This is a genomic window from Streptomyces sp. NPDC054866 (genome assembly GCF_053610745.1).
In genome coordinates this window covers 1-57,671 of record NZ_JBSGZA010000015.1, presented here as the reverse complement: position 1 = coordinate 57,671, position 57,671 = coordinate 1, and the positions used below count along the sequence as shown (strand labels likewise).

40 protein-coding genes and 1 pseudogene (1 of these 41 running past the window's edge) are annotated in these 57,671 nt (G+C 69.5%); 23 read left to right on the top strand and 18 right to left on the bottom strand.

Features of this window, described 5'->3' with window-relative positions; translation table 11 throughout:
• The 5 genes from ACWGI2_RS40870 to ACWGI2_RS40850 all read right to left on the bottom strand — a co-directional run.
• Positions 1–2,579, bottom strand: partial view of a non-ribosomal peptide synthetase gene (locus ACWGI2_RS40870; protein ID WP_453701059.1) — the 5' portion only. It extends 1,831 nt beyond the left edge of the window; the window shows 2,579 of its 4,410 coding nt (coding positions 1–2,579); the start codon lies at positions 2,577–2,579; the stop codon falls past the left edge of the window.
• The gene (locus ACWGI2_RS40865; RefSeq protein WP_453701058.1) at positions 2,576–5,977 is read right to left on the bottom strand and encodes an amino acid adenylation domain-containing protein; all 3,402 of its coding nucleotides are present in this window, start codon (positions 5,975–5,977) and stop codon (positions 2,576–2,578) included. Before ACWGI2_RS40865 ends, ACWGI2_RS40870 begins: the two co-directional genes overlap by 4 nt.
• Positions 5,978–5,990: 13 nt before the next feature.
• Positions 5,991–9,317 (bottom strand): non-ribosomal peptide synthetase, encoded by a 3,327-nt coding sequence (locus ACWGI2_RS40860; protein WP_453701056.1) that lies wholly within the window; start codon positions 9,315–9,317, stop codon positions 5,991–5,993.
• 523 nt (positions 9,318–9,840) lie between these two features.
• Positions 9,841–10,755 (bottom strand): SDR family oxidoreductase, encoded by a 915-nt coding sequence (locus tag ACWGI2_RS40855; protein ID WP_453398264.1) that lies wholly within the window; start codon positions 10,753–10,755, stop codon positions 9,841–9,843.
• 111 nt (positions 10,756–10,866) lie between these two features.
• Positions 10,867–11,451, bottom strand: a complete 585-nt coding sequence (locus ACWGI2_RS40850) for a TetR/AcrR family transcriptional regulator (protein ID WP_453398265.1) — start codon at positions 11,449–11,451, stop codon at positions 10,867–10,869.
• A 219-nt stretch (positions 11,452–11,670) separates the two neighbouring features.
• On the opposite strand from ACWGI2_RS40850, the gene ACWGI2_RS40845 reads away from it, so the two are divergent.
• The 12 genes from ACWGI2_RS40845 (at position 11,671) to ACWGI2_RS40790 (ending at position 25,443) form a co-directional block, all read left to right on the top strand.
• Positions 11,671–12,765, top strand: a complete 1,095-nt coding sequence (locus tag ACWGI2_RS40845; protein WP_453701054.1) for a prephenate dehydrogenase/arogenate dehydrogenase family protein — start codon at positions 11,671–11,673, stop codon at positions 12,763–12,765.
• 675 nt (positions 12,766–13,440) lie between these two features.
• Complete coding sequence (locus ACWGI2_RS40840) at positions 13,441–14,634, top strand: cytochrome P450 (RefSeq protein WP_453701053.1); 1,194 nt, start codon at positions 13,441–13,443, stop codon at positions 14,632–14,634.
• 99 nt (positions 14,635–14,733) lie between these two features.
• Positions 14,734–16,203 carry an MFS transporter gene (locus ACWGI2_RS40835; RefSeq protein ID WP_453701052.1) on the top strand — a complete coding sequence of 490 codons (1,470 nt, stop codon included), beginning with the start codon at positions 14,734–14,736 and terminating at the stop codon, positions 16,201–16,203.
• On the top strand, positions 16,200–16,697 hold the full coding sequence (locus ACWGI2_RS40830) for a pyridoxamine 5'-phosphate oxidase family protein (protein ID WP_453701050.1): 498 nt from the start codon (positions 16,200–16,202) through the stop codon (positions 16,695–16,697). The genes ACWGI2_RS40835 and ACWGI2_RS40830 overlap by 4 nt, the downstream gene beginning before the upstream one ends.
• The gene (locus ACWGI2_RS40825; protein WP_453701048.1) at positions 16,694–17,185 is read left to right on the top strand and encodes a hypothetical protein; all 492 of its coding nucleotides are present in this window, start codon (positions 16,694–16,696) and stop codon (positions 17,183–17,185) included. The genes ACWGI2_RS40830 and ACWGI2_RS40825 overlap by 4 nt, the downstream gene beginning before the upstream one ends.
• A gap of 299 nt (positions 17,186–17,484) precedes the next feature.
• Positions 17,485–17,772, top strand: coding sequence for a winged helix-turn-helix domain-containing protein (locus tag ACWGI2_RS40820; RefSeq protein ID WP_453398271.1), 288 nt, complete (start codon positions 17,485–17,487; stop codon positions 17,770–17,772).
• A 219-nt stretch (positions 17,773–17,991) separates the two neighbouring features.
• On the top strand, positions 17,992–19,398 hold the full coding sequence (locus ACWGI2_RS40815; protein ID WP_453701047.1) for a cytochrome P450: 1,407 nt from the start codon (positions 17,992–17,994) through the stop codon (positions 19,396–19,398).
• 61 nt (positions 19,399–19,459) lie between these two features.
• Positions 19,460–21,001, top strand: a complete 1,542-nt coding sequence (locus ACWGI2_RS40810; protein WP_453701046.1) for an FAD-dependent monooxygenase — start codon at positions 19,460–19,462, stop codon at positions 20,999–21,001.
• A gap of 64 nt (positions 21,002–21,065) precedes the next feature.
• A complete protein-coding gene (locus ACWGI2_RS40805; protein ID WP_453701044.1) occupies positions 21,066–22,601 on the top strand; it encodes an FAD-binding oxidoreductase in 1,536 nt (511 codons plus the stop codon).
• A gap of 68 nt (positions 22,602–22,669) precedes the next feature.
• Entirely contained in the window at positions 22,670–23,506 is an 837-nt protein-coding gene (locus ACWGI2_RS40800; RefSeq protein WP_453701043.1) for an SAM-dependent methyltransferase, read from the top strand.
• A gap of 54 nt (positions 23,507–23,560) precedes the next feature.
• Complete coding sequence (locus tag ACWGI2_RS40795; protein ID WP_453701041.1) at positions 23,561–24,637, top strand: hypothetical protein; 1,077 nt, start codon at positions 23,561–23,563, stop codon at positions 24,635–24,637.
• Positions 24,638–24,639: 2 nt separating this feature from the next.
• Positions 24,640–25,443: a class I SAM-dependent methyltransferase gene (locus ACWGI2_RS40790; RefSeq protein ID WP_453701040.1), complete on the top strand. Its 804-nt coding sequence runs from the start codon at positions 24,640–24,642 to the stop codon at positions 25,441–25,443.
• Between the two features lie 418 nt (positions 25,444–25,861).
• Here ACWGI2_RS40790 and ACWGI2_RS40785 read toward each other — a convergent pair whose 3' ends face one another.
• Together ACWGI2_RS40785 and ACWGI2_RS40780 are read right to left on the bottom strand one after the other, a co-directional pair.
• Positions 25,862–26,200, bottom strand: a complete 339-nt coding sequence (locus ACWGI2_RS40785; protein ID WP_453398278.1) for a thioredoxin family protein — start codon at positions 26,198–26,200, stop codon at positions 25,862–25,864.
• A gap of 242 nt (positions 26,201–26,442) precedes the next feature.
• Entirely contained in the window at positions 26,443–27,582 is a 1,140-nt protein-coding gene (locus ACWGI2_RS40780) for a PucR family transcriptional regulator (protein ID WP_453398279.1), read from the bottom strand.
• A gap of 132 nt (positions 27,583–27,714) precedes the next feature.
• Between ACWGI2_RS40780 and ACWGI2_RS40775 the strand changes: the two genes are divergently transcribed.
• Together ACWGI2_RS40775 and ACWGI2_RS40770 are read left to right on the top strand one after the other, a co-directional pair.
• Entirely contained in the window at positions 27,715–28,725 is a 1,011-nt protein-coding gene (locus tag ACWGI2_RS40775; RefSeq protein ID WP_453701072.1) for a ferredoxin reductase, read from the top strand.
• A gap of 7 nt (positions 28,726–28,732) precedes the next feature.
• Positions 28,733–29,851, top strand: a complete 1,119-nt coding sequence (locus tag ACWGI2_RS40770) for a fatty acid desaturase family protein (RefSeq protein WP_453701038.1) — start codon at positions 28,733–28,735, stop codon at positions 29,849–29,851.
• A 190-nt stretch (positions 29,852–30,041) separates the two neighbouring features.
• Here ACWGI2_RS40770 and ACWGI2_RS40765 read toward each other — a convergent pair whose 3' ends face one another.
• A complete protein-coding gene (locus tag ACWGI2_RS40765; protein WP_453701037.1) occupies positions 30,042–31,523 on the bottom strand; it encodes a non-reducing end alpha-L-arabinofuranosidase family hydrolase in 1,482 nt (493 codons plus the stop codon).
• 572 nt (positions 31,524–32,095) lie between these two features.
• On the opposite strand from ACWGI2_RS40765, the gene ACWGI2_RS40760 reads away from it, so the two are divergent.
• The 4 genes from ACWGI2_RS40760 to ACWGI2_RS40745 all read left to right on the top strand — a co-directional run bounded on the left by ACWGI2_RS40760 (position 32,096) and on the right by ACWGI2_RS40745 (position 38,476).
• Entirely contained in the window at positions 32,096–34,249 is a 2,154-nt protein-coding gene (locus tag ACWGI2_RS40760) for a glycoside hydrolase family 9 protein (protein WP_453701036.1), read from the top strand.
• Between the two features lie 175 nt (positions 34,250–34,424).
• On the top strand, positions 34,425–35,867 hold the full coding sequence (locus ACWGI2_RS40755; RefSeq protein ID WP_453701035.1) for an endo-1,4-beta-xylanase: 1,443 nt from the start codon (positions 34,425–34,427) through the stop codon (positions 35,865–35,867).
• A 100-nt stretch (positions 35,868–35,967) separates the two neighbouring features.
• Positions 35,968–37,266: an RICIN domain-containing protein gene (locus tag ACWGI2_RS40750; protein WP_453701070.1), complete on the top strand. Its 1,299-nt coding sequence runs from the start codon at positions 35,968–35,970 to the stop codon at positions 37,264–37,266.
• Positions 37,267–37,666: 400 nt separating this feature from the next.
• A complete protein-coding gene (locus tag ACWGI2_RS40745) occupies positions 37,667–38,476 on the top strand; it encodes a methyltransferase domain-containing protein (protein WP_453701034.1) in 810 nt (269 codons plus the stop codon).
• Between the two features lie 52 nt (positions 38,477–38,528).
• Here ACWGI2_RS40745 and ACWGI2_RS40740 read toward each other — a convergent pair whose 3' ends face one another.
• From ACWGI2_RS40740 to ACWGI2_RS40725, 4 genes are all read right to left on the bottom strand, one after another.
• On the bottom strand, positions 38,529–39,593 hold the full coding sequence (locus ACWGI2_RS40740) for an MASE1 domain-containing protein (protein WP_453701033.1): 1,065 nt from the start codon (positions 39,591–39,593) through the stop codon (positions 38,529–38,531).
• 93 nt (positions 39,594–39,686) lie between these two features.
• Positions 39,687–40,511: a PP2C family protein-serine/threonine phosphatase gene (locus ACWGI2_RS40735; protein ID WP_453701032.1), complete on the bottom strand. Its 825-nt coding sequence runs from the start codon at positions 40,509–40,511 to the stop codon at positions 39,687–39,689.
• A 253-nt stretch (positions 40,512–40,764) separates the two neighbouring features.
• Entirely contained in the window at positions 40,765–41,658 is an 894-nt protein-coding gene (locus ACWGI2_RS40730; protein ID WP_453701031.1) for an NAD-dependent protein deacetylase, read from the bottom strand.
• A 37-nt stretch (positions 41,659–41,695) separates the two neighbouring features.
• Positions 41,696–42,307 carry a DUF2867 domain-containing protein gene (locus ACWGI2_RS40725; RefSeq protein ID WP_453398288.1) on the bottom strand — a complete coding sequence of 204 codons (612 nt, stop codon included), beginning with the start codon at positions 42,305–42,307 and terminating at the stop codon, positions 41,696–41,698.
• Between the two features lie 175 nt (positions 42,308–42,482).
• Here ACWGI2_RS40725 and ACWGI2_RS40720 point away from each other — a divergent pair, with 175 nt between their 5' ends.
• The gene (locus ACWGI2_RS40720; RefSeq protein ID WP_453701029.1) at positions 42,483–43,112 is read left to right on the top strand and encodes a TetR/AcrR family transcriptional regulator; all 630 of its coding nucleotides are present in this window, start codon (positions 42,483–42,485) and stop codon (positions 43,110–43,112) included.
• Positions 43,113–43,871: 759 nt separating this feature from the next.
• On the opposite strand, the gene ACWGI2_RS40715 is transcribed toward ACWGI2_RS40720, so the two are convergent.
• Entirely contained in the window at positions 43,872–45,032 is a 1,161-nt protein-coding gene (locus ACWGI2_RS40715) for an alkaline phosphatase PhoX (protein ID WP_453398290.1), read from the bottom strand.
• A 535-nt stretch (positions 45,033–45,567) separates the two neighbouring features.
• Entirely contained in the window at positions 45,568–46,263 is a 696-nt protein-coding gene (locus ACWGI2_RS40710) for a L,D-transpeptidase (RefSeq protein WP_453701027.1), read from the bottom strand.
• Positions 46,264–46,963: 700 nt separating this feature from the next.
• Between ACWGI2_RS40710 and ACWGI2_RS40705 the strand changes: the two genes are divergently transcribed.
• Both ACWGI2_RS40705 and ACWGI2_RS40700 read left to right on the top strand, forming a co-directional pair.
• The gene (locus ACWGI2_RS40705) at positions 46,964–48,082 is read left to right on the top strand and encodes an AI-2E family transporter (RefSeq protein WP_453701026.1); all 1,119 of its coding nucleotides are present in this window, start codon (positions 46,964–46,966) and stop codon (positions 48,080–48,082) included.
• Between the two features lie 101 nt (positions 48,083–48,183).
• On the top strand, positions 48,184–49,404 hold the full coding sequence (locus tag ACWGI2_RS40700; RefSeq protein ID WP_453701024.1) for a metallophosphoesterase: 1,221 nt from the start codon (positions 48,184–48,186) through the stop codon (positions 49,402–49,404).
• A gap of 320 nt (positions 49,405–49,724) precedes the next feature.
• On the opposite strand, the gene ACWGI2_RS40695 is transcribed toward ACWGI2_RS40700, so the two are convergent.
• From ACWGI2_RS40695 to ACWGI2_RS40680, 4 genes and pseudogenes are all read right to left on the bottom strand, one after another.
• On the bottom strand, positions 49,725–50,270 hold the full coding sequence (locus tag ACWGI2_RS40695; RefSeq protein WP_453701023.1) for a pyridoxamine 5'-phosphate oxidase family protein: 546 nt from the start codon (positions 50,268–50,270) through the stop codon (positions 49,725–49,727).
• Positions 50,271–50,855: 585 nt separating this feature from the next.
• Complete coding sequence (locus ACWGI2_RS40690) at positions 50,856–51,062, bottom strand: hypothetical protein (protein ID WP_453398295.1); 207 nt, start codon at positions 51,060–51,062, stop codon at positions 50,856–50,858.
• 239 nt (positions 51,063–51,301) lie between these two features.
• Positions 51,302–51,714 (bottom strand): annotated as a pseudogene (locus tag ACWGI2_RS40685) (ATP-binding protein); the annotation flags it as partial.
• A gap of 307 nt (positions 51,715–52,021) precedes the next feature.
• Positions 52,022–52,309, bottom strand: a complete 288-nt coding sequence (locus ACWGI2_RS40680) for a hypothetical protein (protein ID WP_453701022.1) — start codon at positions 52,307–52,309, stop codon at positions 52,022–52,024.
• A gap of 734 nt (positions 52,310–53,043) precedes the next feature.
• Between ACWGI2_RS40680 and ACWGI2_RS40675 the strand changes: the two genes are divergently transcribed.
• Together ACWGI2_RS40675 and ACWGI2_RS40670 are read left to right on the top strand one after the other, a co-directional pair.
• On the top strand, positions 53,044–53,853 hold the full coding sequence (locus ACWGI2_RS40675) for a leucine-rich repeat domain-containing protein (protein ID WP_453398297.1): 810 nt from the start codon (positions 53,044–53,046) through the stop codon (positions 53,851–53,853).
• 976 nt (positions 53,854–54,829) lie between these two features.
• Positions 54,830–57,340, top strand: coding sequence for a Helicase associated domain protein (locus ACWGI2_RS40670; protein WP_453701021.1), 2,511 nt, complete (start codon positions 54,830–54,832; stop codon positions 57,338–57,340).
• Positions 57,341–57,671: the final 331 nt, after the last annotated feature.

Genomic DNA, 57,671 nt, shown 5'->3' with positions numbered 1-57,671 from the left:
ATCTTGACCTGCTCGTCGATGCGTCCGAGGAACACGATCTCGCCGTCCGGCAGCCGCCGTCCGAGGTCCCCGGTGCGATACAGCCGGCCCCCGGGCTCGCCGTGGGGATCGGGCAGGAAACGCTCCGCGGTCAGGGCGGGACGGCGCTGGTATCCGCGGGCGACGCCCACTCCGCCGATCATTATCTCGCCGGGCACCATGTCGGGGACCGGCCGCAGTTCGGCATCCAGGACGTGCACGTCCACGTTGTCGATGGGGCGGCCGATGGGCACGACGTCGCCCGCCTCGTCGCCCGCCAGGTGCGCAGTGGCGTCGATGGTGGTCTCGGTGGGGCCGTAGAGGTTGGCGACCTCGGCCGACCAGACCTCCCGCGCACGCCGGACCAGCGAGGGTTCCAGCGGCTCGGCGCCGCTGAGCAGCAGCCGCACCTTGGTCGCCTCACCGACCGCCGGATGTTCGAGCAGCAGGGCCAGCAGGGAGGGGACGCCGCCGATGACGCTCACGCCCTCGTCCCGTACGAGGCGCAGCAGGGCGGCCGGGTCGTCAAGCTCGTCCTCACCGGCCAGGACGATGGTGGCGCCGGTACTCAGCGGCCAGTACACCGCCCACACCGACGGGTCGAAGCTCAGCGCGTGATTGTGCAGGACCCGGTCCCCGGGCCCCACGTACCAGGTACGGCGGCGCCAGCAGATGTTGTTGACCACGCTGAGGTGCGGGACGACGACGCCCTTGGGGCACCCGGTGCTGCCCGAGGTGTAGATGACGTACGCCGCGTCGTCCCGGGTCACGGGCACGGCCGCAGGCTCCCGGTCGAAGCCGTCGATGTCCTCCACCGGCAGGCAGGGCACCCCGGCCGGCACCGGCACCGCGTCGGCCGCCCGGTTCAGCGCGAGGACGGCCCCCGAGTCGGTGACCATGTGGTGCACCCGCTCGGCCGGGTGGTGCGGGTCCACCGGAACGAAGGCGGCCCCACAGCGCAGTACGGCCAGTTGGGCGGCCACCGCGTCGGCCTCGCGGCCCAGGCACACCGCGACGCGGTCGCCGCGCGTGACGCCGCGCTGTTGCAGTGCGGCGGCGATGGTGCCGGACCGCCGCCACAGGTCCCGGTAGGTCAGCTCCTCGGCGCCCCGGCGTACGGCCGCCCGTCCGGCGATCCGCGGGTCGAGGGCACGGGCCGCCACGAGGTCCACCAGGGTGTCCGGCGGCAGCGGGTACTGATCCCCGCGGCCGCACGAGACACCGGCGTCGGGGCCGGTGAGCAGCGGCAGTTCGAAGACGGGGGCGCTGGCCCGCCCGTCGCCCATCAGCAAGGGCTGCAGTACCGCAAGGAGGCTGTGGGCCACGCCGGTGATGTCCTCGGGCACGTACAGAGCGGCGTCGTAGTCGAACTGCAGGCTCACCAGGCCGGGTTGGAACCATACGGTCAGGTCGATGTCGTGCTCGCCACTGGTGACCTCGGTCGTTTCGGCGACGAGTTCGCTCTGCGGGCCGCGGGCCTGCGGGGTGCGCGCGTCGACCACCCGCACCGCGGTCTGTACGTACGGCGTGCGGCTCAGATCGCGGGCGGGCGGGCTGAGTTCCAGCAACCGGGCGAAGGGCATCGCGCCCCGCGCCGTCTCCAGGGCGCGCCCGGTGCGCTCAAGGAGTGCCGCCATGTCGCCGCCGTCCGGCAGTTCGGCGCGTACGGCTCGGATGTCGTCCAGCGGGCCGAGCAGGTCCGGCGTCCGGTCGGGCGCCGTCAGGTGTACGCCGCACTGGGCCGCGTCCGTGGCCTGATAGCGCATCAGCACGGCCAGCCAGGCCGCCACCGTGCGCAGGGCGCACTGTTCGGCATCGACGCGGTCCGCCGCGGGGACGTACGTCATGTCCAGGATTTCCGACGCCCGGCGGTGGCCCTTGATCGCCGGACGCGGGCGCGGGCAGGGGATCTCGCGGGCCCCAGGGCCTGACAGCAGGCGCCGCTGCTCTGCCGCGGCATCGGCGTGTACGTCGGCCAACCAGCGCTCCCGGCGTTCCGCGAGAGTCTGCGACAGCGCGGCCGGTGGCGCCTGCCCGCCGCCCGCCAGACAGGCGGCGACGGTGTCCAGCGAGGTCGTGTCGGCGATGAGGCGATGGGCGACGAGGAAGACCTGCCACTCCTGCTCGCGCAGGCGCAGCACGCTCACCCGCAGCAGCGGCCCCCGCCGGAGGTCGAAGGGCTCATCGGCGCTCTGGGCGGCGAGCCCGAGCGCCTGTGCCTCCGGGTCGGGCTCGCCCGTCAGATCCACGGAGCGCAGCGACAGATCGGCGACGGGCAGGACGAGCCGGACGGGGCGGGCGCAGACCTCCAGGAACACGCTGCGGAGGGCCTCTTGCGTGGCCGCGAGGGCGGTGAGCCGCCGCTGCACCCCGGTGACGTCCAGCGGCCCCCTCAGCCGGTAGCGCGCCACCACCGTGCTGGGACAGCCCTGCGCCATCCGGTTCAACAGCCACCAGCGGCGCTGTTCGGCGGACAGGGGGTCAGCCAGGTCGGCCTGCGTGTCGGCCATCACCCGGGCGAGTTCGCGGGAGAATTCAGTGCTGTTGTCGCCAGTACTCACGAGTCACTCACCTCGGCGCGTCCGGAAGACGGCAGTGGGGTCGGTGTGGTCTGTGCGGTCTGTGCGGTGGGGATGCGGGTGACGCGGTCGAAGGACCAGTCGCTGTCCTCGATGCGGGGTGCAGGAGCGGCGGGCCCCTCGGTGTGTCCGGCCAGGGCCGCCACCGAGCGCGCGATCCCCGCGACCGTGGGTTGCAGGAGGATCTCGGCGGTCGGGACGGTCACGCCGAACGCGGCCTTGATCTGCTGGATCATCTGGCTGACCAGGAGGGAATGGCCCCCGAGAGCGAAGAAATCGTCGGTGGCCCCGACGTCTTCGACGCCCAGAAGCTTCTGCCACAGCGCCGCGATTGCCTCCTCCGTACGGTTGGCGGGGGCGACCCGTTGCGACGGCATCTCGAGCCGGGTCCCCCCGCGGACCAGCAGCCGGCGGTCGGTCTTGCCGTGCGGGGTCAGGGCGATGCGGTCCACGGCGTGGAAGCGGGCGGGCACGGCCGCGCCCGGCAGCCGCGCGGCGGCGTGGCGGCGTACGTCCGCGGCCCATCGCGCGGTTGCTTCGGTGCCTGGGCCCGGAACCAGCCAGGCGCCGAGCGACGTGTCGCCGCCCTGTCCGAGCAGCGCGGCAGCGGCGTCCGCGACACCGGGAGCGGTGCGCAGCACGTGCTCGACCTCGGCGAGTTCGATCCGGTGGCCCCTCACCTTGATCTGATCGTCCATGCGGCCGAGGAACTCCAGACAGCCGTCGGTCCGTCGGCGGACCTTGTCGCCCGTGCGATACAGCCGACCGCCCGTCCCGTGCGGATCGGGCAGGAAACGGGCCGCTGTCAGAGCTCCCTGGTGCGCATAGCCGGCCGCGACGCCGGGGCCGGCGACGAGCAGTTCGCCGCTGATGCCGTCGGGCACGGGCCGCATGTCCCCGTCGACGACGGACACGGTGGTGCCGGGCAGCGGGCGGCCCAGGTGGATGGGAGCGCCGGTGCGGACCCGTCCTGCGCAGGACCACACCGTGGTCTCGGTGGGGCCGTACAGGTTCCAGCAGGCGGCGGCGTCCTCGGCCAGGATGTCCGCCAGGTCCGGCGGGAGCGCCTCGCCCCCGCACAGCACCGTGAAGTCCGGCCGTGGCCGCCAGCCGGCGTCCGCGAGGAGGCGCCAGGTCGCGGGCGTCGCCTGGGCCACGGTGACCTGCGGCGCCTCAAGCCGGCGGCGTAACTCCGTGCCGTCGCGCAGGAGTTGCTGCGGGGCAATCTCCACGGTGCCGCCGACGCACAGCGGGGCGAGCAGTTCCAGCAGGGAGATGTCGAAGGAGTGTGTGGTCAGGGCGAGCAGCGTGAACGGGTCGTGGTCGGCAAGGCCCGTCACGTCGGTGACCGCGGCGAGGAAATAGCCGAGGTTGGCGTGGGTGACCGCGATGGCCTTGGGCTCACCGGTCGAGCCGGAGGTGAACATCAGGTAGGCGACGGCGTCGGTGCGCGGCGGTGCGGTGCGGTTGTGCGCACTGCGGTTGTGCGCGGCGCCGTCGTCTGCCCGGGCCGTCCCGTCCGGCCCGTCCGTCCCGTCCGGCCCGTCCTTCACGGGCGGAAGGAGGCTGTCCACCGGCACCTGCACCTGCACGGCGGGCCCGGCATCGTGCCCCGGGTCCGCGGCTGTCGGCTGCGGCTCGTCTCCGGCCTCCGGCGCGGTCACCATGACGGCCGGGGCGGCCTGACGGACGATCAGCCGGCGTCGCTCCGCGGGCAGCGCCGGGTCAAGGGGCACGTAGACGGCGCCGGTTCGCCAGGCGGCGAGCATGCTGACGACCGTGCCGACGCCGCGTGGGGTGTGCACCGCCACCGTGCGGCCGGGCCCGGCGCCCGCCGCGCGCAGCCGGTTCGCCGCGGCCGAGACGCAGGCTTCGAGTTGCCGGTAGCTCAGCGCGAGGGTGTCGTCCCGCAGGGCGGGCGCGTCGGGCCGGATGCGGGTCTGTTCCGCGATGCGGTCGGCCGCCGTGGGCGCGTCGACGGCGTATGCGGAGGGCCGTGGCCACGGCGGGGCCGCCTGCGACAGAGCGGTGCAGACGTCGTCGTCCGGGCTGTCCGCCAGGCGCGCGAGGACCAGGTCCAGGTACTGTCCGAGGCGCTCGACGGTGGCGGCGTCGAAGAGCGCGGTGGCGTACTCCAAGAACCCGCTGACGGTGCCATGGCGCTCCTCGAAGAGGAACAGGGACAGGTCGAGCCGGGCGGTGCCGGTGTCCAGATCGGTTGCCTCCGCGTGCAGTCCCGGCAGTTGGTGACGGCGGGCCGCGTCGGGCTGGAAGCCGAACATCACGGAGAACACCGGATTGCGGTCAAGGAGGCGAGGCGGGTTGAGCGCCTCCACCAGGTCCCCGAAGGGCAGGTCGGAGTGCTGCATCAGCCACCCGATCTCACCGTGCACCTCCTGTGTGAGCTGCCGCAGGCTGCGCGCTGCGCCGAACCGGGCGCGCAGCACACAGGTGTTGGCCAAGTAGCCGACCGTGGAGTCCAGTTCGGGGCGGCAGCGGTTGGCCACCGGGATGCCCACCGCGATGTCGTCGCTGCCCGCGGCGTGGTGCAGCACCGTGAGGTAGGCGGTCAGGAGCAGCGAGGAGAGGCTGACGCCGTGGTCGGCGGCCACCCGGCGCAGCCGGTCGGTGTCCTCGCGTCCGAGCGTGACGGGTATGCGGGCGCCCTCGAAACTCTGGGTTGCCGGGCGGCGCCGGTCGGCCGGCAGGTCGATGCCGTCCGGGAGCCCGGCCAGCCGCTCGCACCAGGCGTCCAGGAGTTCCTGGTGCCGGGCGCGCCAGGTGTCGTCCGGGTCCTCGCCACCCGCGTTCCAGACGACGAAGTCGGCGAATTGCAGCGGCACTTCCTCCTGCGCAGGCGGTGCCTCTGCGCTGCGCCGCTGCTGATAGGTCTCGAAGATCTCCTTCAGGAGCAGTTGCAGCGACAGGCCGTCGCACACGGCATGGTGCACGCACAGACCGAGCACCGCGTGCTCCGCGCTCAGCCGCACCAGGGTGGCGCGCAGCAACGGGGCCCGGCCCAGGTCCCATCCCCGCCGGGCCAGATGCCGCAGCACCCGGTCGAGTTCGGCCTCGCGGTCCTCGGCGCCGAGGCCGCTCAGGTCCACTTCCTGGAGGACGAGGGAGACACCGTGCCGGACGACCTGGAGCAGTCCGTCGTCGCCCTGGCACAGGGCGGTGCGCAGTGCCTCGTGCCGTACGGCGAGCTGGTCGAGCGCGTATTGCAGGTCTTCGGCGTGCAGTTCGCCGCGCAGGTCGACTCGTACGGCGAGTGCGTAGGCCGGCACGGACTCCGGGCTCACCTGGTGCAGGAACCACAGCCGCCGCTGTCCCGGGCTGCTGGGGAAGGTGAGGTCGTCCTGGAGCGGGATGGTGGTCATCAGGACTCTCCTGTCAGGTCTGCGATCGCCGCAGGTGGCGGGTGCGGTCCAGGCGGCGTACGGGCCGCTCGGCGTGGGCCGGCGCCGCATCGGGCGCCGCGGCCACCACGGCTTCCTGATCGGCGATGGTGCGGGCCTGCCACAACTGGGCGACCTGGACGTCGACGCCGAACTCCGCTGTGACGAGCCGGGCGAGCCGGGCCAGCAGCAGCGAGTGACCGCCCACGGCGAAGAAGTCGTCACGGGCGCCGACGTCGGGCAGGTCGAGCAGCTCACGCCACAGCGCGCCGATCCGTTCCTGCACCGCTCCGCTGAGCGGGGCGGCCTCGCCGTGCCCGATCCGTACGGCGGGCAGCAGCGCGAGGCGCTGCCGGTCGGGTTTGCCGTTGCGGTTCTTCGGCACCTGCGCAAGCACCGCGTAGTCGGAGGGCACCATGTAGCCGGGGACCCGGGTGGCGAGCCGGTCGCGCACCTCACGCAGCCAGCCGGTGGGGTCCTGCGGCACCGGTTCCGTGGGGACCAGGGCGGCCAGCAGCTGCCGGTCCGCGCCTCTGCCGACGGCGTGCACGACGGCCTCGCGCAGGGGTGTCGTCTCGCGAAGGCCCGTCTCGACCTCGCCGAGTTCGATACGGAAACCGCGGATCTTCACCTGGTGATCGACCCGGCCGACGAAGTCGAGGAGCCCGTCCGGACGCCAGCGCACCAGGTCGCCGGAGCGGTACCGGCGTTCGCCGGGGCGGTCGGGATCGGGCAGGAAGCCGGCCGCGGTCTGTGCCGCTTCACCGGCGTAGCCCAGCGCCACGCAGGGGCCGCCGATGAGCAGTTCGCCGGTGGCACCGAGCGGCACCTCCCGCAGCTGCTCGTCCACCACCTTCAGCGTCGCGCCGCCGAACGGACGCCCCAGCGGCACCGGGTCGCCCGTGGCCGGGCCGACCTCGGACCAGGTCATGTAGGTGGTGGTCTCGGTCGGCCCGTACATGGCCACGATCCGGGCCTGCGGGCACTGGGCGGCGATGTCCTTGACCAGGTCTCCGCCGATGGTGTCGCCGCCCATGGTGATCAGCCGGAGCCCCGGCGGCAGCGCCCGCTCCCGGACGCACGTGGCCACGGCGGAAGGAACGCTGCTCAGGAAGGTGCCGGTCGGCTGCGCCCGGTCGACCAGTTCCAGGGCGCTCTCCAGAAGCCGCACCCGCCCGCCGGCGGACAGCGGCAGGAAGATCTCCCATACGGACAAGTCGAAGTGCACGCCGCTGACGGCGAGCGACTCGCGCAGTTCCTCCGCGGTGAAGGTCCGCCGGCCGAACCGCAGCAGCCCGACGGCGGACCGGTGCGCGATCACCACTCCCTTGGGGCGCCCGGTCGAACCGGACGTGAACATCAGATAGGCCGGGGCTTCGGCCCCACCCACCACGCTCCCGCCCAACGTTGCCCACGCGGCGTCGGGCTGTGGTGGCATGTCGGCGGGGGACTGTGGCGGCACGTTGGTTGTCGGCAGCGTTCGGCAGGGCAGCAGGCGGCCGAGGTCCTCGGTCGTCTCGTCGGTGATCACCACGGCGCAGCCGGCTCCGGTCACCACACGCTCCAGGCGGGAGGGGGGCGCGGCACGGTCCAGACCCACGTACGCGCAGCCGGCCCGCAGGACGCCGAGAAGCGCCGGTACGAGATCCCGCCGCCGGGACAGCAGGACGCCCACGCGGCTGCCGGGGGCCGCTCCGTCGCGCCGCACCGCGGCGGCGAAGTCGGCGGAACGGTCGGCGAGTTGACGGTAGGTCAGCTCGCCGTCGGGGGCGATCACCGCGACGCGGTCCGGGTGGCGTGCGGCCGCCTCCAGCACCTCACCATGCAGGGTGCTTTCGCGGGTCTCCGGCTCCGGCTCCGGCTCCGGCTCCGAACTGCTCCAGCGCTCAAGGAGTTCGCGGTCCGCCGCGGGTACGCAAGTCAGGGCGTCCACGGGCGTCCCGGGTCCGGCGATCAGGGCGTCGACGGCGGTGGGCAGCAGTTCGGCGAGGCGTTCGGCGAGCCATGCCGGATGGTGCGCCGGGTCGACGTCCACGAAGCCGGTCATCTTCCTGCCGTCGTCGGCGAGGGCGGTGGCAAGCAGCCACGGCCCGATGCTGACGGGCGGGACGACGGTGCGCAGCAGGCCGCCGAGCGGGTCGGCCGGCCGCGACAACAGGGCTGCGCCCAGGCCCTTGAGACCCGCGGGGTCCTGGAACATCGCCAGGGTGGCTTCCGGCACCGGCATGCCGACGCCGCCCGCACCGTTCGCGCCATCCGCCGGCGCCACCAGATCCGGATAGCCCAGGCACTGGTGGGCCAGCGCCCCGCGCAGCATCCCGTGGACCCGCTGGACGTACTCCCGTGCGGTGCCGGAGCAGGTGTCGACCGGCAGGACCCCGGTGGACAGGGCGTAGCCGACCGCGCGCGCGTTGGCGCCGTTGCGCCCGTGCGTCGATACCGCCAGGGGCGCCCTGGCACTGCCGCCGAAACGGGCGAGGGCGAGGGCCTGCGCGGCGAACAGGACGGAGTAGCAGGAGACCCCGCAGACCTTGGCGAAGGCCCGTAGGGCGCTCGTACGCGTCTCTCCGAAATCCAGGGGCGCCCGGCAGGTCGGCCGGGACATCCCGGCGGGGACGGGGGCGGCGGGCGCGGTCGTACGCGGCAGGTCCAGGGGGTCGTGCCCGTCCTCCCACAGGCCGGTCCAGAACTTCCGTGCCCGCGCGAGGCGAGCGGCCGGCACCGGCGCGCGGGTCAGGGGGACCGCCGGGGGCAGCGCCCTGGCGTGATCTTCGGGGTTCTGGGCGGGGTACTGGGCGGCGTTCCGGCCGTAGATCTGGACGAGCTCGGTCAGCAGCACGCCCACGGACCACAGATCGGCGACGGCGTGATGGACGCGGACGACCATCCTCGGCGGTGCGGTGTCGTCGTCGGATGCCGCGAGCACCGTGGCCCGGAAGAGGGCGCCCTCGGACAGGTCCGGGTGTTGCCGGCAGCGTTCTTCCAGCAGCGCGTCGATGTCGGAGGTGCCGGCCGCCGGGGGCAGCAACTCACGGTCGCAGTAGCGGCGCGGCTCCTCGTCGACCCGCTCGGCCGCGTCGACCACGCGCAGCCATTGATCCTGGCTGCGTACGAACCGAGTGCGCAGCGCTTCATGGCGCCGGACGAGTTCGCGCAGGGCGCGCAGCAACCGCTCCGGGTCACATTCACCGGCGAGCTCGAAAGCCATCGCCAGCGTCAGTCCTGGGCGCTGGGGGTCGAGTTCCTGTGCCAGGCACAGCACCTGCTCGTGAGGCAGTGCCGGGCGGGTTACCGGGGCTGTGGTGTCCCGATCAATGCGCACTGCGTTCCTCCACTCGGGAATGGCGGCGTGCCGGGCATCAATGCCCCAGTGATGTTAGGAAGGTTCGGGGCGGACGCCAGAAACTCTGTCAACAAGTGGAAGGAATACCGGTCCGCACAAATGCCCTGGGGGTTCCGGCAGATGCGGCGGCCCGTGGAGAATTCGCGGAAGGCATGGCGGAACGCATGGGGGAAGGCGTAGGGGAAGGCATGGGGGGAATTGCGGTAAGGCGCGTGAACTCGCGTGCGGGCGCGTGCTATTCGCCTCCGGACGGCGGGGGTTCGGCGTCATTCACCGCCGGGTCGGCGGGCGGCAGGCAGCAGGCAGCGGCAGCGGGCATGAGCGCGAGCCCGCCGTCGCCGGAATTGCCCGGCCATGGCGGGCTCGCGCATTCGGTTGTCGGGCGCGCGCTTCCGACAGCCCTGTTCGACTCGCTGGACTGGACTTGCTGGAATGGACTCGCTGGACTGGACTTGCTGGATCTACTCGGCCTGCTCGGCCTGTTGACCTGCTCGAATACGCCTCAGCGGTATTCCGCCGGGTCCACCTGTGCCGGGTCGAGGCCGCCGAAGACCACTTCCTTCAGCCAACGGGACCAGTCGGGGCGAGAGCCGTCCAGATCGTCGATCTGATAGGCGTCGGCCAGGGCGTGGGACGTGACGATGCGGCCGTTCCAACGTGCGCGGTCGTCGTCCGCCGCGAGCGCGGCAATGCCACGCCCCAGCAGATGGGGTGTCTCCGACAGTACGAAGTGCGGGTCCTTGGCGACACCGTCGCGCCAATTCTCCTCGGTGACCTTGAAATGGTCGAGCATCGCCTCGGAACGCAGGAATCCGGGCGTGGCCGCCAGCGCGGTGCACCCGTACTCCGGCAACTGCGCGGAAAGGCCCAGGGCCAAGCGCCGTACACCGGTCTTTACCTGGTCGTAGACGAGCGAGCCCGAATTGCCGTCGGTCTCGCCGTCGGTCACCTCGACCACCAGTCCGCCGGGCTTGGCCGTCAGCAGCGGAAGCAAGGTGTGCAGGGCCCGCAGATGCGTCTCCAGGCCGTTGCGCCAGGCGCCCACCGACCGTTCGACGTCCTGTTCCCAGAAGGGCCTGTCCCAGTCGATGAAAGGATCGCCGCCCCACACGTCGTCGATCAGGACGTCCAACTGTCCCCCGGTTTCGGCAACGATCCGGTCGCGCAGGGCGTCGACGTTCTCCTGGTCCAGGAAGTCGCAGCACACCGCGATTCCCCTCCCGCCGGCCTCGGAGACCAGTTCAGCGGTCTCCTCGATCGTCTCCGGCCGGTTCATCTCGCTGCGCCGGTCGCGGGTGGATCGCCCGGCCGCGAACACCGTGGCGCCCAGCGCGCCCAGCTCGACCGCGATCGACCGGCCACAGCCGCGGGTGGCCCCGCTGACCACGGCGACCTTGCCCTTGAGTGCAGATGTCATCGTCCCTCTCCCTCACGGTAATCGCGGGTGTACTCATCAACCGCGGTTGTGCTCATCCGCGGTTGAGCGGCAGCGGTGGCAGGCACCACGCTGGCGGGCGGCACGGTCCGGTCAGGGAGTGCGCCCCTCCCCGCCCCATGCCAGCAGCACCGCGTCGAGGTCTTGGCGCACCCTGTCGGCCAGTTCGCCCTCGGCACTCAACGCCCAATCCTGCAGCAGGCCGTTGACCAGCGCCGCCAGAATCCATGCCCCCTGGTGGGCCGGGGGCGCGTACGGCAGGTCCGCGGATTCCAGGAGCGGCGTCAGCACCGAACGTACGGCCCGGCGCTGGGCCGCGAACCCCTCACGGAGTCGTGTGTCGGCCAGTTCCTTCCCCAGCTGCGCCAGATGCTGCGCCGCCGTGTTCGGGTCGTCGGCACCGACGGTGGTGATCAGCAGTGAATCCCGGATGGCGGCCACCGGATCGCTGTGCTTCTCGCTGGCGCTGCGCATCTGGGCCTCGAGGGCCGCGGTGCCCTGCGCCATCATCGCCAGGAGCAGACCGTGCTTGGAGCCGAACCTGCCGGCCACCGTACCGACGGAGACATCGGCCTCCTCGGCGACCTGGGCAAGGGTGAAGCTCGGTCCGTGCCGGCCGATGGCCTGCTCGCAGGCCGCCAGCAACGCGCCGTCAGAGATCTTCTTGGGACGCCCCATCTAGTTATTGAACCACAATTCGCAAACTCTGCCGCGTGCTCCGCCGTCGGCCGGAGCACGCGGGCAGCGCGCAGTCCTGCCAGCAATCTTTCACGTACCCGCCGACGAGGCCGCCGAGCAGGCATATTCCGGTGGTGACATCGGCAAGGGAGGGACGTTGAGAATTCCGGAACACGGCGCCCACGGTCCCCTGCACCTGCGGCAGGACGGCTCAGGCTGATGCGTTCGGCGCTGATACTCGGCACCGGGTGCGTGGGCACTTCGGCGGCTCTGGCGCTGCGCGCGGCCGGGGTGGCCGTCCACCTCGCCGGGTGCGACCAGGACGCGCTGCGGCTCGCGGTGTCGCTGGGCGCCGGCACGGCCGAGCCCCCGGCGAAGAAGGTCGACCTCGCCCTGCTCGCGGTGCCCGCGGACGAGGTCGCACCGGCTCTGAGCCGGTTGCAGAAGCGGTCGGTCGCCCGGGCCTACACCGACGTGGCCGGCGTCAAACTCCGCCCGCAACAGGAGGCGTTGCGGCGCTCCTGCGACATGAGCAGCTATGTGGGCGGCCATCCGCTCGTGGACCGGGTGCGCACCGGTCCGCTGGCCGCCCGCATCGACCTGTTCCGGGCCCGTCGCTGGGCGCTCACCCCCACCGAGGCGACCGGCACCGAGGCGCTGAACCAGGCGCTGGAACTCGTCGCCCTGAGCGGCGCGACCCCGGTGGTGGTGGATGCGGCACAGCATGACGAGATCGCCGCTCGCACCACTCAACTCCCGCAACTGGTCGCGGCGTTGCTCGCGGGCCGGCCCGCGCAGCCCCATCCGCTGACCGAGGACACCACCGGTGCCGGTCAGGCACAGCAGGCGGCGCCGGCGGTGGAGCCGTGGAGCGCGCTGCTGGCAGGCAACGCGGACGCGGTGCTGCGGCATCTGCGGCGCCTTGACGGCGACATCCATCGGGCGATGGAGGCGCTGGAAGAGGTGATGGCTCCGGTCGCCGACGGCCGGGGCAACGACGCTGCCCGTGACCGGCTGCGCGCACTGCTCGGCCGGGCCGCTCCACTCCACGCGCAGCCGACCGGCCGTGCCACCGACACCGTCCGGGTCAGCGTGCGGGATCGCCCCGGTGAACTCGCCCGGCTGCTGGCAGAGGTGACGGCGAAGGGCATGAACATCGTGGACTTCGTCCTTGACCGTACGTCCGGTCAGCTGCTCGGCACCGCCGAGATCAGCGTGGCCCGCAACAGAGCGGCACAGCTGGCCATCGACCTGAGTGCCCGGGGCTGGCCGGTGGAGCCATCCGGCCCGGCCACGTCCCGCCCGGAGCCTTGACCCCGAAGCCCGAACCCGAAGTCCCGAAGTGGCTGCGAGGGCCCCACCGTCCGCAGCCACCGGCCAGCGGCCGGCAGCGGCGGCGGTGACACGACGCTCCGCGGCCCGGCCCCGACGAGAGCGAGGAGCATCACCATGTACTGGATCTTCTGGGGCGTCCTCGGCCGCATGACCTCGGCAAGTGATACTGCGGCACGGCCGAGGTATCCGCCGCCCCGCGCCAGGCGGGGCGCGCGACGCCTGCTGCCGGGGGCACGCGAACGAGGGCCACGCAGCCGGACAGTTGCTCGACGGCCGACGTGAACACGCCGCGACGCTGTCAGTCGACGCCGACACCACCACCTGCGCGCGATCGGGCCAGCCCTCCAGGCCTTCCGGGGCCGCTGGATCTGCGGGATCTGTCGGATCTGTCGGATCGGCGACAGAAACGGTCACGCGATCCGAGCCACTGCGGTGCGTTTTGTCGCCTCATGAAGCTTTTGGTGACCCGGATCGCGCCAGAGTCGAGAGAGGAGCCGACGACCGCCTAGGTACTTGAAGCATGCATCGCCACGATGGGAGATCGATTTTTCGCCCTTGATCTCTGTTGATCTCTGTGTCCGATCGCGTCGAGAAGAAGTAGGTGCTTCACGAGTGACACGCCCACGAGAACCGCACACACCCGACGCACCGGATGTGCCTCACGCACCCCGCGCACCGGAGTACCCCTTTCACACCTGTCCCGCATTACAGGTCCAGCCGGAGTACGCCCGGCTGCGGCAGGAGGAACCGATCAGCCGCGTCACCCTGCCCTACGGGGGTCAGGCCTGGCTGGTCACCCGCCACGAGGACGTCCGCTTCGTACTGTCCGACAGCCGTTTCAGCCGCACGGCGTCCGTGCGCCCCGGAGCGCCGAGGTTCTTCGAGCAGCCGGTGGCCGACGGCCTGGGCTATATGGATCCACCCCGGCACACCGACGTACGCCGACTACTCAACCGGGCGTTCACCGCCCGCCGCGTACAGGCCTTCCGCCCGCGGGTGCGGCAGATCGCCGAGGCACTGCTCGACGGTCCCGCGGGGCGTCCGCCGATCGATCTGGTCACGGCCTACGCCCAGCCCCTGGCGGGACAGGTGGTGTGCGAGTTCGTCGGAGTGCCGTACGAGGACAGCGAACGGTTCGCGCCATTCTTCGACGCCGTGGTGTCGACAACGGCGTTCGCCCCGGAGGAGATCCAGGACGCCGTCAGCGGCGTGCAGCGTTACTTCACCGACCTGGTCGCTTCCGAGCGGCGCAACCCGTCGGACACCTTCTTCGGAGAGCTGGTCCGCCAGAGCGGACGCGAAGGCACCCTGGACGACCAGGAGTTGGTCAATCTCGGATTCGGCGCCGTCGTCGCCGGCTACGAGACCACGTCCTCGCAGCTGTGCAACTTCACCTTCCTGCTGCTGACCAGGCCCGAGCGGCTGAAAGCGCTCCAGGCGAACCCGGAGGACATCCCGGACGCCGTCGAGGAACTGCTGCGCTACGTCCCCCTCCTGTCGTACGGGGGAAACCCGGTGGTGGCCACCGAGGATGTCATCGTCGCGGGGCAGCTGGTGCGGGCCGGCGAGACGATCGTGCCGTCGAACAACGCCGCCAACCGGGACGGGGAGGTCTTCGCCGATCCGGAGGAGATCGATCTGCGCCGCCGGCCCAATCCGCACCTCGCCTTCCACCACGGCGCGCACTTCTGCCTGGGGTCCCAGCTGGCCCGCGCCGAGCTGCAGATCGGGCTGCACACGCTCATCGCGGGTCGGCCATATCTGGCCCTTGACCTGCCGCCGGAGGACATCAGCTGGAAGCAGGGGTCCGTGCTGCGCGCCCCCACCGCCCTGCCGATGCGCTGGTAGGGCGGGCCGAATGCCGCCGATGTGACTTGAACGCGATCCCACGGACGGCGATCCGTTACTCTGTAAACTGAGTGGCCGTTCAGAAATGGGAGGACGCCCATGGCCGCAGATACAGGAACTACGTGGACCGGCCGTCAGCGTGCATTGCTGTGGCTGTTGTGCTCGGCACAGTTCGTGCTGATCGTCGACGTCGTCGTCGTGAACATCGCGGTCCCGTCGATCCGTTCCGAACTCGACGTCCCGGTGAGCTTTCTGCAGCTCACCAGCGTCGCCTACACCGTGGCCTTCGGCAGTCTGATGATCGTCGCCGGGCGGGCGGGCGACATCTTCGGCCGGCGCAGGCTGCTGATCGCCGGACTGATCCTCTTCACTGTCATGTCCCTGCTATGTGGCGTCGCCCAGGAGGGCTGGCAGCTCTTCGCCGCCCGGGCCGGCCAGGGAGTCGGCGCCGCCATGGTCTCCCCCAGCGCCATGGCCCTGCTCGTCGGCGCCTTCCGAGAAGGCGCGCTGCGCAACCGCGCGCTCGGCATCTGGACAGCCGTCGCCTCGGCGGGAGGGATCGCCGGCCAATTGCTCGGCGGGGTGGTGACCGAGTACATCGGATGGCGGGGCATCTTCCTGATCAACGTCCCGATCGGCGCACTCGTCGTCTTCACCGCCCTGCGGCTCCTACCCGCCGACCGGCCACGCCCGTCGTACGACCCGGCAGACCCGAACACGCCGAACGAGCGCCTCGACGTGCCGGGCGCCATCCTGCTGGCCGCGACCCTGGGCGGGACCAGCGTCCTGCTCGCGGACGTCTCGGGCGGCGAGAGCTGGCTGACGGCGACCGGGCTGCTCATCCTGGGGCTCTTGGCGTTCGCCCTGGTGATGGTCGAACGGCGCGCCCCCGACCCGGTGTTGCCCGGCAAACTGCTGGCCCGCCGCAACGTGGCCGTCGCCAACGTGGTGCTCATGCTCAACGCCAGCGCCACCACTTCGGCCCTGTACTTCAGCACGCTGACCATGCAGACCGAAATGGGCTACGGTCCGCTGCAGACCGGACTCGGGTTCGCTCCGATCACCCTCGTCGTGCTGCTGATCGCGCCCAAGGCCGGCGCCCTCGTGGAACGGGTCGGCGCCCGCACATTCTTGCTGCTCGGTTCTCTCGTCGCCGCCGCCGGACTGCTGCTCCTGGTCTTCACCGCGTCCGGCTCCGGCAGCTACTGGACCGGAATTCTTCCCGGCCTCGCCCTGGTCGCGGCCGGCAACGGCCTTTCCTACGCGCCGATGGTCTCCCTGGCCACCGCGGTCCCCGAGTCCGAGCACGGCCGCGCGTCCGGCCTCATCAACACCGCACAGGAGTTGGGTTCGGCGCTCGGCCTGGCCGTCCTGGCCTCGGTCGCGACGCTCGGCGCGCTCGGCAGCCTGGGCAACTACTCGCTCGGCTATCTCGCCGCCGCCGGTGCGGCCCTGGTGGCCGGGGTACTCGCCTTCGCCGCGCCCGAACCGACACCACCCCCGAAGACCCCACAGGACCCACCTACGCCGTTGGCGGCCCGCGAGGGCGACAGGACGGAGGAGACGTGACCGAGGACCTTCCCCACGAGGTGCGCGAGGTGTTCGCCCGCACCCTCACATGCGAGATGACGACACTGACCCGCAGGGAACAACGCCCCATCACCGCACCCATGCTGCATCTGTGGCGCCCCGACCAGCGGGACTTCATCCTCAGCAGCGGAATCATCATTCCCGCCAAGCTCTACCGCATCCAGCGCGACCCCCGCGTCGCACTGTCCTTCTCCGAGTTCGTCGGGACCGGACTGAGTGACCCGCCCGCCGTTCTCGTGCAGGGCACCGCCACGGTGGATCAACGCGTCTACGGCGCCGAGGGCATGGAGGACTTCTGGAAGGAACTCTTCCGCAAGAAGCCCGCCGCGCAAGACCTGGTCTTCGACCCGGACGAACGGAGCGTCGACACCCGGGTGCGGACGTACTGGCGAGCTCGGATCACCGTCCGGCCCCGCGCGATCTGGACTCTTCGCGGAAAACCGGGAACCCAAGAGATGGAGCGTGTTCTGTGACCAGCCACGGCAACGAAGAGGACCGGATCGAGGGCCTGCTCGCAAACTTCGGCGCTCAAGCCACCACGCCCGTCCTCTCCTTCCTCGACGGAGACGGTCCCGTCAGCCTGCGGTGCCACGCCCGATGGACGCGCGAGGCCTTCCTCGTCACGTCCGTCCTGCCCGACCCCGACGCCGCCACCGGAGCGGTCGCCGCCTCCCTGTTGTGGCACCACCATGACGAGAGGCTGGAGGACCAGCGCTCCATGATGCTGCCCGGCACGCTGGAGCCGGGCACGGCCCCCCGATCCGCGGAACGCGTGTTCCGGCCGACCGCGGAGCCGGTGCTCATGGGCCTCGAACCCGTGGACGTGGACGCCCTGTTCCGCACATTCCACAAGGCGTCGGACACCTATCTCGAACGGCACTCCCAATCGCCCCCGCACGTCGACTGGGAGGCGTTCGAGAGGCTCATCGCCGAGGTCAGGGCCAAGACGCCGGACAACTGAACCAAGCCCCTTCCGCGCCGGAAAAGCACCCGCGTTTCCCCCACGAGACTGATAGGGCAAGTCCATTGAGCCGAAATCGAGGAAATCGAGTCCAAGTCAAACTTGTGCGGTGGCCCACGGAATCGGCCAAGAGAAGAAAGTGCGTCGAGCAGGGAGAGCTCCGGCTGCTGGTCATAGAGGGTGGTGCGCCCGCGCCCCTGTGTTCCGACGTACGGGAGGACTGGGTGCGCGCGCCCATCAGCACGGCTGATCTGCAAGCACGCGTAGCCGCGTTACGTGCCAAGTCCCAGCCTTTCACCGTGCCACGGGTGGATCCGAGCGGCGCACTGAAGTACCGCGACCGGGTCGTCGCCATCTCCCCGGTGGAGACCACATTGCTGGAATGCATGACCGATGCGTTCCAGTCGCTCGTCCACCGGGAAGAACTCCTGGAGTGCCTCGAGGAGAGCGAAGCATGCAGCACGCGCAACGCCCTCGACCTGCACATCATGCGCATACGCCGGCGCATACGCCCGCTGGGCCTGGTCCTCCAGACCGCCTGGGGGCGGGGCTACATACTCGAATCCGACACCGCCCCCTCGGCCTGAGCCCTTTCGCACAACTCCTCGTGGAAACCTGCCCGTCAGGCATAACGGCCCCCGGGCCCGCAGCGGGTTCTTTCCCGCTTCTTTCCTCTCGCGACCGGCCGCACGCAGCCGCTTGTACGGTGGCGGCCACGGTCGCGTCGATCAGAGAAAACACCGCCGCGGCCACCGGCTCACGAGACCCATTCATGGACCACGCCTGGAGACTCCATGAAAAACGCTATGGCCGTCTCAGCACCCCCCGCGCAGCTCCCCGGCCCCGTGCAGATACCCCTCGTGGGGTGGCGCACCCGGGGACTGCGGATGCTGGGCGATCCAGCCGAATACTTCATGCGCCAGTACGCCCGCTACGGCGAGGTCAGCGCCTGGGACCCACACCGCCCGCGACACGTTTTCGCGTTCGGCCCGGAATACCTCAAGAAGATCTTCGCGGAGCCGGATGTCTTCATCGCCGACTCATTTCGTGAGGTGCGGATTCCGGAGCAGAGTTCCTTCTACCGGCTCACCAACGGCCTGTTGCGGCGCAACGGCGATCCGCACCGCACACATCGCCGGCTCATGCAGCCTTCCTTCACCGCCCGCCGCGTCCTGGTGCACCGGGCGACCGTCGCCGACGTGACCGAGCGCTGCCTGTCCCGATGGCGCGCCGGAGATGTCGTACCGATGCACGACGCCCTGGCCCGCATCATCATGCTCACCGCGATGCGGACCGTGTTCGACATCGATGCCCCCGCCAAGATCGACCGGCTGCAGGGACTCATCAGCAGGCTGCTGCGCGTGGCCGCGTCGCCCCTGACGTTGCTGGCACCCTACGACCTGCCGGCCAGCCCCTTCCGAACCGCCCTGCGCACCTGCGAGGAGATCGAGGCGCTGCTCCTGGAGATGATCCGGGAACGCCGCGCGGGCGAAAGCACCGGCAACGACGTGCTGACGAGCCTGGTCAACGCCGTCGACGACGACGGCAGCCGACTGACCGAAGCCGAACTCGTCGGCGAGGCCTACACCGCCTTCTGCCACGACAGCAGCACGGCCACCCTGATGTGGACCCTCCTGCTGCTCGACCAGCATCCCCGGCTGATGAACGACGTGGCCGACGAAGTCAGCGCCGTCTGCGGGGGCGGGCCGCCCGACGACGATCAACTGGGCCGGCTGCCGCTGCTCGACGCCGTCCTCAAAGAGGCGCTGCGTCTGCTGCCCCCCGCCCCCATGCTCATCCGCTACACCGCACGGCCCACCGCCTTCGGCAGGTATCAACTGCCCACCGGCGCCATGGTCTTCTTCAGTTCCTACGTCACCCACCGCCTGGAGGAGACCTACCACGACCCGCTGCGCTTCGACCCCTCCCGCTGGGAACGGGAGAGCCCCTCCACGTACGAGTATCTGCCGTTCGGCGCCGGCGCCCACAACTGCGTGGGCCGGCACTTCGCGATGCTGGAGATGAAGACCGTCCTGGCGCAGTTGCTCCAGAAGTTCCGCCCCGCGCTGGTGCCGGGCACCGTGGTGAACCGGTCGATGCGCGTCTCGCTGGTGCCCGGCCACGGCCTCCCCATGCGGCTGCTCCCCCGCGGCACGACGGCACCCCCGACCCCGTTGCGCGGGAACATCCGCGACAGCGTGCGACTGCCCTAGCGCCCCTCGCATCGCACGCCTTTGCCCCCTCCCCTCTTCGGCAGAGCCCCCAGGAGTCCCCGTGTCCACCGACCCGCCCCTCGTCCTCATCTCCGGAGCCGGCCCCACCGGCCTCGCGCTCGCCGGCGAACTCAGCGGCTCAGGCATCCGGTGCCACGTCGTGGAGAAACGGCGCCGGCCGTCGCCGTACTCCCGGGCCTTCGGCCTGATGCCCCGCACCATGGAACTCCTCGACATGCGCGGCCAGTTGGAGCCCTACCTCGATGCGGGGCTGCCCTGCACCCACCCGCCGCTGGGCGACCTGCGCGGACACCTGGACTACCGCCGCCTGGACACCCCGTTCCCCTACATCCTGATCATCCCGCAGTCGCGCACCGAGGAACTCCTGGAGAAGGCGGCCCTCGGGGAAGGCGCGCAGATCGAGCGCGGGGCCGAAGTAACGGCCGTACACCAGGGCCCGGATGCCGTACGGGTCGAGATCACCGGCTCCGACGGCACCCGGCGGACGCAGACCGCGGACTTCCTCGTCGGCTGCGACGGCGTCCGCAGCACCGTACGCCAGAGCGTCGGCATCCCCTTCCCCGGCCGCGACTACCACCAGTCTCTGATGATCGTCGACGCTCCGCTCGGCCGTCCCCCGGACCCGGAGATCTACGCACGCATCACGCGCCGCGGCATGGTCGCCGCCTATCCGTTCGGCGACAGCACCTTCCGCCTCATCATCCTCGACCGGCAGAAGATGACCGTCCCGGTGGAGCAACCCCTGACACTCGACGACGCGTCGGACAGCATCCGCGGCATCCTCGGCATCGACCTGGCCCCCTACGACCCCCTGTGGCTGTCCCGGTTCCGCAGCGCGCAGCGGCACGCCACCCAATACCGCCGCGGACGGGTGCTGTTGGCCGGTGACGCCGCGCACACCCACATACCCTCCGGCGGGCAGGGATTACAGGTGGGCATCCAGGACGCGATGAACCTCGGCTGGAAACTGTCGGCCGAACTGCACGGCCGGGCCCCGGACGGCCTGCTCGACTCCTACGAGCAGGAGCGGCTGCCGATCGCGGAGGCCACCCTGCGCAAGACGGACATGAACTTCCGCTTCGAGATCTCGGACTCCCCGCCGGCCCGGCTGGCACGCTGGCTCATCATGAAGGGCGGCCGCTTCGGGCCGCTCCAGACGCCGGTGCTCAAGGAGTTCGCCAACTTCACGCTGCGCTATCCGCCGCCGCACCGGGACCGGCACAACACCCTGGTGGGCACCCGGGTCCCGGACGCCACCCTGCACGGCCGCGAGGGCAACGGCGGGCGGCTGTTCGAACTCTTCCGGCGGCGGCGGTTCGTCCTGCTCGACCAGTCCACCGGCGGCCGTGCCGCGGACCTCGCGGCCGACGGGTGGGGCGAGCGGATCCATGCCGTCCGCAGCCACGCCCAGGGCCGCGTCCGGCTGCCCGAGGTACTCCTCGCCCGCCCGGACGGCTATGTCGCGTGGGCCGGTGACGCCGACGACCCCCACGCCCTGCGCGGCGCGCTGACCCACTGGTGCGGCGCTGCCCGTCCCGGCGCCACGACGGTGCGGTCCCCCGTCGGCACGACCGCACGCTGACACCCCTCACCAGACATGCCGACCAGGAATGCCGACCAGCCACGCGACCCGAAGGGATCCTTCCGTGTTGGACCGACGTACGACGCTGCGACTGGGAGCCGGGGCGGCGGCAGCGGCCGCCGTCAGCACCGGAGGCCATCAGGCCTACAGTCAGGCCCACGGCCGGACAGGAGACCGCATTCCCTGGGCGCGGCTACGCGACACGCTGCGCGGCGAGTGCGTACTGCCCGCCGATCGCGGTTACGAGCAGGCCAAGACCATGGTTCTCGGCCAGTTCAACTCCGTCCGTCCACAGTGCGTCGCGTACTGCGAGACGGCCGGCGACGTGGCGCACTGTCTGCGTTTCGCGGCCGCCCACGACGTGCCGGTCGCCCCGCGCAGCGGCGGCCACAACTACGCGGGCTGGTCCACCACGGAGGGCCTGATCGTCGACGTCTCCCGGATGAACCGGGTGCGCCCCGGCGACGGCTCCGTGCATCTGGGGCCGGGCGCGCAGGCCGTGGACATCGTGCACCAGCTGGCACCGCACGGCCTGCAGACCATTTCGGGACTGTGCCCGACCGTCTGTCCGGGCGGCTACATCCTCGGCGGCGGCATCGGCTGGGCGACCCGCAAGCACGGCCTGGGCTCGGACATGCTGCAATCCGCCGAAGTGGTGCTCGCCGACGGCAGCGTGGTGCGGGCGTCGGAGAAGTCCGAGGCCGACCTGTTCTGGGCGCTGCGGGGCGGGGGCGGCGGCAACTTCGGGATCGTGACCGACTTCCAGGTGCGGCCGGTGTCCATCCCCTCCCTGGTGAACTTCAACCTGACCTGGGACTGGGAGCACGCCGTCGACGTCACCCACGCCTATCTGGAATGGCTGCGGCACGCCCCCGACTCCTGGGGGTCGACCCTGGCGATCTTCCTGGCGAAGTCGACACCCGGCGCGGTCCCGCACCTCCTGCTCCACGGAGCCTTCCTGGGCAGCGAGGGCGACTTCCGGCGGGCCCGTAACGAACTGGTCGACGCCATCGGGCGGCGGCCCGCCACCGAGGACGTCGCCGACCTGCCCTACGACAAGGCCTCGATGCAGCTGTACGAGTGCGGGGACTACTCCGTCGAGGAGTGCCACCTGGTGGGCAGCAACCCCGAGGCGAAGATCCCGCGCTACCACTTCGCGGTGGACCGCGGACGGCTCGCGGACCGGCCGCTGTCGCGTACCGCGGTGCGTGAACTCATCGAGGCGTTCGACGCCGACCGCGTCGGGGAGCAGTTCCGCTATCTGACCTTCTTCGCCCTGGGCGGCCGGGCCAATCGGGTGGGGCGCGGGGAGACCGCGTACGTGCACCGGACTTCGCAGTACTACATCGGCTACACGGTCGGCCTGAACGAGGACAGCCCGGATGCCGGAAGCCGCGAGGCCGCGCAGAAGTGGGCCGACAAGGGCTTCGAGGTGTGCGACCGGTACGGCATCCCCGAGGACTACATCAACTTCCCCGACCCGCACCTCTCCGACTGGCGCACGGCCTACTACGGAGAGAACTACGCACGGTTGACCGCCGTGAAACAGGCCTACGACCCCGGCGGTTTCTTCCGGTTCGGCCAGAGCATCGGAAGCTGACCGCCGTCCTGACGACGCACACCCCACGCACCCCCACGCACACACCCGCCGAGAGAGGCTGATGCGCGATGACGACAGAGCAAGCGCCCAGCAGCAGCAAGGTCGCCGACATGTACGACGAGATCACCACCGTCATGGCCAAGTTGTGGAACGGCAATCTCCACTACGGCTACTGGAGCGGCCCCGACGACGACAGCAGCTTCGAAGAGGCCGTCGACCACATGACGGAGCAGGTCATCTCGCGGCTCGACCCGCGGCCCGGTCAGTACGTGCTCGACGCGGGCTGCGGCATCGGGTCGCCGGCGCTCAAGCTGGCCCGCGACCACCCGGTGACGATCAAGGGGATCTCCATCAGCCCCCGTCAGGTGGCGCTCGCCAACGAACGCGCCGGCAACGCGACCGGCCTGGCCGGCTCGGCCTCCTTCGAGGTCGTCGACGCCATGAACCTTCCCTGGCGGGACGGCACGTTCGACGGCGTGCTGTCGCTGGAGTCGATGATGCACATGCCGGACAAGCTCCAGGCGCTCAAGGAGATACGGCGCGTGCTGCGTCCCGGCGGGCGCCTGGCGCTCGCCGACATCGCCCGGCCGACCCTGCCCGGCGACACCGGTGACGGCGAGCCCAAGGCGTCGACGTCGGACGAGACCTATTCCATGGTGCGGATCGACGAATACGGCGCGCTGCTGCGGGAGGCCGGCCTCGAGCCCCTGGAAGTCACCGACGTCAGCGACCGGACCCGCCGATCGGGCCGCCACTTCGTGGCGGGCGCGGAAGCCTGCCGCGACGAATACGTGCAGGCGATCGGTGCCGAGGAGTTCGAGCGGCGGCTGGAAGAGGGACGAAGGCTCGAGCGGACGCCGGAGATCGGATACGTGCTGATCGCCGCCCGGCGGCCCGCGGAGTGACGCGGGCAACTGACCGCCGTGCCCCTCCCAGCCGCTGAACGGAGGCTTGAACTCATGCTTCGCCACGACTACCCGCAAGACCTGGACCATCTCCCCGAATTCGCGCCGATGCTGGACGGCTACCGGATCGCCGTGAACGAGATCGACGGGATCGAACTGCAGACGATGTACGAGGAGGCGGGCTTCCTCTACGAGCAGAAGAGGAAGATGCTCGGGAGCAATCTGGCCCTCGTCCGGGCCAACTGGGACCGCGCACTGAGCAGTCCGGACGACCTGTTCACCCTCGTCTACTGCTCCGACCAGCGTGGAGCATGGGCGGCGATCACGCTGTGGCGAGCCGCGGAGCACACGTACGCCCTGACGTCGCTGGTGTCCAACGGCAAGAATCCCTACGTCACGCGTGCGGCGGTCGTCGCCGGTTACCGCCGGCTCTCGGAGGCCGGTGCGCGCTTCCGCTCGAGCTGGTTCAGGCCCGAGCACCCGGTCGCGGCGGACTTCGCGCACCGGGTGGCGCAGGACCGCGCCAACACCACCGTCGTGGGCCTGGACTACATCCCCTACCGGCCCGGTGGTGACCTCCGGTACGCCGAGATCCGCGTCGAGGAGCTGGACGGCGCGCTGACCGATGACCACCTGGACCTCGTCGCCGAGTCCCGCGGGCCGCTGTGCGCCGCGGCGGGCCAACTCACCGGCCCCGACGCCCGGTGGGACACACTCGACCGCATCTGGGGCCGCTGCGGACTGCGCCGCTATCAAATCCCGCTTGCCGCCTACGCCCGCGGCCGGCTTGTAGGGATGGCCCTCTGCCAGCGTGGCGCGTTCGGGATCAATCCCTCGCTGCTCGAGAACAAGTGCGACCTGATCCTCGATCACACCGCGGACCCGGCCGTGCTGCGCAAGGCGGCGGCGTCGCTGCTGCACCGCGCACACGAGGTCTACCGGGACTACCCGGGTGTCCCGATCCCGGTCATGTCCACTCCGGGGGCCACGCGCGTCCTGAACGGACTCGGCCTGCACCCCACCCGTAAGTACGCCGAGATCATCACCACGCGCGCGGGATTCCGGCACGCCTGCCAGGCCGTGTGCGACTCCTACAGCGACCGGAAGCAGCAACGACGACGGAGTGCCTGAGCATGCGCTATCTCATGGAGGACACGCGTGAAGCACGCCGTCTCAGCGAGAAGGTCGACCCCGACCGATGGGTCGACGACTGGATCGGCGCGCACCTGCGGCCCGGGATGAACGTCCTCGACGCGGGCTGCGGCCCCGGTGTCATCGCCGCCACGGTCGCGGACCGCGGCCGGGACATCACCGTCACCGGCGTCGACATCGGCAGCCACCGGGTCGCCGAGGCGCGCCGGAATCTCGGCGGCAGAGGCACCGCCGTCGAGGGCGACGTCCGCCGCCTGCCCTTCCCCGACGGGGCCTTCGACCTCAGCTACTGCCGGCTCATGTTGCAGTTCGTGCCGGACGTGGAGGCCGCGGTCCGGGAACTGTCCAGGGTCACGCGGGGAGGCGGCACGATCGTGCTGTACGAACTCGACGGTCAGCTGAACTGGAACCACCCGGTCGACGACCGGCTCCAGGAGCTGCTCTCCAGCGTGCTCGCGGGCACGGGCGAGCGTGGTTTCGACTGGCAGGTGGGGCGCAAGCTGTACACCGTGGCCGTTCACTGCGGGCTGCGCGACATCGACGTCGCGGTCGAGCCGTATCACCTGATCGCGGGCAGCATCGATCCCGTGCGGCGTGATCAGTGGGCGCTGAAGTTCGACGTCGCGAGGCCCACGGCCACGGCCGCGCTGGGCAGCGAGCAGTTGGCCGAGGAGTTCTTCCGCCTGTTCATGGAGCACCTGGACAGCCCCGACACCCTCACCTACAGCGTCGCCTTCGCCGTCACGGCAACGGTCCCGGAGGCCCCGACGCCAGCCGCCCCCTGACAACCCGGCCCTGGTCGGCTGGGCGAGCGGCGACGCGGTGCCTAGTGCGTTGCTGCCGTAAGGCCACTCCGACACCACTCGCCACGAACAACGAAGCCCCGCCCGGACAAGGTCCGAACGGGGCAGGGTGGCGGTTGCGTCAGCCGCACTCAGGCGAGTCGGCGCTCTACCAGCCGACGAGCCTCGACGGCTCGACGGTCGCCGAGAAGAGTTCGCGGCCGACCTCATCGGAGAAACTGCCGTGCGACAGCGGCGTGTGGTGAACGACGGCCACCGATTGGTGATGCACCGGATCGAGGACACCACGCGCTGCCACACCCGCTCGGGGCGCACGGTCACCAGTGTGTGGATGGAGCTGGCCGTCGCCAGTCAGAGACGAGACGTGACGGGCGTCGCGGCCTCGTGCCGCGGCGGTCGCTCAGAGGTGGTCGTCCAGGAGCTTCCGTACCTCGGTGCTGGTCATAGGCCCCGCGCCGTGCGTCACCACCTCTCCCTCCTTCAGCAGGACGTAGGACGGGGCTCCGGTGATCCCATATCGCTCGGTTGCGGCCGGGCAACGCGTGATGTCGGCGCGGACGGCCGTCAGGCGGCCCGTGAACTCGTCGGCGATGCCGCCCACGACGAGGTCCATCACCCGGCAGGGCTCGATTGCCTTGGGCCATGTCCCGGTGAAGTATGCGAGGACCGGAACTCCGCTCATCCCGAGGATGAAATTGAACTCCGCGTCCTCACGGGGTCGGTGAACCCGGTTCGCCATGCAAGCTCCTGACCTCACGTTCCGTCATTCCATCCCCATCATCCCTCGCGCGGTGTGCCAAGCCGGCCCGGTCGATCGTCCGGTTGACCTGTCGGAAGGGAGGCACGGGCCGCCGCGGGACCAGGCTGGTCCCCAGCGCGAGCGGCCTGGCCCCCGCCCGCATGAGCCAGCTGACGGCACCGAGAGCGGGGCACGAACCCTGGACCGCTCGCGGACGCGGTCGTGAACGGTCGTAGTACGCGTCAGCTGCCCTGAAGACCGAGCGCCAGCGTCAGTTCAAGGACCCGGTGTGGCGATGCGAGATCCGGGAACAGCTCCCGCAGCTGCGACATCCGGTACCGGACTGTCTGGGGATGGACGAACAACGCCGCCGCCACCTCGTCCCGCCTGCCCTGGTGCAGCAGCCAGGCCCGCAACGTCTCCTCCAGCCGCCGTGCGGTCGCGACAGGCAAGGTCCGCAGCGGTGCGAGGGCTCGGGCACGCAGGTCCGCGAACGCGTCCGCGTCGGCGCTGAGCACCAGCTCGGGCAGGTGGGCCTCGGTGTCGCGAATATCAGAGGAGAGGGAGCGCGCGCGTACGGCTCGTGCGTACGAGGCCGACGCACGAGTCCATGGCCGGGCCGGGCCGACCACGGCGGTGCGGTCGGTCAGACGCCGCAAGAGATGTGATCGGTCGGCATCGGGGACGAGCAGCACACCGGTGGCATCCGGAAGATCGTCGAGGACGAGGGTGCTCGGGTCGAGCGCGCGGTAGGCAGGCCGGGCCTGGGCCGCGGGCAGCAGGACCGCGGTCAGCGAAGCCGGAGGCTGCCACCCGGCCCGTTGAACAGAGGCAAGGAGCACGTCCGGGCTCGCCCCGGCGAGGAGGTCACGGGCCAGGTGTTCCAGGTGGCGCTCCTGGTCCCTGCCCCGGGCGGCCAGCTCGTCGGCGTGGCCCGCGGCGCTCGCGGCGGAGAGCTCGTCGATGTAGGCAAAGGTCAGCTCGGCGAACTTGGCGACCTCGGCGGCGGGCAGACCCGCGGGTACGGCACCCGCTGCCAGGCATCGCCAGGCCACGCGGGCGCCGACGCGGTAGGCACTGAGCAGGGCGTCCATCGAACGGCCGTCGCGCACCTCGCCGCGGCCCAGCTCATAGGCCGCGTCACCGGCGTCGCCGCCTGTGGCGTTCCCGCTCGCGAGGTCCAGGTAGTGCCCCAGGGCGGTGCGGACGGCTCGGCGGATGGTGGCGCCCATGCGGCCCGAAAGGGCGTTGGCGTAGGGAGGAACCTCGTCGATGATCGCCTGGACGACCTCGTCGGCGGTGCTCTTCAGCGCGGCCCGAAGCGCGGTGACCGTCGTCTCATCCAGGGCCAGCTCGCTGGCCCTCCGGATTGCATGGCTCATGTTTTTGTTCCCTGCGAACAATTCAGTCGACCAGATTTACGTCCTGCGGTCAGGACTTTACGCCTTGAGGCGCACCAAGCTGGGGTCATGACGAGTACAGCCCTCCGCAGCAGGGCGTGGAATCTGCTGGAGATGGTCACGACGCCGCTGCTGCCGTCGGACTACCTCGACCTGATCAGCCCGCTGCGTGCGGGCGCCGACCTGCGTGGACGCATCGAGGCCGTGCGCCCCGAGACGGGTGACGCCGCGACCATCGTGATCAGGCCGGGACGCGGCTGGCGCGGCCACACAGCCGGTCAGTACGTGCGGATCGGGGTCGACGTCGACGGGGTGCGCCTGTGGCGTGCCTACTCCCTCACCTCGCCGACAAACCGCCGGGACGGCCGCGTCACGATCACCGTGAAGGCGATCCCGGACGGCAAGGTCAGCAACCACCTGGTCCGCAGGGCGAAACCGGGCACGCTGATCCAGCTCGACCAGCCGACCGGCGACTTCGTACTGCCGCAGGCCCCGCCCGCCAAGGTGCTCTACCTGACGGCCGGCAGCGGCATCACACCCGTGATGGGCATGCTGCGCGACACCGAGCTCGACGACGTCGTCATGGTCCACTGCGCGCCACAGCCGCAAGACGTGATCTTCCGCAACGAACTGCACGGCCTGGTCGCGGACAAGAAGCTGCGGCTCACCGAGGTGCACACCGACACGGACGGAATGCTCGACATCACCCGTCTCGACGAGCTCGTGCCCGACTGGGCCGAGCGCGAGACCTGGGCCTGCGGGCCCGCGGGCCTGCTCGACGCCGCCGAAGAGCACTGGAGTGAGCACGGCGTCCAAGAGCGACTGCACACCGAACGCTTCCGCCCCAGCATCGTCGTCGCCGGCGACGGCGGCGAGGTCACGTTCAGCGCCACCGGCAAGGCCGTCGACGCGGACGGCGCCACGCCGTTGCTGGACATCGGCGAGGAGGCCGGCGTGCTCATGCCCTCCGGGTGCCGCATGGGCATCTGCTTCGGCTGCGTCACGCCGCTCAAGGCGGGCGCCGTCCGCGACCTGCGCACCGGAGAGATCACCGAGGCCGAGCCCGGCGTCCTCATCCAGACCTGCGTGTCCGCCGCGGCGGGCCCCTGCGACATCGAACGGTAGGAGCACCTTGACCGCCATCGACCCCACCGCCCACCTGACCGCGGAGCAGATCGAGGAGCTCGGCCGCGAGCTGGACGCGATCCGCGACGAGGTGATCGCCGACCGCGGCGAGAAAGACGCCGCCTACATCCGTAAGGTCATCTCGGCGCAGCGCAAGCTCGAGCTGGCCAGCCGGGGCGTGCTGCTGTTCTCAATCTTCCCGCCCGCGTGGCTGATCGGCACCGCCGGCCTCTCCGTGGCGAAGATCATGGACAACATGGAGATCGGCCACAACATCCTGCACGGCCAGTGGGACTGGATGCGGGACCCGAAGATCCACTCCACCACCTGGGACTGGGACCACGTCTCGCCGGCCGACCAGTGGAAGCACTCGCACAACGAGCTGCACCACACGTACACCAACGTGATCGGCAAGGACAACGACCTCGGCTACGGCATCATGCGCGTCGACGAGGACCAGAAGTGGCACCCGTTCCACCTCGGCCAGCCGCTGTGGAACTTCATCAACGCCTGCTTCTTCGAGTACGGCATCGCGGCGTACGACCTGGAGCTCGGCAAGAACCTGAGCAAGCACCGCCGCAAGAAGCCGGAGTTCCGCGCGCGGGCCAGGGCCGTGGGCCGAAAGATCCGCAAGCAGGTGCTCAAGGACTACGTGATCCACCCGCTGCTTTCGGGCCCGTCGTTCCTCCCCACGCTCGGCGCCACGTTCACCGCGAACCTGGTCCGCAACATCTGGACCCACTCGGTGATCATGTGCGGGCACTTCCCCGAGGGCGTACAGGTCTTCGAACGCCGGTCGATCAAGGGCGAGACGCGCGGCCAGTGGTACCTGCGCCAGATGATGGGCTCGGCGAACATCAGCGGCAGCAAGGCCATGCACTTCATGACCGGCAACCTGTCGCACCAGATCGAGCACCACCTGTTCCCGGACCTGCCGAGCAACCGGTACGCCGAGGTCGCGGTGAAGGTGCGCGCGCTGTTCGAGAAGTACGAGCTGGAGTACGTCACCGGCCCGCTGCCCAAGCAGGTGTTCTCCGCGTGGCACAAGGTCTTCCGGCTCTCGCTGCCGAACAAGAAGCCCAAGGTCCAAACGCCGGACCGCGAGCGGGAGCTCGTCGCCGCCTGATTCCCGGTACCGGTTCAGAGCACACAGCCCCGGTCGCGCGCAACGTGCCCCCTCCCCCGGAGCCAGGGGCTTCACCCTCCATCCCGAAACGCCGGATCGTCGAGCCGACCCCCGCGTGACCCTGTCGGGCTCGGCCTTCCGCCGAGCCCGACAGGCCTGCTCCATACCGGAGCCGGACCGCGTCACGCCGTCAGCGCTGCAATGTCAGCAAACCCGGACGGTAGGGCCAGTGGCCGTACTCGCCACCGGAGTTGGGGCTGCGTCCCTGGTAGAGGAACTGCAGGTTGCAGGGATCGACGGTGAAGGTCTGATCGGCGGTGGTGCGGATCAGTTCGCCGTGGCTGATGTCGTTGGTCCAGGTGGCGCCGCTGTTGGCCTTGCCGGCGAAGGGGTTGGTCTCGGTCGCGGCCTGGGGTGTCCATGAGCCGTTCAGGCTGGTGGCCGTGAACGAGCGGAAGTATCGGCCCTGCGAGCCGATCGCCTCGACGATCATGAGGTAGCGGTCCTGGCCCTGGAGCTTGTAGACCTGCGGGGCTTCGAACAGGTTGTTCTTCGTGTCGCTCATGACCGTTGTGTAGGTCGAGCCGAAACTACCCGGGAAGTTCCCGATCGGCATGCTGGCCCGGTAGATCTTGCCGTTGTCACCGGCGAAGAACAGGTACATGTTCTGGCCGTCAGCGATGAGTGTCTGGTCGATGGGGCCGGTGTCGGAGCCGGTGATGCTTCCGGAGAAGAGCACCTGCTGTGCGGACCAGCCGTTGGGGTTGGAGGGGTCGCTCGACGTCCGGTAGGAGAAGGCGCTGCCACCTCCCCACTGGTAGGCGAGCACCCAGATGTTCTTCGGTGCGAAATAGAAGAGCGTGGGCGCCACGACGGAGTTCGACATCGTGTTCTGACTGGCCGAGGCCATCTCCGGCCAGTTGCCGAACAGGCCGAAGTTCATCGAACCCCAGCCCGCTCCCGTTCCCACGGCGCCGTGCGTCGTCGCGTAGACGAGATGCTTGCCGTTGTAGGGGGCGACGGTGAAGTCCTTGAGCGAGGCCCACCCGGCCTTGGGCTGCGCCAGCGCGCCTGTGGACGTCCAGCGGTAGCTCGACGGGAGATTGCACGAACCGGGAGGGTTGCCGCTGCCGACCTTGACGAGCTGCCACTGCTGGTTGGTGCCGCCCCAGTCGTCGTACTGGACGATGTTCGCGTTGTCGGCGGTGGAGCCGCCCTGTACTTCGAGGGCCTTGTCGCTGTGGCGCGCGATGAGCCTCACGTAGCCGTCCGAGCTGTCGGCCAGCCGCCACTGCTGGTTGGTGGCGTTCTGGTCGGTCCACTGGACGATCGAGCCGCCATTGGCGGTGGACCGGTTGTGGACGTCCAGAACCTTGCCGGAGTGGCGGGACTTGATGCGGTAGTTGCCGCCGCCGGAGTCGACGAACTGCCACTGCTGCTGGTTCTGATCGTTCCTGGTCCACTGGGTGATGCGGGCGCCGTCGTTGGTCGCCAGGTTGTGGACGTCCAGGGCCTTGCCGCTGTTGCGGTTGACCAGCACGTACCAGGCGTTGGTGTCGACGGTCGCCGCGGCGGCGGGCGGGGCACCGAGGAAGGTGGCCACGAGCAGCAGCGGCGCAAGGACGACGAGTAAGCGTCTCAGGCGGACCGGGGACGGATGGCGGAACCACATCAGAAGAACTCCTTGGGGGCGGGGGTGGGGTGACCCCGATGAACCGCGGGGGCGGCCACGCCGGGGGATCAGGGACGGGACAGGCGTGAAGACGGCCGCACTTCAATCCCGAAAAATTTTCGGAAAATTCTCGAATTCATTGACGCCATAAGCTAGGAACGTGAGGCCTCCCGGTCAAGACCTGGCGCCAATCTGTCCGCAAACAGCGCCTACTTGGGGCTTGACCGGCATGTCGGGCCGACCGGAAACTCTTCGAAAGTTTGCGACACGGTTCGCCAGCCCAGGCGTACGGGCAGAGGAAGGAGGTTGAGCAGGCAGCGTCCGGCCCTGGCCGTCACATCTTCAACTCCCGCATGAATCCACCCCTGTTGACGACTGCTCAGCACATCGTTACTGTCCGCCTCGAATCTTCGGCACACCGACCGCCGTTCGATATCTCGAATGGGAGCGCTCCCCCGAGGGCCACGGCGAGATGGTCCGCGCCGGGCGACTACCTCCGCCTGCCGTGGCGGACGGGCCTGTTCACCCAGACCAACTCCACCTGCTGACCACCATCGACACCGGAGCCGCTCATGCCCCCCGCCCCGTCGTTACGCCACCCCAGACGCCTCGCCGCCACCCTGCTGACGAGTTCCCTCCTCGTCGGCGGCCTCCTGACCGCGCCCGCCGCGGCAGCCGCCCCCTCCGCGGCGGCGACCTCAGCCGTGCGCGTCAACCAGGTCGGCTACCTGCCGGACGGACCCAAGCGCGCCACCGTGGTCACCACGGCGACGCAGTCGCTCACCTGGCAGTTGCGCGACGCGTCCGGGACGGTGGTCGCCTCCGGTGCGACCGTCCCGCGCGGCGCGGACACCCCCTCCGGGCAGTCCGTCCAGGTGGCCGACTTCTCCTCGTACCGAGGGACCGGATCGGATTACGTCCTGGCGGTGGACGGCAGCGGCAGCGTGCCCTTCGACATCCGCGCGAACCTGTACGACGGTCTGCGCTCCGACGCGATGGCGTTCTTCTACCACCAGCGCAGCGGCATTCCCATCGACGCCTCCCTGGCGGGCTCCGCCTACGCGCGCCCGGCCGGACACCTCGGTGTCGCGCCCAACAAGGGCGACACCTCCGTTCCGTGCCAGGCAGGCGTGTGCGACTACACCCAGGACGTCAGGGGCGGCTGGTACGACGCGGGTGACCACGGCAAGTACGTGGTGAACGGCGGCATTTCCACCTGGCTGATGGTCAACTCCTTCGAGCGGGCCAAGCGGGCGGGCAAGGACGCGGCGCTCGGCGACTCGACGCTGCAGGTCCCCGAGCGGGACAACGGCGTGCCCGACGTCCTGGACGAGGCGCGCTGGGAGCTCGACTTCCTGATGCGGATGCAGGTGCCCGAGAACAAGCCGTACGCGGGCATGGCGTTCCACAAGATCCATGACGCGGAATGGACCGGCATGCCGATGCGCCCCGAACAGGACGGCAAGCCCCGCGAGCTGCACCGTCCGTCCACGGCGGCGACCCTCAACCTCGCAGCGGCCGCGTCGCAGTGCGCCCGCGTCTTCCGGCCCTACGACGCCGCGTTGGCCGACCGCTGCCTGTCAGCCGCACGCCGGGCCTGGACGGCGGCGCGGGCCAACCCGGCCATGTACGCGCCGGATTCGGACAGCACGGGTGGCGGCGCCTACGGCGACACCAAGGTCACCGACGAGTTCTACTGGGCAGCGGCCGAGCTGTACGCCACGACCGGCGACAGCGGCTACCGGGACGCGGTCACCGACTCGTCCTGGCACGCTTCCCCAACTGCCTTCTCCGACTACGGGTTCGGATGGGCGGATACGGCCGCGCTCGGCCGGCTCACCCTGGCCACCGTCCCGGTCGGCCTCCCCGCAGCCGACCGGGACCGGGTCCGGGCCTCGGTAACGACGGCCGCCGACGGCTACCTGTCCCGGATGGCCGACCAAGGCTACGCGGTGCCCGTCCCGGCGAACGGCTACTTCTGGGGCTCCAACGGCGCGGTCGCAGGCGACGCGATCGTCCTGGCCGTCGCCGAGGAGCTGACCGGCAACGAGCGCTACCGCACCGGCGCGCTGGAGACGATGGACTACCTGCTGGGCCGCAATGCCCTCGGCCAGTCCTACGTATCCGGATACGGCGAGAAGTCCTCGCGCAACCAGCATCACCGCTTCTGGGCACGCCAGTTGGACGCCTCACTGCCCAATCCTCCGGCGGGATCCCTGGCGGGCGGGCCCAACAGCGCGCTCCAGGACCCGGTGGCACAGGAGGAGTTGGCCGGCTGTGCGCCCGCCGCCTGCTACATCGACGACATCGGCTCGTACTCCACCAACGAGGTGGCGGTCAACTGGAACGCCCCGCTGGCCTGGCTCGCCGCCTACGCCGCCGAGCGGAACTCCACCGGTGAACCACCCACCGGTGCCTGCGCGGTGACGTACAAGGGCGACAGCGTCTGGAGCACGGGCTTCACCGCGACCGTCACCGTCAAGAACACGGGCCCGAAATCCGTGGACGGCTGGAAGCTGAGCTGGACCTACCCGGCAGGCCAGCGCGTCACGAACGCCTGGAACGCGACCGTCACCCAGGACGGCACCGCCGCCGTCGCCCGCAACGCCGACTGGAACCGGACCATCGAACCCGGTGCGACGGCGAGCTTCGGTGTCCAGGGGACGTACAGCGGGAGCAATCCCTCCCCCACGGCCTTCACGCTCAACGGGATCGCCTGCACTTGATCCGGGCTGTCCGTACCGGCACATCGTCCCCGTTCCAAGACCACGGCGTCCGGTCATCCCATGCTGCCCGGGTTCCGGGCCCGGCCCGTCCGTCCGTCCGTCTGCCGAGTGGGAGCGGACGACGCATTCCGCCGCTCTTCAGTCCTTCCGTGATTTCTACCCTGGAGGCACAGTCATGGCTTCACATGCCACTTCCCCACCCGCCGTCCGCCGGAAGTTCGGCGGTCTGCTGATAGCGCTGATCGTCGGCGTCCTCGGTGCGGTCGCCGCACCGGTCGCAACGCCGACCGCATACGCCGCCGAGAGCGCCGCCGAGAGTACGCTCGGCGCCGCGGCGGCACAGAGCGGCCGCTACTTCGGCACCGCCATCGCCTCGGGCAGGCTGGGCGACTCGGCGTACACGACGATCGCGGGCCGCGAGTTCAACTCGGTGACGGCCGAGAACGAGATGAAGATCGACGCCACCGAACCCCAGCGGGGCCAGTTCAACTTCACCGCTGGTGACCGCGTCTACAACTGGGCGGTGCAGAACGGCAAGCAGGTGCGCGGCCACACCCTGGCCTGGCACTCCCAGCAGCCCGGCTGGATGCAGAGCCTCAGCGGCAGCAACCTGCGCCAGGCGATGGTCGGCCACATCAACGGCGTGATGTCCCACTACAAGGGCAAGATCGCCCAGTGGGACGTCGTGAACGAGGCCTTCGTCGACGGCAGTTCGGGTGCCCGGCGCGACTCCAACCTGCAGCGCACCGGCAACGACTGGATCGAGGTCGCCTTCCGCACCGCGCGCGCCGCCGACCCGGCCGCCAAGCTCTGCTACAACGATTACAACGTCGAGAACTGGACCTGGGCCAAGACCCAGGCCATGTACGCCATGGTCAAGGACTTCAAGCAGCGCGGCGTGCCGATCGACTGCGTCGGCTTCCAGTCGCACTTCAACAGCGACAGCCCCTACAACAGCAACTTCCGCACCACCCTGCAGAACTTCGCCGCGCTCGGCGTCGACGTGGCCATCACCGAACTCGACATCCAGGGCGCCTCGGGCACGACCTACGCCAACGTGACCAACGACTGCCTGGCCGTCGCTCGCTGCCTCGGCATCACCGTCTGGGGTGTGCGCGACAGCGACTCCTGGCGGCCGGAGCACTCGCCGCTGCTGTTCAACAGCGACGGGAGCAAGAAGCCCGCCTACACCGCCGTCCTCAACGCACTCAACGGCGGCTCCACTACGCCCCCCGGGGATTCCGGACAGATCAAGGGCGTCGCTTCGGGCCGCTGCCTTGACGTGCCCGGCGCCGGCACCACTGACGGCACCCAGCTCCAGCTGTGGGACTGCCACAACAGCACCAACCAGCAGTGGACCTACACCGCCGCGGGCGAGCTCAAGGTCTACGGCAACAAGTGCCTGGACGCGGCAGGCACCGGCAACGGCACCAAAGTCCAGATCTACAGCTGCTGGGGTGGCGACAACCAGAAATGGCGCCTCAACTCCGACGGATCCATCGTCGGCGTCCAGTCCGGCCTCTGCCTCGACGCCGCCGCGAGCGGCACCACCAACGGCACCCTGATCCAGCTCTACTCCTGCTCGAACGGCAGCAACCAACGCTGGACCCGCACCTGATGGGGCCTGCCACAAAGGAAAGCGGGAATCGATGAAGACCTACGGTGCGGCTTCCCCCGCCCCTCCACGAAGACATCGCTGGTGGTCCCGCGTCGCCGCCATGGTGGCCGCGACCCTTGCGATCGGCCTGCTCAGCGCGGTGAATCCGACGCCCGCCGCGGCGGCGACGGTGGACACCAACGCCTGGTACGTCCTGGTCAATCGCAACAGCGGCAAGGCGCTGGACGTCCATGACGCGTCCACCGCCGACGGCTCGCGGGTCACCCAGCGGACGCGCGGCGACGGAACCAGCCAGCAGTGGCAGTTCGTGGACTCCGGCGGCGGCTTCTACCGGCTCAAGGCCCGGCATTCGAACAAGGTCCTCGACGTGGCCGGCGCCTCGACCGCCGACGGTGCCGCGATCCAACAGTGGGCCGACCACAACGGGACCAACCAGCAGTTCCACCTGGCCGACTCCGACGCGGGCCACGTCCGGCTGATCAACCGCAACAGCGGCAAGGGGGTGGAGGTGCAGGGCGGCTCCACCGCCGACGGCGCCAACGTCGTCCAGTACCGCGACTGGGAGGGCGCCAACCAGCAGTGGCAGCTGGTCAAGCTGTCGTCCGGTGGCGGCGGATGTGGCAGCGCCCCGACTCTGGCGAGCGGTACGCACACGATTCAGAGCGGCGGCAAGAGCCGCAGCTTCACCCTCAGGGTTCCCGCCAATTACGACAACAGCCACCGCTACCGGCTGATCTTCGCGTTCCACTGGCGGGGCGGAACCGCCGGCGACGTCGCCTCGGGCGGCACGAGCGGGAGCGCCTGGTCCTACTACGGCCAACAGGAGCAGTCGAACAACAGCGCAATCCTCGTCGCCCCCCAGGGCCTCGGCAACGGCTGGGCCAATTCGGGCGGTGAGGACGTCACCTTCGTCGACGACATGATCCGGCGTATCGAGGGCGGCCTCTGCGTCAACACGGCACAGCGTTTCGCCACAGGCTTCAGCTGGGGCGGCGGTATGAGCTACGCACTCGCCTGCACCCGGGCGAACGTCTTCAGGGCCGTCGCGGTCATCGCCGGCGGCCAGATCAGCGGGTGCAGCGGCGGCACCCAGCCCATCGCCTACTTCGGAATCCACGGCATCAGCGACAACGTCCTCACCATCGCGCAAGGACGGTCCCTGCGCGACAAGTTCGCCGCCAACAACGGCTGCACCGCCCAGAACCCGCGCGAGCCCGCCCCGGGCAGCCGGACGCACATCACCACCACCTACTCGGGCTGCCGTGCCGGGTACCCGGTCCAATGGGCCGCGTTCGACGGAGGCCACATACCCGGTCCGGTCGACGGCTCGCCCAACGAAAGCGGCGTCACCACCTGGACCAAGGCAGAGATCTGGAGGTTCTTCGCACAGTTCCAGTGACACGCCCGCACCATGGGGTGGAGCCCAGGATGATCCTGGGCTCCACCCCATCGACGTCTGTTTCAGGGCGCGGGGCGGAGCGGCAAGAAGTTAATGATTTACATGCCTTACGCCGTGCCCATCGGATCATCAGATCGTTGTTCTTATAGATAGCTGAGCGATCCCCAACGGGCGGGAATAAGCGTCGGCGGGTGCACCGAAGCGAACCTCTGGACGTACTGCGGCTTGCCCTGGCTGGCCTGCCCGAGCGGTACGACTTTGGGGACGGCAGGTCCATGCAGTTACAGAAGGGGCCATCGACGGCAGGTGAGAACGAGTCCGAGTACCCGGATCCCCACAGAGTGACACGCTTCCCCGCTGTATACGCCCCTTTTCCGTCTCTGACCTCGAAGAGCATGTGATGAACTCCTGGACCACGTCCACCCACGACGGTCAACCACTTGCCGACTGGTACGCCCGCCGCAGCAGCACCCTCCGCGGCGCCGTACGCCACCAGCTTGTGGACCGAGCGCTGACGGAACACCTTCCAACTGCACCGCCGCAGCGTGTGCTCGACGTCGGTGGCGGCACCGGCGTGCAGGCCCGGATGCTGGCCCGTCGTGGCCACCACGTCACCGTTCTCGACCCCGACGAGAACATGCTGGCCAAAGCCCGCAGCGCCTGGCTGCCACACGCCGACAACTCCCCGGGCAGTGTCAGCTTCTGCCACGGCACCGGCGAACAGGCCCCGCAGCTGGTAGGCGCCGACTGGGACGTGGTGCTGTGCCACGGCGTCCTGATGTATCTGCAGGACCCGGCCCCCCTGCTGCACGCGCTCACGCAATGCCTGCGGCCAGAGGGTCTCATCTCACTCCTCGCCTATCAGGCCGATGTCCTGGCCATGCAACGCGGACTCGCACGCGACTGGGACGGCGCACTCAAGGCGCTGCACAGCCCGGTGGAATACAGCAGCATCGGCACGATCAGCTTCGGCGTGGACCGCACCAAGATCCTGCGGATCCTCGCCGAACACCACATCGACCTCGTCCAGTGGTATGGAGTCCGGGTATTCACCGAACACCTCGACGACGAACCCGTCGGCAACGACTTCGACCAGGTGCTGGAGGCCGAATGGGAAGCCGGCCGCGTCGACCCCTACCGGCGCGTCGCCCGCCACTTCCACCTCATCGCCCGCTCCCACGTGGCCCATCACTCCAGTCGCACCTCGTGATGTGGTGATGGGAAACCGGCCAGGGCATGTGGCCTTCAGAGAGCGGAGCGTGTCAAACGTCCCGAGAGCTGTCCGTCGTCGGCGCCGTGTCGTCGGTACGGAGGCCGACGGCGTGCCTGGCGGACAGTTCAGGCGGGGTCTTCTCCGCGGCGAGGTGCTCCAGTACCTCCGCGAGTTCCCGGCAGGCACTCTGCACCGATCGTCGGGTGGCACGCTGTTCGGCGACCATGGCAGACAACAAGAGCGCCGTCAGCGCGGTGGCACCGTTGAACGCCTGAAGTTTGGTCATGACCTCGATAGGCGACAGGTGGAGGAAGGCCCCCTGCTGCTTGTTCGCCTCGAAGGTCGTCAGCACCGAAGCGAACAACGCGCACAACATGCTCCCTGCCAGCTGGAAGCGCAACGCCACCCAGATGAGCAGCGGGAAGACGAGGAAAAGCAGGCTCAATTCGCCGACCACTGCCACCGGCACGACGATCAAGGCCGCAAGGCCCAGGCACAACATCTCTTTCCAGCGCCTCAGTCGCAGTGGTCCAGCGGCGCCCACCAGCACGAGCAGGAGCGGAGTGACCAGCAGGACACCCATCGCATCGCCCACCCACCAGGCCAGCCACACGGACCAGAACTGCCCCGTCCCCAGTCCACCGGTCAACACCTGCAGCCCGACCCCCGCCGTGGCACTGATCAGCATGGCTCCGAGCCCACCGATGAAGACCAGGGCCAGGCCATCCCGCAGACGTGAGATTCCGACCCGGAAACCAGCCCGTCGCAGCAGCAGATAGGCGCAGAGCGGGGCGATGGTGTTGCCCGCCACGGTGACCAGTGTGGTGAGTTGCGGGGTGGTGAGGGACGCGATGATGAGGAGGGAACCAACAGCGATCCCGGGCCAGACCGCCACGCCGTAGACGAACAGTGCGGCGAGGGCGACGCCGGTGGGCGGCCAAATGGGTGTGACGATCACGCCTTCGACGGTGAGTCGACCGTGCAGGCCCAGACGCCCGGATACGTAGTAGCAGGCAGCCACGGCCAGTGCCTTGAGGACTGCCTCCGAGGACTGCCGGAACCGCCGAGTCACCAACACAGAGCCATCAGACACCGACCGGACCGCTTCGGCCATGCGAGGGCCCTGCCCATGTCCGAGCACGTCCGCAATCTTCGGGGCCTCTTGCCCCACCTCGCCTCAGTCCACGGGCGTACCGGGCGGGTACCACTACAGGGCGCCACCGTCGTGGCCGACGACGAGGACGGCGGCATCGTCCTCGTGCCCCACCGTGTCCGCCAGCCGCATCACACCGCCTACGAGAGCGTTGATGCCCAGCCCGGCAGCGGTGGTGATCTCGGCGAGGCGCATCACCTGCCGCAGGCCGTCGTCGAGGCTCAGTGACGGCCCTTCCACCACTCCGTCGGTCAGCAGCACGACGACACCATCCATGGTGAGCCGGCGGCACACCACGGGGTACTCGGCGCCTTCGAGCACGCCAAGCGGGGGGCCGCACTCGCCTTCGTCGACACCGGACCGGCCGTCGGCCGTGGCCCAGATGTGGGGAATGTGGCCGGCCCGAGCGCACTCCACAGCGCCGGTGGCCGGATCAAGCCGGAGAAAAGTACACGTCGCGAAGAGGTCCGCGCCCAGGGCGACCAGGAGGTCGTTGGTACGCATGAGCAGTTCCCCTGGGTCGCCCGTGACGGAGGCCAGCGCACGCAGGGCCACACGGACCTGCCCCATGAACGCGGCAGCCTTGATGTTGTGCCCCTGCACGTCACCGATGGACAGGCCTATACGGCCGTCGGGCATCGTGAAGGCGTCATACCAGTCTCCCCCGACGTTGAGCCCGTGATTGGCGGGCATGTAGCCCACGGCCAGCCGGACACCAGGAGGCTGCGGAAGATCATGAGGCAGCATGCCGCGTTGCAGCGCCACCGCCAGCTCGACCCGGGAGCGCTGCATCTCCGCGAGCTCCCGAGCACGGGCCGTCATCGCCCCGAGCCTGGCAAGCAGCTCGTCACCGTCGTCGGCCGCCTGCGTACGGAACATTGATCGCCCCGGTTCCGCGAGAACACCCCGCGTCAGTTCAGCTGGTCTCCACCACATGCACCATGCACCACTGGCACAACCTCGCGATCAAGTCTGCCCGCAGATAGCGGCCATCGCACCCTGTCACGCCTCCCCGACGCCGACCGCACCTCCAAGCCGCCGACGGCAACTTGTGGGCACGCAGTCGACTGTGCGGAATGTGCCGCGTACCAGGTGATGCCATGTGACGCCAGCGCCACCAGGCCTATCGCCCTCAGGGACACACCCGCGCCACCAGCTCGGGCAGCGCCTCCCCGAGGGGCAGCTCGACTCGCTGGGTGGCCCAACGGTCACCTCGCGTCGGGCCCTGATTGACGATCAGGACCGGCGTGCCGGAATGCGCCGCCTGGCGCACGAAACGCAGCCCGGACATGACGGTGAGGGAGGAGCCCAGCACCAGCAGGACGGCAGCCTCCTCGACAAGGTGTCGGCACGCCGCAACTCGATCTAGGGGCACATTCTCTCCGAAGAAAACGACGTCCGGCTTGAGGACCCCGTCGCCACAGGCCGAACACGCCACCACCCGGAACTCGCGAACCGCCTCCTCGGGCAGTTCGACGTCACCGTCCGGGTTGACCCGCGCGGCACGGTAACGCTCGGCGGCAGCCTCGAACCCCGGGTTGGCTTCACGCAGCCGTCGGTCGAGCTCCGAACGTGCGCCGCCTTGCCCACAGGCCAGGCATACCACCCGGCTTAGGCTCCCATGGAGTTCGATGACATCCCGGGCGCCGGCGGATTGCTGCAGCCCGTCGACGTTCTGTGTGATCACACCGGTGACCAGGCCTGCCTCGACCAAGGCGGTCACGGCCCGATGACCGGCGTTCGGACGGGCGCGCGTCATGGCCCGCCACCCCAGCTGACTGCGAGCCCAATACCGCCGCCTGGCCTGCTCGGCGCCGACGAATTCCTGGTACGTCATGGGAGTGTGCCGACGCAGGGAGCCGTGCTCCCCGCGGTAGTCCGGGATGCCTGACTCCGTGGACAGCCCGGCCCCGCTCAGCACCGCGACCCCGCCTCCGCGCACGGCCTCGACGACAGCCGTGAGGTCGGTCAGGGCCGGGGGCAAGCCGCCGGTGGGCTCCCAGGTCAGCGTGGGGCGTGTCCGCATGACTGCCAGCCTACGGTTCGGAAGTCCGGGCGGAGTGTCAGTCGGCGGGGTCCGTCTTGGCGAGCAGGCGCGCGCGGTCTTGCCAGGCGTGTTCCCACTGACGCGTCAGCGCGGGGTAGATGATCAGGTAGCGGAACGGTGCGATGAAGGCCATGTAGAGCCGTCCGAACAGCCCGTTGGGTTTGACCAGGGCCGCCATGTGCAGTTCGTATCCGCCGTCGTCGGTCGGCACCCAGCCCAGGTGCATGATGTCGTGGACGGTCTTGTTGGCCAGTTCGCGCGCGGCCTCGTCGTCGAGCAGGTACACCTCGGCGAACGGGTCGGTGCAGGGGGTGGCGTCCTTCGCGGTCCGGGCGAGGTCACGCGGGAGACGGTCGCGCAGCGAGGCAACCCGCCTCCCCAGACCCGCCTGGGGATTCTCCCAGCCGAGCAGGCCACCGAGCTTCCATCGCACCGCGAACAGGAACCGGACCGCGGCGGGCTCCTTGCGAGTGTCATAGGCCGCCTTGAGCGCGTCGAGCATCACGGGAAAGTCGTCGCGCCCGGCACCGGGGGCGCGGAAGGACCACACGTCCTCGATCCGGAAGTCGTGGGTGAACTCGTGGATCCGCCACGGCTGTGCGGTGTGGGCGGCTTTCGGGATTCGCATCTGTCATTCCTTCCGACCTGGTGCGCGCCGCTCACTCGGGGCGGGGCGGACGGGCCGCTCCCGAGGACTGCGCGCCGTGTGAGGTGGCCAGGCGGCGACCGAGCCGAGGACTACTACCGAACCACCAGTTACGGAACCGCTAGTTTCGATACTCCTAGTTCCGTATGATGCATGCATGTCTGCTCGAAATCAACCCCGAAACCAGGGGGGCCGCCCCCGGGACAGTCGCGTCGACGACGCCATCGCCTCCGCCGTGCTGGAGCTGCTGACCGAGGTGGGGTACGCACGGCTCACGATGGGCGAGGTGGCAGCGCGTGCCGGCGTGGGCAAGGCGGCTATCTACCGGCGCCACGCCACCAAGCAAGAAATGATCTTCGACGTCCTCACGCCGGGCCAGTTCCTGGCCGTGGCACCCGACCACGGATCGCTCCGCGCCGACCTGGCCGCCGTGCTCGCCGAGATCGCGGACAGCATGACCTCACCACCGCCGGGAACAATTCCCGGCCTGCTGGCCGACATCCACGCCGACTCCGCACTGCTCGACCGGTTCGACGCGAAGTACCTCGGCGCCCAGCGCCGGACCCTCACCGAGATCCTGGACCGCGCCGTCGCACGCGGGGAGCTCACCACCCGCCCCGACCCGACCATCCTCAACGCCCTGCTGGTCGGCCCCATCTTCGCCTGGTTGTTCCTGCTGTCCGGATCCCCCGGTCAACTCCCCGCACTTCTCGACGCGGTACTCGCCCTCACCAGCGCCGGATCCTCTGCCACCCCAGACGACTCCGGCAGCGAGGTGGTGACGTAACGAAGAGGAGCTGGGCCTCTTCGCCCTGGACGTTCTGTTACGCACCCCGCTGCAGGAGCCCGGCTCCACGCTTGCGGACTTCGCGGCCCACCGGGTGGGCGAGTGGGGGTTCCTGCGGTGGCTCGTTCCTCCCGACGGCAGCGGCACCCTGTTCTCCCCCGCCGCCGTGGAGCTGGCGCTCCAACAGGCCACCGGGATACTGACCGCCCGCCTCGAGCCCGCCGCACCCCACGACCCCGGCACTGGAGTGATCACGTCCGTCGGTGCGGATTCGTCAACCGAGGGGATCCGTACCGGCCTGAGAGGCGGCCACGCGTTCCCCCCGCCCCGCGCCGACCCCGGCGCCCACGTCGCCTCTCCCTGCCTTGGGCGACACGGTGAGGGAACTCCACTGCGCATCACGCCGTCCGGGCACCATCCGCCCTCTGGCCCACCACTCAGCCACCAAGGCGGTGTAGATCGGCGGGTTCGTCCCGTACGCATCGGCGAGTTCGGCGTACGCCGGATCGTTCCCCACCTGGTTCAAAAGACACCCGGTCGTGGTGGAAGTGCTGTCCATGCCACTGCAACACGGGCCGGCACATCGGCGGTACGCCCACGCTCGCCGATGACCCCGGATCGAGTGAGCATGCCCCCTCGATCGGGGCCATGTAATTGTCGGACAAGACCCTTACTGCCTCAAGAGGTGCTCACGGTCCCGCCGAACGTGGCGGCGGGACGCGTTGCGGCGGGTACGCGCGGCTGGTGACAGTGGGTCGGTCAGCTGCGGAAGGGACCTGTGACTTCGTAGGTGATGCCGCCGGACGAGCTGCCGCTCGTACCACGCTGGCTGGAGAAGTACAGGCGCTTGCCGTCCGGCGAGAAGGCCGGACCGCAGATCTCCGAGGAGGACTGGCCGTTGATCCGCAGGAACGTCGCGACCACGTCGTCCGGCGTGATGATGCAGATCTCCATGTTCCCGCCGTCCTCCGCGACGTACAGGTCGCCGGAGGACGAGCCGGTGACATTGTCGACGCCGGTCAGCGGGGCTCCGCCACCGACGACCAGGGAGTCGTCGTAGGCCAGCTCATAGGTGCTGGCAGCCAGGTTGAGCTGCCAGACACGGCCATCGCCCTTGGTGGTGAACCAGACGGTGTCGTTGGCGTAGTGGCAGCCCTCCCCGCCGTTGAACAGCTTGGCGCCGGAGACCTGGTCGCGGGTCGGGGTGGGCGAGCCGTCCGGGTCGGGCACGGTCGCCCAGGTGAAGCTGCCGGAGGTGGCCGTTCCGGCCTTGAGGACCTGGAGCGTGCCCGCCGACAGGTTGCCCCACGTGGACGGAACGAACCGGTAGAAGCAGCCGTCCGACGCGTCCTCCGTCAGGTAGATCACCTTGCGGACCGGGTCGGCGGCCGCCGCCTCGTGGTTGAAACGGCCCATGGCATCGCGGCGCACGGCCGCCTTCACGCCCCACGGGTCGGTCTCGTAGACATAGCCCGTGCTGACCTCCTCGCAGGACAGCCAGGTGTTCCAGGGGGTCGCCCCGCCGGCGCAGTTGCGGTTGGTGTTGGACAGGATCCGGTACGAGCCAGTGATGGAGCCTGCCGAGTTGAACTTGATCGCGCCCGCGCCGCCGGTGGAGGAGATCTCCGAGTTGGAGACGTAGATCCAGCCCGTGCCGTCGGCGAAACAGGCACCGCCGTCAGGGGCGTTGTGCCAGGTGTAGGCGGTGGAGCCGACCTTCTGGCCGGACCGGGCGATCACCCGGCTGGTGAAGCCGCTGGGCAGCTGGATGCCGTTGGAGTCTGCCGTGCCGAGCGCTCCGTACGGGCCGGGGCCTTTCTGCGCGGGCGCCGCGTAGGCCGCGCCCTGCATGAGTGTGTAGCCGAATGTCGCAGCCGTGCCGCCGACGACTGCTCCACGCAGGAAACTACGACGTTCCACTTGATCACTCCAGGGGTTCGTGACCGTCCCTGCCGCACCGGTCGGGCGGCGGGGTCGCGAGGCGCGCCTGCGGAACCTAAGAGTCCCGGATTGACGGTGCGTCAACAACCGATGAAGTGGAAGCGTCTACTGTTGGCCTGTTGCGCCGCGCCCCTTTGCCAGAGCCTGCCGCCCCGCCGGTGGGGTGGTCTTCGGCTGGCGCGCGAAACGGGCCAGAGCCTGACTGCGGCCGGAAACTGTCGCCCCAGCGAGTGCGCGCCGACCGTCCGCAGCCAACCCAAGGCCTGGCGCCAGTGCTCGACCCAGGAGGATTTGGCCGGGCCGCAGCCGCAGCCGCGGCCCGGCCCGGCCCGGCCAAAGGCTTCAGAAACCCGCTCCCGCCAGACGGTCAAGCCGCCGCGACAAGGACCGCTCAAGTCCCGTACGACTGCCCCGGAACGACATCACACCGCTCTTTGACCGGCCGCTTCAAGAGGGTGCGGCTTCGTTCGGCGGCTCCCCTGGCCCGGGCCGTCGGATCCGCGAAAACGGCGGATCAGGTGCCCTGCTTGCGGCCGTAAACGAAGACGTCGTCGCCCTTGCGCAGCATGTTCCAGTACTGCACGGCATCCCTCTTCGTCATGTTGACGCAGCCGTGGGAGCCTGGCGGGGACCACACACTGATGCCGACCGAATGGAACGCCTGGCCGCCGTCGAAGAACTGGCTGTACGGCATCGGCACGTGGTAGATGCTCGACACGTGGTCGATGTTGCGCCAGTAGACCTTCTTCAGACCCGTGCTGGTCTCGTGGCCGTTGCGGCCGGTGCGCACCGGGACCGGGCCGTACTTGAGGTTCTTGCCGTCCTGGATCCAGCTGAGCTGGAGCGTCAGGTCGACACAGGCGATGCGCCCCTTGTTGGTCGGGCACTTGCCCGCCTTATTGGGGTTGTTGCCCACCGCTTTCTGCTTGTTCATGAGGTCCATGACGCCCCAGGTGACACTGCCCGCGTACCCGGCGTTCGGGGTGATCTTGTGTTTGGTCTGAAAGGCCTTGATGACCTTGCAGTCGGCTGCCGACTGCTTGCCGTCCACCGGGCGGCCGAGGAACTTCTCGACCTGCTTCTGGTACGGGCCGGTCTGCGTCGAGCACGACGCGGCCTGAGCACTGCCCGTGCCGAGCGCCACCGTGAGCGGGGCCACCAGCGCGGTGATCCCCAGCGCCACGGCTCCTCGTCTGCGTATGTCCCCCATTGCTGCCCACTCCTCATTCGTCATTTGGTCCGCCGGTCGGCTCCCACCTGCTAGACGACACAGCCTCGGGGTTCGTTGTAGGGCGAATCGGCACAGGTGTGTAACAGAGGGCGATTTGCCGCCGGGGTGAGAAGTCCGTCACCGAACAGGTCCTCCTCGGGCAGGACGTAGGCGATACGGCCGACCCGCGCGACGACCAGGCGGCGTTCGAGCTCGACCAGGAGCGCGCTGGCCAGGCCCCGCCGACGTCGGGCGGCCCGGCCGTCGCCGGGGCGCTCAGCGGCGTGATCGGCGCCGCCGGCGCAGTCGCCGCGGACGCGATCATCTACCTCGTGAACGCCTGGTGCAGCCTGCCCATCCGCAATCCCCTGCCTCTGCGATCATCTCTGGACGATCAACGGACCTTCATCACCCCGCGCTCCCAACTGTCCATACTCTCCGCAACATTGACGGACACCTCAGCGCTTTCGTACCGCACCTCGCCTGGGCCGCGGGCGTGGTGGCACGCCGGGCCGGGCTGACCAGCAGGATGCGGCGAACCGTGGCCACGGCATCGACCGACTGGTCACAAGTCAGCGAGCTGCGGAGCCTGCTCCGGTCACCGATCGCCGGTCGGCCGACGGGGCCGCCGAAATCTCCGAGGCCGCTCCGGTCGAATGCAGTGCCCGAGTGTGGCTGACGTATCAATAGGGTGTCCCCCATGCCTGCCACGCTGAGTTCCACAAAAACCGCCGCCGCGCTGCGCAGATCGGCAGTGGTCTCCGTCGAGTTGCTGCTGGTTCTTGTGGCCGCCGCGGCGGCCCTGTGGGTCATGGGTCGGATGTGGTCAGTCCTCTGGCCGCTCATAGTGGGCCTCTTGCTCACCACACTGACCTGGCCCCTGGCCAACTTCCTCCGCCGACGCGGCTGGCCCCCCGCCCTGGCCGCCTCGGCGGTGACCGTGCTGTTCCTCCTGGCCGCCGCGGGCATCGTGGCGCTGATCGCGGTGCCGGTGGCCTCCGATTCCGCCGAACTGACCGACGGCGTGACCGAGGGCATCGAGAAATTGCGCCAGTGGGCCGCCGGGCCGCCCCTCAACATCGACGACGCCCAGATCTCAGGCGGCGTCGACTCGGCGACCGCGCAGATCAAGGACAGCGTCGGCAGCATGGTGTCCACTCTCTTCACGGGAGTGAGCACCGTGTTGAACGGGGTGGTCACCGCGATCCTGGCGCTCTTTTTGATGTTCTTCTTCCTCAAGGACGGCCCGCGCTTCCTTCCGTGGCTCGCCCGTCAGCTCCCCGGCCGGCTAGCCACCGACATCCCGATCGTGGCCGCGCGCGGCTGGGACACTCTGGGCTCGTTCGTACGCTCCCAAGCCCTCGTCGGCCTCCTCGACGCGATCTTCATCGGCCTGGGCCTGTGGATCCTGGGCGTGCCGCTCGTCCTCCCGCTTGCCGTACTGACCTTCGTATCGGCGTTCGTTCCGATCGTGGGCGCCCTGTTCGCCGGCCTGGTGGCAGTACTCATCGCCCTCGTGTCCAACGGCCTGACCGACGCACTGATCGCGTTGGCGATCATCGTCGTAGTGCAGCAACTCGAGGGCAACGTGTTCCAGCCGATCATCCAAAGTCGCGGGCTGGGTCTGCACGCGGCGGTGATCCTGCTGGCGGTCACCCTGGGCGCGAACCTGGCCGGCGTCGTGGGCAGCCTGCTCGCGGTACCGGCAGCCGCCCTGATCGCGGTGGTCTGGAACTATCTGCGCGAGCAGCTCAGCGATCCACCACAAGAGCCCGAGACCGGCGACGGCGGGCACGCGGCCACACCCGCACAGCAGTAGGGCACTCCCCCAGGCTGCCCCGCCGCAGTCGGTGACACGGTGCCCCCTGTGCCAACCAGATAGATTGCGCGCGCCACCAGCCGGCTACTCAAGGGAGAAGCGTGACCGACACCAGCGAAGCCCGATCCACGGACGGATCAGCGCATGCGACCCAGCAGAGCCGACTGCGCCGCCTGATGCGCTACCTCCCGCTGATCGCCCCCGTCCTGCTGTGGACCGTGCCGTGCCTTGTGCTGCTGCACGCCGGCCAGAACTGGCCGCTCCCCGCGTCGCTGGGCGGCACCGCCCTGTTCGCCCTCGGTCTGATCGGTATGCCGCTCGCGATGATGCGCGGCCACGGCCGGCGCCAGCAGGACTGGGCGGCGATCGTCGGGGACACCCTCCTCGGGGGGAGCTGGGTCCTGTTCACCTGGTCCGTTCTGCTCGGCGTCCTGCTGCGCCTCGCGCTGGCCGCGGCCGGCGTGGACGACGGGCAGAACCGGGCCCGGATCGTCACCTGGGCGGTCCTCGGCGTAGCCGCCGCACTGCTGGCCTGGGGGTACGCCGAGGCCCGCCGGGTGCCACGCGTACGCCGCCTCGACGTACAACTCCCACGCCTGGGCGCCGGGTTGGACGGCACCCGCGTCGTCCTCATCACCGACACCCACTACGGCCCGCTCGACCGCGCCCGCTGGTCGGCGCGGGTCTGCGCGACGGTCAACACCCTGGACGCCGATCTGGTCTGCCACACCGGCGACATCGCCGACGGCACGGCCGAACGCCGCCGTGCCCAGGCCGCTCCGCTCGGCACCGTGCGAGCCACCCGGGCCCGGGTCTACGTCACCGGAAACCACGAGTACTACAGCCAGGCCCAAGGCTGGGTCGACCTGATGGACGAGCTGGGCTGGGAGCCGCTGCGCAACCATCATCTGCTGCTCGAACGCGGCGGCGACACTCTGGTGGTCGCGGGCGTGGACGACGTCACCGCCGAGTCCTCGGGCCTGGCCGGCCACCGCGCCCACCTCGCCGGAGCCCTGAACGGCGCCGACCCCGACCACCCCGTCCTGCTCCTGGCCCACCAGCCCAAGTTCATCGACCGGGCCGCAGACGCAGGCATCGACCTCCAACTCTCCGGCCACACCCACGGCGGCCAGATCTGGCCCTTCCACCACCTCGTCCGCCTCGACCAGCCCGCCCTCGCCGGACTCAGCCGCCACGGCACCCGCACCCTCCTCTACACCAGCCGCGGCACCGGCTTCTGGGGCCCACCGTTCCGCGTCTTCGCCCCCAGCGAGATCACCCTGCTCGTACTCCGCTCCCCACAGCGGCCTGCCACGCCGTAATACGGACGGACCGACAACCCGCACACATGCTCCACACCGCTGGAGGCCGCCGATGACGCCGAAGTCGAGGACCGAGCTATACGCGGCTATACGCGGCGAGCCGCCGTGACCACCGTGCCGGGCTGGGCAAACGCGCTCTTCGGCAAGCAGCACGAGCCGACCCGCGGGCGCATCCACCAGATGGAGAAAACACACGCTGGTAGAGCTGAAGAAGCTCGCCCGCGAAACCAGCTTCAGGCGCACGGCACACCGCCTCACGACACAACTCCCACAGGCGGCCCCAGCCATGCCAACCGCCCCCGGCCGGAGCTAACATGCGCTCAGAAGGTCCAGCGCGTGTGGCTGAAGACCCCGCCGTCCCTGCCGAAGCCGTACACCGTGTCAGGGGCCACCGCGAAGACCAGCACGCTCCCCTCGCGCATGCCGTCCCCCATCCCGAAGAAGGCACCTTCGGGCGAGGTCATCTGGTCCCCGTACTTCGCCTCGTGGGCGGCGATGACCTCCTCCAGCGCAGCCGGATCCGTGACCCGCTCCACCGTGCCCTCCACTACGAGGTCGAGCCCCTCTGTGAGGGTGTTGCGCCCGGTGGTGAGCGCACAGTGCGGGTCCTGGGCGAGGTTTTTCGCCTTCTGCTCCCCGGGGCCGGTGGAGAAGTAGAGCGCGCCGTCGTACCAGGCGCCGATCAACGGCGTGACATGCAACCGGCCGTCGGGGCGCACCGTGGAGAGCCAGAAGATCTCGGCGGCCTCCAGCTGCCGACGGGCTTCAGCCCATTCGACAGCCCTGACCTCCTTGGCACCAGGACGCGGGTTGGTCGCTGAGCTGTATCGGGCGTCCAGCTCGCCTACGGGTTGCGGTGCGGGCACGTCGGTCTCCTCTCATCCTTCGTCTTCCCTGTAACGACCGGCCCGCGCTGCCGGTTTCATCGCGGTGCCCGTTTACATCTGCCCTCAGCGATACTGCTGTCCTGCGTGATCATGCCCCTCGTACGTCCCGGCACGCCACAGGGTGTGAACCCGGAATACCGTCCGCAGCGAGCTATTGGGACGGCGGCGTCGACGTGTTTCCAAAGCGCCGACGGAGTCTGAACAATCTGCGACCGCGCCCCACCGCCGGAGTCATGAAATGGGCGCCAATGTGGCCTCGATGTAGGTGCGTTGAGGTTCGATGACCCCTTCCGTTCACCTGTCGGGAACCCGATGTAGACCCCATTTTGCAGATACCTGTCCGGGCGAGCGAATGCGTTCCGACTTCCTGCAGCATGACAATTGCCCGACAGCCTCCTGAGCACCAACCGGCGCCAGCAGGCTTCTCCCCCACGGCCTTCCTCGTGAATGTCCGTCATCCATCGATGACTTCAGAGTCACGAGGAGGGCCACCCCAAACCCTGCACTCACCGCAAGGAGGGATCACGCGACCGGGCCCAAGGGTTGAGGAAAAAGCTCAACTGATCAGCGGTTCGGCGGCAGGACATAGCCCTTCTTCACCAGCTGGTCGCAATGCCACCTGCCATAGGACGGCGACTCGCCCTTCTGCTTGGTGGCAGCCAGGCAGTCCGCATAGGGATACGGCGGTCCACCATCGGAGACGGGGGCAGCGCTCGCCATCGGAGTAGCCAGACTGACGGCCACGACGGCCGTGGCCAGAACCATGCCCATTCGACGCACAGAAGTTCACCTCTCACTCAATTACGGGACCTTCGCGAACACCAACGATTCCGGTCACCCAATGGCACGCCCGTATGGCCAGGGATCAGGCGTACGGGTGATCCGTGACGAGTCAGGCCTGGGACAGCATGACGGGCGGCGACACGCCGCCCGGCGCCTTTGGGTCAGCACTGAAAGGCTCGTGGCACCGCGGCCGGCGCCTTCACTTCCCGATACCGCAGTGCCCTAGGGTCGCCGACGACGATGAGGTCGGATCGGATGATCCTCGCGAGGGCTCGTGCGATGGAGCGTCTGCGCGGTGACGGCGGACCAGTGCGCCCAGGCCCTCGATGGTGAACCAGGCGACGGACAGACCGGCTTCGACGGCAGTCTGACCGAGGGCTTCGGCGAAGTGAGACTTGCCGGTGGGATAGCCGGCCCGTTTGCGGCGGGTGTGGAGGTTGGCGCGGTCGTGTCCGGCGGCCTCCTCGGCCGGCAGGACTCTCACGACCTCGGCCGGGTCCCACCGTTGTGCCCTTGCGGTGGGGACCAGGTCGCCCAACGCCCGTCGCAGGTGCGGGAGTTTGAAGCGCTTGGTGAGTTCGAGGGCCTCGGCCAGCGGGTCGCCGCCGGAGCCGGGAACGGTGCGAAGAGGGGTGACCATCAGGCATGATCGCTCTCGTCGTGCACGGCAGCGTCCGGGGCCGGGGCCGGAACGCCGATGGAACCCCAGCCGGAGGTTCCGGGCTGCAGCGAATGGCCCTCGCTGCGGAGAGCGGGATCCTTGTGGGGAGGTCTGACCTACGGCATTTGATTCGTTCACCAGGCTGCTCGACGATCTGGCCGGACCTGCGCAGGCCGGGCTGCGGCACCACGAACCGGGGGAACTCCCCGACGTCCGCGGCCGGAAGGTACTGCGTCTGCTGTTCCAGAATCCCGGCGCCGAGCGCACCTGTCGTCACCGCGGGTCTCTACATCAGCTCGGCCACGAAGAACTCGAATCGATGCTCCTGCTCGCTGACCGCTGCCACCGCGCCGAGGTCACTCCTGAGGAAGACCCATGAGGCTTCCCTGGCCCGGCGGACCGAAGCGAACCAACCATGCGGCATCCGCAACTCGATCCATGGTGCGAGGCCGAGGTCGGTGAACAGGAAGGCCGTCGCGTGAAAGCCGTGCCGGGCGAGGAGTTCCTCCGCCCATGAGTCCAGACGCTCCCGGGACGCCGTGCTGTTCAGTGTCGCGGCGGGCTCGTGAGACATGCTCCAGAATCCCCGTACAGCATCCAGAACCCCGGCGGGCACCTCTGCGGACGCCAGTGCGCGCGCCGTGATGACCTCGGAGCCATCGCGCAGCAAGCGCTCGAGTTCCTGCCTCTCGCGCCGCTCCTTGAGCCTTCGCTGCAGTTCGCTAGCCACAATTTGCCCTGCTTGTCATAGAGATGCCGCTTCGACTGAAGTCCCTGATAGGGCTTGAAGATCACGTCCACACCCGGGGTCACCGGGCTGGCCGCACGGTAGATGCGCTTGATCGTGCACCCGCCCACTGACCATCCTGCCGAAGGCACTCCCTCGGCGGGGCGGAGATCACCAACAGCGTCGCTTCCGTGACGGCCTCCCGGCCTGGCGTCCCCCCGAGGGCCTTCGGCGACAAAGTCCCATGTTTCTCAGGTGGTTGGGCCGCGGCCAGCGGCCTGGACGGGGGCATCCTTCCGACGTAGCCGTCACGCAAGCGCGGGTTCCAACCAATTTCAGGAATCCTCATCAAATGTGGTGGTTGGTACGAAGCAGGTGGGTGGAGTGCGTGTAGGTGGTGTTCCAGGTCTGCCATGAAGTGGTGCGCGACGTGTTGCAGCGCGCGGGTGTGGAACGTCACGTAATTCCCCATCAGCAGCGTCAGTTTCCTCGCCCAAACGTTCGTACATGGTGATGGGTGCGGTACCGCCCTCGCCCACAAGGAGCGCGCCGGCCCAGGTCAACCTCCGTATGTTGGCGTCATGACAGACGAGGCAGAGCCGAGGCTCCTTGTGAACCGCTGGGGCGACACGTCGGACCCGGCCCCAGGTCGGGGAGGGTCCTACAGGGACATCTGCTCGTGCTTCGACCAGTCCAGACCTCATCCGCAAGCCCGAGTCGGATTCCACGTCGAGCGACAGGACACCACCGCCCCGGGCTGGCAGCACCTGCTGGACCTGATCGACGAGGCCGCCGCCGACGGACGTGAAGAGTTCCGCCCTCTGACCGAGCTGAGCCCTGAAGAGCGGCGGCAGGTCATCACCCTGCCGTCGACCGTCGCCAGGCTGACGGCGGTCAAGCACCTCGTGCTCTACGGCAGCAACCTGGTCCGGATCCCGCCCGAGATCGGGGCCATGACCAGCCTGGAGGAGTTCACTCCCTATACCTCCTACCGGCTGCACTGGTTCCCCTACGAGATCACCCGCTGCCGGAAGCTGACACGCAGCACGGTGAGCACGCGCGCCTTGTTCGGCAACTACAAGCTGCGACCGCCCTTCCCGAAGCTTCAGTCCTCTCCGGACTCCGTCGCGGACCTCGGTTCGGGCAACCTGGATCCCCGGCACCGGGGCACCACCGCCATCCGCAACTGCAGTGTCTGCGACCGCCCGACCGAGCAGAGGCGACTCCATCAGGTGTGGATTTCGCTGCGCGTGGCCACTGACGTACTGCCCCTGCTGGTCAGCGCCTGCTCATCGACATGTGTCGCCGCGCTGCCTGACGGCGCTCGCGACTACATCCCTGCACCACACACGGGCGGCCGAGTCGACCAGCCGCCATCCGACTGGGACTGACCAGCCGAACCTCCCCCTACCCTCACCCGCCGGTCCCCGGCTAAACGACCACTGTCGTGCGCTGGTGGCTCGAACGTCTGGGCGGGGAAGTTGACGCTGGCGATGGGGACATACGTGACCGTCGACAGCGGGAGGCTGTTGGACTCCGAGGGCGGTGCAGGGTCACGGGCAGGGGTACTGCGGTGTGCTCGCGTAGTCGGAGCAAGCAGGTGCTGCCAGACGGCAGGCGCCAGGAGGTGGGCGCGCAGGATCACCAGGCGGGTGACGAGAAGAGCGGAGGTCCAGGAGGCCGCGACCGCAGCGTCGCCAACGACGGCACCCCGACCACGTCCCTACCCTCCGTGCAGGCCGCGGCCGCCTCAGCCACCAGCTCCCGGTGGACCGCTGCGGCGCTCCCGCACCACGCCGCAAGCCGCCCATGCAACTCATCAGGGATCCGTAAGCGGTCCCGCTCTACCGGCCCTGCACGGCCCAGACGAACCGCGACCAGCCACCCCCTCACCGTCCGCGGTGGCACTCCCACCACCGCCGCGACAAGCCGCACATGCTCCGCGGCCAGCTCCCCACGCCCGTCCAACACCAGCGGTCTGGCCACTGCCTGCTCACGCCCCAGCGACCGACCGGGACCCCAACCAGGCGGCCTCGACATCTCCCAGACCGCCGCCACCAAATCCCGTCCCGGCCACGCCCTACCCCCTGGCACCGACGGCACCCCGCCCCACCCCCACCAGGCACGATCCGCCAACCACCAGCCAGAACACATACGTTAGGAGAAGCGCCCCATGCGCCCCATACCCCTCCCACACCCGCCCCGCCGCTGCACTCCCCCGCCGCTCAGGAATCTGCACCAAACTGACCAGCACCCCCGTAACTCGCTGTCCGACCACACATCACACTGATGACCCCAGCTGCGCGCAGGTTTCCCGCCCCCTGTCGTGTGACGCCACAGACACAGCCCACGAGAAGGTAGATCGGAATGGCAGTGAAGGAACTCCGTCCCCATCAGCGAGAAGCCGTGGACGCGGTACTCCGTGCACTGGAACTGCCGGAACGATCGACTGTCCCTCCGCGCGGGCTTCGCACTCAGGTGATCATGGCGACCGGGACCGGCAAGACCCTCGTGGCTACCCGGGCCGCACAGGAGCTCCGCGCAGGCCGTGTGCTGGTTCTCGTTCCCTCCCTGGATTTGCTCGCCCAGACCGAGGCGGCATGGCGCGAGGGCGGACGTCGGGGGCCGATGATTGGGGTGTCCTCGCTGCGGGGCGAGGAAGCGGTCTTCCCCAACACCACAGACGTGGACGAGCTGGTGGAATGGACGCGGGGCCTGGACAAGGTGACCGTGTACGCCACGTACGCCAGCCTCGGCCTTGGCACGCTGGAGCGGGCGCACGCCGCGGGTCTGGCGGGTTGGGACCTGATCGTCGTGGACGAAGCCCACAGGGTTTCCGGCCGGATCGGGAAGCCATGGGCGGTTGTCCACGACAACCAGAAGATCCCCTCCCTGCGCCGCCTCTACATGACGGCCACGCCCCGGCTGTGGCAGCTCGGGGACGAGAACGAGGCCGGCGCCCCCGGCGAGCTGGTCGCCAGCATGGACGACAACCCCGACGGGCCCTTCGGCAGCAGGGCGTTCACGTTGACGCTCTCGCAGGCCATCGACCGGGGAATCTGCGCCCCCTACCAGGTCGTCTGCGTGGACGTCACCGACACCGCGCTCCAAGCCGCGCAGCTCCTGGGCGTGGAGGGGCGGTCGGCTGAGGTGCGTGGGGTGCGGCTGGCTGCTCTACAGACCGCGTTGGTAAAGGCGTCCGCGGAGGAGAACTTCCGGCGCACCCTGGTCTTCCACCACGTCGTCAAGGAAGCCGAAGCGTTCGCGGCCGGACTGCCTGGCGTCGCTGCGCAGTTGCACGCCGGCGATCCGGCGCTGTATCCGAAGACGGTCTGGGCCAACTGGCTGTGCGGTGAGCACAAGCCGCTCCACCGGCGGCGTGTACTCGAGGAGTTCGCCGCCGGGATCGCCACGGACGGCACTGTGGTGGAGAAGGGGTACCTGGGGTCCGTGAAGGTTCTCGGGGAGGGCGTAGACACCCGAAATTGTGACTCCGTGTACTTCGCGGACGTACGCGGCTCCATGCCCGACCTGGTCCAGGCCGTCGGCCGCGCGCTGCGGATGCAGCCGGGCGAGGGCAAGGTCGCCTCGCTTGTGGTGCCGGTGCTGCTGGGGCCGGGTGAGACGGCGGACAACATGCTCACCAGCCGGGCGTACGGCGGCCTCGCGAAGCTGCTTGAAGCGCTCAGAGCGCACGACACCCGGGTCGTGGAACAGCTCGCCGAGCAACAGGCACAAAGCCGTGTCCGAGGCGTTCAAAGCCGCAGCGGAGAGGAAGGCGAGGGGCCCGAGAGCGACCGAAGCGACTGGCTTTCGGTGCCGGCCCGGCAGTTGCTGAAGTTCAGTACACCGCGCGACCCCGCGCAGCTGGCAGCGTTCATCAACCTGCGCGTCCTCAACCCCGAACACCAACACTGGCGGCGCGGCATCGAAGCCGCCGCCATCTACACCCGCCGGCACGGCGACCTGAAAGTGCCGTTCACCTACCGCGTGCCCGAGAGCGGGGACCAGGAGGCGGAAGGCGAGGGGTGGCCGGCCTCGCTCGCCGGGTTTCCACTTGGGCAGTGGATCGCCGATGCTCGGAGGTTCTACGCCCGGGGTGACATGGACGAGGACCGCGTCGAGCAGCTGGAGAAGCTCGGCATGGTGTGGTCCCACTTCGACGTCGCGTGGGAGGAAGGCTTGGCCGCCGCCCGAGAGTGGGCTGCCGAACACGGGCATCTCCTGGCCCCACTCGACGCCACGCACCAGGGATACCGGGTGGGCATCTGGCTGAAGAACGCGAGGGCCGCCGCCCGGAAGGCCGCCGAGGTCGAGCAGCGGCGTGCCGAGGGGCTGCCGGTCCAGTCGTCGGCCGGCGTGCTGTCGGACGAACGGCGTGAGCAGTTGGAGGAGATCGACGCGTCCTGGTGCCCGACCTGGCCGGTGACGTGGCAGCGGTGCTTCCACCTGGTCCGGATGCACTTGGACGTCGGCGAGGCGCTCCCCACCGAGGCGGGCGAAGTCCTGCGCCAGGGCGACGACCTCGGGCGGTGGGTGCGGTCGGTGCGGCTTGGGTGGGATCAGCTCACGACCGTGCAGCAGTGGATGTGCGAACACGTCCTCGGAATCGAGCCCGCAACCGAAGACGAGAAACCGAAACCGCGGACCAGTCAGGCCGACAAGTGGGCCATGAACTACGAGGCCGCCAAGCAGTTCTACGAGCGCGAGGGGCATCTTCGGGTCCCGAGAAAGCACGTCGAGCGGATCGTCGGCGAGGACCAGGAGGAGCGGGAGTACAAGTTGGGGGCCTGGATCGGGAATCAGCGGAGCAGGGCCGCGACGCTGTCGCCGGAGCGGATGGAGCTGTTGTCCGCGATCGGGATGCGGTGGTCGTGATGGCCATCGTCGTCACCGCGCCGCGCATCAGCTGGCATGTCATGCGTGCCCCGGCCACCGAGACGCAGGCGCCGGCGCCCGTACGCGACCGGGCTATATTGCCAATTGCTGCCAGGGAGAGCGCGAGTAGACGAAAGGTCACCGACTCCCTTACCGGAGTTCGCCCAGCTAGGAGCTCGGTGAGGCCCAGCCGATGGGCCGGGCAGACTACCGTGGATTGGCTTCGTTCATTTTCAGTGGTTCTGGCTCAGCTTCTGTGATCCGTGCACTGTGAGTGACGACTGAACTCCCTGGAGCGTCTCGGAAAGTTGCCTCAAAACAAGCAGTGGCA

Excerpts from the sequence above, each read along its gene's own strand:
- ACWGI2_RS40790 (WP_453701040.1), top strand. The coding sequence starts at position 24,640 with ATGCGCTATCTCATGGAGGACACGCGTGAAGCACGCCGTCTCAGCGAG.
- ACWGI2_RS40865 (WP_453701058.1), bottom strand. The coding sequence starts at position 5,977 with ATGACCACCATCCCGCTCCAGGACGACCTCACCTTCCCCAGCAGCCCG.
- ACWGI2_RS40730 (WP_453701031.1), bottom strand. The coding sequence starts at position 41,658 with ATGCGGACACGCCCCACGCTGACCTGGGAGCCCACCGGCGGCTTGCCC.
- ACWGI2_RS40755 (WP_453701035.1), top strand. The coding sequence starts at position 34,425 with ATGGCTTCACATGCCACTTCCCCACCCGCCGTCCGCCGGAAGTTCGGC.
- ACWGI2_RS40765 (WP_453701037.1), bottom strand. The coding sequence starts at position 31,523 with ATGTGGTTCCGCCATCCGTCCCCGGTCCGCCTGAGACGCTTACTCGTC.
- ACWGI2_RS40850 (WP_453398265.1), bottom strand. The coding sequence starts at position 11,451 with ATGGGGCGTCCCAAGAAGATCTCTGACGGCGCGTTGCTGGCGGCCTGC.
- ACWGI2_RS40750 (WP_453701070.1), top strand. The coding sequence starts at position 35,968 with ATGGTGGCCGCGACCCTTGCGATCGGCCTGCTCAGCGCGGTGAATCCG.
- ACWGI2_RS40800 (WP_453701043.1), top strand. The coding sequence starts at position 22,670 with ATGACGACAGAGCAAGCGCCCAGCAGCAGCAAGGTCGCCGACATGTAC.
- ACWGI2_RS40740 (WP_453701033.1), bottom strand. The coding sequence starts at position 39,593 with ATGGCCGAAGCGGTCCGGTCGGTGTCTGATGGCTCTGTGTTGGTGACT.
- ACWGI2_RS40780 (WP_453398279.1), bottom strand. The coding sequence starts at position 27,582 with ATGAGCCATGCAATCCGGAGGGCCAGCGAGCTGGCCCTGGATGAGACG.
- ACWGI2_RS40670 (WP_453701021.1), top strand. The coding sequence starts at position 54,830 with ATGGCAGTGAAGGAACTCCGTCCCCATCAGCGAGAAGCCGTGGACGCG.
- ACWGI2_RS40775 (WP_453701072.1), top strand. The coding sequence starts at position 27,715 with ATGGTCACGACGCCGCTGCTGCCGTCGGACTACCTCGACCTGATCAGC.
- ACWGI2_RS40815 (WP_453701047.1), top strand. The coding sequence starts at position 17,992 with ATGGCCGTCTCAGCACCCCCCGCGCAGCTCCCCGGCCCCGTGCAGATA.
- ACWGI2_RS40725 (WP_453398288.1), bottom strand. The coding sequence starts at position 42,307 with ATGCGAATCCCGAAAGCCGCCCACACCGCACAGCCGTGGCGGATCCAC.
- ACWGI2_RS40680 (WP_453701022.1), bottom strand. The coding sequence starts at position 52,309 with ATGTCTCACGAGCCCGCCGCGACACTGAACAGCACGGCGTCCCGGGAG.
- ACWGI2_RS40835 (WP_453701052.1), top strand. The coding sequence starts at position 14,734 with ATGGCCGCAGATACAGGAACTACGTGGACCGGCCGTCAGCGTGCATTG.
- ACWGI2_RS40745 (WP_453701034.1), top strand. The coding sequence starts at position 37,667 with ATGAACTCCTGGACCACGTCCACCCACGACGGTCAACCACTTGCCGAC.
- ACWGI2_RS40855 (WP_453398264.1), bottom strand. The coding sequence starts at position 10,755 with ATGACATCTGCACTCAAGGGCAAGGTCGCCGTGGTCAGCGGGGCCACC.
- ACWGI2_RS40760 (WP_453701036.1), top strand. The coding sequence starts at position 32,096 with ATGCCCCCCGCCCCGTCGTTACGCCACCCCAGACGCCTCGCCGCCACC.
- ACWGI2_RS40785 (WP_453398278.1), bottom strand. The coding sequence starts at position 26,200 with ATGGCGAACCGGGTTCACCGACCCCGTGAGGACGCGGAGTTCAATTTC.
- ACWGI2_RS40690 (WP_453398295.1), bottom strand. The coding sequence starts at position 51,062 with ATGGGCATGGTTCTGGCCACGGCCGTCGTGGCCGTCAGTCTGGCTACT.
- ACWGI2_RS40735 (WP_453701032.1), bottom strand. The coding sequence starts at position 40,511 with ATGTTCCGTACGCAGGCGGCCGACGACGGTGACGAGCTGCTTGCCAGG.
- ACWGI2_RS40675 (WP_453398297.1), top strand. The coding sequence starts at position 53,044 with ATGACAGACGAGGCAGAGCCGAGGCTCCTTGTGAACCGCTGGGGCGAC.
- ACWGI2_RS40720 (WP_453701029.1), top strand. The coding sequence starts at position 42,483 with ATGTCTGCTCGAAATCAACCCCGAAACCAGGGGGGCCGCCCCCGGGAC.
- ACWGI2_RS40710 (WP_453701027.1), bottom strand. The coding sequence starts at position 46,263 with ATGGGGGACATACGCAGACGAGGAGCCGTGGCGCTGGGGATCACCGCG.
- ACWGI2_RS40705 (WP_453701026.1), top strand. The coding sequence starts at position 46,964 with ATGCCTGCCACGCTGAGTTCCACAAAAACCGCCGCCGCGCTGCGCAGA.
- ACWGI2_RS40795 (WP_453701041.1), top strand. The coding sequence starts at position 23,561 with ATGCTTCGCCACGACTACCCGCAAGACCTGGACCATCTCCCCGAATTC.
- ACWGI2_RS40845 (WP_453701054.1), top strand. The coding sequence starts at position 11,671 with ATGCGTTCGGCGCTGATACTCGGCACCGGGTGCGTGGGCACTTCGGCG.